We start from the raw sequence: 57,671 nt of genomic DNA on the forward strand, positions 1-57,671 counted from the left end.
TAGACCTTCAGATCCTCAAGTTCCTGATATCCCATTAGTACCTGGTATTCCTGTTGATCCCACTGATCCTCCCGTTGGTGAGTTGTGTGATGATTTTAATGTTTACCCTGATTGGACGCGTGGTGATCATGCGACGAAGGGTGACATTATGGTGCACAACAATATTGCTTATGAGGCCGTGTATTGGACCCAATCCTTGCCCGGCAGCGATGGTTCATGGGATCACCATACCAATTGTGATGGTACCCCACCTGGCGCAGCGCCGCTTTTGTCACTGCCGAATCCGTTGGATCCGGTGAGATTGGAAGTGGCTGGATGGCCCAATACTTTGGTTGTTGCCAGTCCTGGCACCTCGGCTCCTAGCACGACAGTCGTTGACACTGTAAGCAGTGGGGAGTTGCACGATATTGAGAAGTTGACCGCTAGCTTTATTACTTTGCTGCAAGCCAGTGAAAAAGTATCGGCTACATCCATCATCATTAAAGGCGATGTACTTGATAAAGCGATCAAAGACAAAGGACAAAGTCTAGGCACGATTGCCGTTAAAGAGGCGCTCACTAAAGCAGTAGTAGAAACGGGAATTCGAGTCGATCTGGATAAAATAAACGCCTTGTCAGATGACGCCAAAGGATGGGCTAATGCGTATAACTTGGTGATCTCGACAGTGGCCTCGCAAGCTACGTTTGGTTGGTCTCTAAGTATCGGTGACTTTGCCTTTAACAAACATTCTGGTCGTCAATCTGTTTGGGATAAAGCATCTAGCTCAATGGCTGATACGTTAAGCGGGTTTGGTTTATATGATGCGAAATCCAATTACAAAGCGGATTTTCTGGTTTATACCAAGTCAGACAAAACCCAAGCATTGAATAGCGAGCAATGGCACAACGCTTTGGAACATATCAAGCAAGTGAGTGACTATGTTCAGGCTCCCGCCATGCTAGCGGATATTCCGACAGAACAAGCTACTATGTACTTTATGGGAAGCACGGCGAGTGAACGTCAGCTTCGTAAGGCCGCTTATAACAACGTGTTTGCTGTCTTGTTTAAGACCGATAGCGCCGAGTTAACCAGCAAAATTGAAGAGTATCAAAATGCCAAGGTACCGCTTTATTATGTTGGCGATGAAAATCACGATGGCCCACTCACCGTTATCGATGAGCTGAACCGCCAATTGTTAGCGGCTGAAAATGTGATGGATAATGAGGCATTTTTGTATGAAACGCCCCAATCACAATGGGTGCCATCCACCGTTTATAAATGGGCAGATTTCCTTGATGGTTTGAATGCCATGCACAACGTGGGTGTTGCTGGCAATAAGTTCTGGCTAATTGATGAAAATGCAGATGATGAGACTAACATTAAATATGCAAAAGTCGCCATTGCTGCATTCTTGGCGCAGAGCATGCAAGAAACTATTCGTTACAATGCCTGTGATGAAAACAACTGGTCTGAAGTAAGATGGGGTGCTCCAGCTGACTATCCGATGTCTGCAAGTTGTGGTCAACTGGGTCAACGCTATGCTGACTATGGTGTCAATCCCATATCTGGCTTGGATCACGCATACTCTTGTCCACGTGATAATAAGATGGAAGTGAGTGCGCTGACCCATGCCAAGTGGTACGGCGCCCCCGCCCCGGTCTTTGCTGCGCCAGACGCGGTACTGGAAGAACGTGGATTGCTGAAGAATGGATCCGCTGGTCGCTGGACGAATGAAGGCCACTGTAACCAAGTTCCAGAGACAATCGACACCTCCAAACAAGTTTGGGAACGTGACGAATGTAAAGTTTACGTAGGCCAAAAGGCGGGTAAATTTATTTGGGACGGCAGCAGTCAAGAGAGCGTACAAGGTTGCGGCTGGTGGGGACGCGGTGTCATTCAAACGACTGGAAGACAGAATTTCGGAACCCTCAACCATTATCTGGGCAGATCTCACGTCGATCCGCAAACCATTGGTAAAACCATTGATGGAGTAAGGGTCGAAGCACCGCCTGCTAATCCTCTGTACGCAGGCTTGGATTTTTGCTCTAACCCGGGACTGATTTGTAGCTCAGAAGAGAACAAAGAAATTAAATGGATTGCAGGCCTCTTCTATTGGGTAACATCTGTGCAGGCTTACCCTGATGAAGGTGGGCAGTACCCAGGTTGGAACTACTTCAACGAACTCAAGAAGTATGTCAATAATGGGATGAAAGGCACTCAGTTTATTGATGATGTTTCTGGCATCGTTAATAGAGGATGTCCAAACCTGACCTGCGATACGGGAGAGGTTCATAACGTTAAAGAACGTCGTGATAATTTCTATAAAGTATTAAGACTGTTAGGTTTGAACCCGCAATAACACTGATAGTGATAAATAAAAAATCGCCAGCCATGTGATCATGGCTGGCGATTTTTTTCGTGATTACTGATGATGAGCCGTCACCCGACATTCCTTACCTGATTTAGGAATATAGCTGTCTCTTGATCAGATCTTGATCCCCGAAGCCATCATCGCTTTGGCGGCAATAAAACCGTCCAGTTTACTTTGCCGTGTTTGCCAGCCTCCCCAGAGTGAGCGCCAGCCTGCAATCCCTGTTCGCTTACTATCCATCCGTCATTCCGCACCTAATTTTTGCATTTTAAATGGTGATGAAGTTCACACAGCCAGGATTGAATTGAGAAAACCAGTGACTTCACTCATGTTGCCACGTAACAATGTTCTGTTGGGTAGCAGTTCACATCATTTCACGGGGGGCGAAAGAATGAATCTGAGCATTTTAGTTTTTATTCCAACCTCAACTGCCAACACCTCAATGTTGCAACTTGCTGTGAACGTGTAGGCATCATCGCCGAAAAAAAATCCCCAATCAGGTGCGGAATGTCGGATCCATTGAAATGATTGGGGAAATGATTGGGACACCCACCTTTTTCCAGCCAAAAAACCGTACCCCCACCTTTCGAAGCAAGCCTCAAAAAACAAAAAAGAGGAGTGTCCCAGATTATTCTCCCCGTTATTTCCTCAGTTTTGTGGTCCTATCAGTTTATAGGCTGGCGATGCAGCGATTTGCTCGGAAGGTGGGGGATTAATTTCCTATAAATATCAAAATGAAAGACCTGCCCCCGTTTTCCTGCAGCGATTTGCTCGGGAGGTGGGGGCTTAATTTTCTGTAAATATCAAAATGAAAGACCTGACCCGTTTTCCTGACAAAAGAGAGTAATAGATCAGAACGGCCGATCGCCGTCAAGCACTGAAAAAACCAAAATTAGGTGCGGAATGACGGTTCGAAGCAAGCCTCCAAAAACAAAAAGGTGGGTGTCCCAGATTTTTCAAATTAAAGACGTGAGCCTGTTTTTTATTCAACCCCCTCAATAATCATGTAATCCTTTGCGCTGGGCTACGAGTAATTCAGAATTAAGAGTCTTAACTCTATTAATGTTTGTTTTTAATGAGGGGTCAATAAAATCAATTATAGAGTCTAAGTTGTTTATTATTTTTACTAATTTTTCATTGCTCGTTTTATGAACGTCTTCAATATCAGACTTTTTATTCAAAGTCGACATTCCCATCCATTCTTTTTCGAAATAATCAACTATATTCGAAATGCATGTAAAGTGTGAGTCACTTTCTTTATATCCATTAAGGATTAATTCATTATTTAGTTTTTTTATTTCAACTTTCATGGCTATCAGTTGACATGAAACTTTATTATCTAATGGAAGGTTGTTAATGGCTGCGATCAAAAATTGCTCAGTCTTGTTATCACCTGCCAACCCTTTATCCAGTAATATTTGTGCTAACGTAAAAAGCTCAGTGATTATATCAACGACAATCTTGCCATTCATATCATGGTAAAATGTTTTGCTATGAGCTATTTTTACAAAAAAATCAAAATGTATTTTAGCTATCGTGAGTGTATGTTTTAGCTCCCTTATAGGTCTGACTCGTTCTTGATGTAAATTAAATTCTTCTAGTTTAGTATTCATGATATTTAAACCATGGTTCGCCTCTTTTATACCAGCAGAAAGTATCTTCTTTAGATTGCTTAGGGATTTTAACACTATCAAATACCACCATGTGTGTTTAAAAAATTACATATCGTTATAGCATAGGTGTTCGCTGTGATACTTAGTTACAGGGAAGTATCTTAATTTTATAAGTGGTTGTTTTTCAGCTTGTTTTGTGTAAAGCTTGGGTTGTGCAGCAATAATCAAATCTTGCGCTACTCATTAACGTAAATGACTCAAATTTTCAATTTCATGACTTTGGTGCAGTTAGCCACATTGTTATACCTGAAAGTACAAGAACTGGGCCTGCTATATAAGTGACGTAAACACCAACATAAGATACGGTTGCCCAAATAAGACAATAGATAGCTAGTGTGACAAAAAATGTTATTGAGGATTTGTTATGTAACCATTGTTTCATTTTTTATGTGTCCTTTATTTTTTTGCGTAAAATGTAAGTAATCTTTTAGGCTGGCGATGCAGCGATTTGCTCGGAAGGTGGGGGTCTTAATTTCCTGTAAATATCAAAATGATAGACCTGCCCCGTTTTTCCTGCGACCATTTTTAAAGTAATTAGCTATTAAATCAAAGACCAACAGCTCCTAGAGTGGGGCCTCACAACTAGGGCACTTAATATTGATTGGTTGCATTGGCATCGTGGAGTGATAAGTCCAATGTTCGCCGTTTTTTATTAGCCTGTGATTACAGTTGTAGCAATGATTGTAGACTATGAAAAGATCGCACTCGGTACATTGATACCACAGCTTACTCTTGTTGCTTTGAGTGTGCTCAACCTTACGTAATGCCGTAGAGCCACACCCTATGCAGAAATTGTAATTTCTCACATCGTCGTCAGCGCCTCTATTATCAACTTCGTACTGCAAAAACATACCCATCATTCTCTGCATCTCATCGCCATGCTGGTGAGAAATTAGAGGGTTCAAACAAATCGCACCAAATTGATGGGGTTGTTCACGCGGATCCCATTCAAAAAGCTTCAATTCTCCAAGATAAGACACCTTCCCCCATTCTTGAGGTGATACTGGCCCTTTAGCCTCTGTCACGGCTTGAGTTGTTGGGTGCAAAATAAATACTGCATTCTTACTACCCTCTGAATAGTCCTTTCGTAACGCAAGACTTTTAACAACCTCGGTTAGCCCCCCCTGCTGGCGCATAAATCCATCTGAATAAAACTTTGCATCAAGCACCACCTTTTTTTTAGTTTGACTGCCGTCTTTTGCTTCAAAGGTCATATCCAAAACAAAGTCAGGAAGTTTGCCATTCTCTAAGAGTGGCTCATAAAATAAATTAACATTTCGCTTTGCATGCAAGTTAGTAAACTGGATTGAGGTATTGCTTGATTTATTTTCTAATATTTTAAGAAGCTTGCGCTTCCATCCTGCTTCAGGTGTGAATCTGAATTGATATTGCAGAGCCTTGATTAACTGTAACAAACACCATCGCTCGTATAACAAGGGGATATTGACCAACCCAATTCTATCTATTGTTTCCAACGACATAAGTATGTCTTCGTTTGTTAAGCCGACCTGCTCTTTGAGTTTCTTAAAGCCTGTATGAACACCTTGATAATTTGGATTCTGAACAAATGTCATTGAGTTGGGAAATGTACTTTTGGGTTTTATCCCTAATGCAATTAGCTGTTTGGTGAGCTCCTTGATCTGCTTTTCTTTAGGTTCAAGATGTTTACGAACATAAAATACATTCTGTTGTTGCTCATTGAAGAACTTCTTACGATTTGCTATGGAAGCTCGCTCCTTATTCTGCTCTTCTAAATCTTGGTTGGTCAGTAGCATTTTCCAATCACTCTTACCCAATGCTACAGCCATTTTCTCCATATTAAGAAACTTTTCACGTTTACGCTTAAGCCATTGCGGTTCACCAATAATCTCTATTGAGGAAATGTATTCGATAGAAAGTACGGTACCTTTACCACCAGCAACAAGGCGGTTTCTCATGTAAGCAGTCAGCTTGTAGTCGGTGTAAGCCTGAAAAAGAGTCTCATATCTACCATCAAGTTCAATGGACGAAAATTTAAAGCCAGGAAGAGGCTGCCATTCTTGAGTCTCTTCTGATTTGCACGAACAAAAATATGAACCATATTTACTTTGATTTTCAATTCGCAGATACCAAATATACGCTAAAGAGAGGTCACCGTGGGATGGCGCACCAGAATTAATCTCAAGTAGCTCTTGCCCCAGCTCTAAATTGATATAATAAAGATTTTGCTCCAACTTGGCTTTCTTGTAGTCTCTAACAACTAAATCACGATTAACCGTCTTATAATCTTTCAAACTGGCTAGACGCTCATCGAGTTTTCTGAGGTTATTTGCCAATCGTTCGGTTTTACTCTCTGCCACCCTACAAAGCTGTGACACAATCCGATGCGTAGCAAGTAATGCATAAAGTAGATAACTATTCTCAGCTACATTAAAATTGGACGTTGTGCCTCGGCTTGTTAGATGTTTGGGGCTACCTTTAGTAGCAATTTCCATAAAGGTGCGAGGTACTGGTTTTACAGCCATACGAGGTTTGAGAACTTGGATCCCACGCAATTCAGACTTCGGTTTCTTTAGAACATTTCGACCATAACTTAATATCGAATCGACTAAACTAAGTGTAGATTCACCCACACTACCCATCATACCCTGCTTAGCCTCGCCCTGAATATAGCTGCTCTCGTCTAAAACTAACTCCCACATATCGGACTTGAAGTCGATCAGATACTTCTCGAGTTGTTCTTTCGAAGAATCCGTTAGTGTAATGTGTAAATCTAGGCGTTGCTTTCCTATCAGAAAAGAAATAAACCCAGCGGTGCGATGAGTATTTGTCACCCAAGCTTTGATCATGGCGTTCCACTCTCCAGGCTCGATCCACCACTGCTTGCCCGTTTCAGGATGAACCACTTTTTTCAACGGAATAGTCGTGCCGTCAGCAGCAAGAATGACTGGAGGGCTTGTTCTTCTACGATCAGTATACGTAATCGCCAACTGAGAGAAACGGAGTTCATCTACTTTTGGATAGATCGTAGTACATGCTACATATCCACCAGCCGACTCTTCTTCAAGTGGCAACGTATATTGGGACTCTATTAGCTCAAGCAGTGTCGATTTATCATGCCAGCGAGTCTCAATGTACCTTACTTCAAAACCAGCAGCGATCATCATTATGCCCAGTAATTCACAACATCATCGTTAGCTTTGGCAGAGCTTGCTATCTCCTTGATAGCTTCAAGTGCAGAAAACTCATCTAACACCGCCAACCCCAATAACTGTTCCTCTATTTGTGTTAAGAACACACGCTCGATATGAGTAAGCTTGTCTGTATTGCCGATGGGCTTTGAGCCATCAAAGGTGAACTTAGGTAATACTTTGTGTAGCAAAAAGTTGTTTAGGATAAGCAAATCATCCTGATTAATGTCTCTAAACAGTGCTCGGTAGTTTAGGCCTTGCCTGATGGTACGCATGCCAAATTCTACACCTAGCGGATGAAAATGCTCCTTATTTAACGTAGTAAACAATCGGCAGAACTCATCTGCAGGCGAAAAAACAGGATAAGGTTCACGTATCCCCAACTCATCAACTGTTAAACGAACTGGCTTTGTAACATCACCTAAACCATAACTTTTGATTTCTTGTTCAATCGCATTCCAATCGGTCAGCAAAGGACTTTTAAACTTCATGATATGGGCGCGGTCTAGAATCTTTGGTGACAGGTAATGTGTCGTTTCGTCAATGTTAATCGCCCCGATAATTCTTACATTGTTTGGAATAGTAATTGTAGATGGGATGCCAATAACACCCGCTAGCATTCTTCTTACATCACCGTGATACTTAATCAGCGAATCCTTGTCACTAAAGCCAAATGCACGTTTCATCTCAGTGTTTATGTCTTCATCCTGCATCAGTGAAACAAAATCAACGATACCATTCTTGTTGTATTTATCTTTGGCGCCACTGATGATTGAAACTACACCACGCAGCTCTGACAACACATGTGCCGCTTCATCATCTGAATACAACTGAATTTCAGGCTGCTGCTTACGCTCTTCTAACTTAGATAGAAAATCGGCAAAGTAGTACTCTACGCGAGCAAGGTTCATCTCATCTAGGCAGATGAAATAAGGTATTTCAGGATTTTGGTTTGCCTCTAGTAATGCCTCTAAGAAAGGAGTGGCAAGATATTTTTTCTCTAGAGGGTTGTAATAACCTAAAAGATCTTCAGAACTAGTCCAGTTCGGTTTAACAGGTATAATTTTAGCTACCCCGCCTACGGCTTGAGCAAAAGACGTCACTAGGCTCGTCTTACCTGAACCTGAGTCACCGGCAAGGATGACCAAGTCATTTGTTCGAATGAGGGTTAAGTAGTTATCGATAATATGGCGAGAGTAATATTGCCCTTGATCTCTTAAGTATGCCTGTAAGTAAGATGTAAGTTGCGAATAGTCAGATTCAAAGTCATCGACAAAGCTCAAACCACCAACAGCATTATCATCAGCTTGCTTCTGCCCCGACAATTCAGCATAAACATCCTCATCGATAAACTCGAACTCTTTTAGAAAGCCCGCTTTTTTCTCAATGTATTTTTTTAGTTTCTCTATTTTTTTGCTCATTTCATCTTCGATTTTATGTTGTTTTTCCATGATTGCGTTAAGTGCTGACTGTTCTAGCTCTATATTGTATTTAACTATTTTTTGCTCAGCTTCAAGCTCTGAAAGTTTGCTCTGCAACGCTTCTCTTTTGGTTTTCAATGTGGTTAGTTTACTGTCTATATCTTCAGTCTGGACAGTTAAACTCTTCTGTAGCTCTTTATATTCAGTTTCTATCTGTTCAATTTTATAGCGAGCATTTTTTTCTGCGTCTCGCGTCTCACTTTCTAACATTGTTAGAAAATGTCGATAAATATGGTCTGATATGAGGGTTGATAGATCAGATTGCATGACCTCGTCAGTGCTAAACTTAGGTAATTCAATAAGTAACTCGACACTGGAAGGATTGATAGAAAGTAAAAATGGATTATCTTTAAGTTTGCGTTGTTGAGTAGATGCTAATTTTAGTTCGCATCTGATAAATGCTGAGTTTTTACCATTAAGGATAGTTTGTGCATCTTTGGGAGGTAAAAATACACCTGATTGAAGTTCCCTACTGTTTGGAAGGGGATACTCAATAGGTTCATTAGTTTGGAGCAATTTTGCTTGTTTGATACCAGACCAATTACCCTGTGTGTTGATCTCTAGCCGTCCCCAAACTTGAATTTTTTCATTTTTAATATCCCAAGCATCAAATAAGCGTAGATACAAATCTTTGTCATCAAGTCCCTTTGCATAACTTTTATCATAAGTAAGCTTCTTCTCTTCCATTTTATTTATATGTACCTAAATCAGATAATTAGTACGCCCACCTTTCGGAGCAAACCACTATCAAGCTAATGACCGCCACAATGCGGGTGAGTTCAATCGAGCTGAAGCCAGAAATAGTCGGCGAGTAACGATGATGGGGTTCAAATATTTCATTTTGACTTTGGCAAAAAATCCTTACCACCCACTTTACTGACCGCAACACACCCCTCTATCTGGTTCGAGCTAAACTGTGGCGGTTGTTATTTAACCAGCGGCAGATAAGCGCCATCATCCTGCTAAACGATCGGTAATGGATACCCGCTTGTCACTCGCCGATTTTCTTCAGACAAGGCTACCGCCCCTGAGTGACAGCTCCCAGTCTGCTGCTGTTAACCTGCGAGCTAGCCACTATCGCTACCATGGTGTTCTCCCCAAAGAGGGATGGTCATTTGGCTATGTTAAAGGGGGCGTTGGCGCGTTGAAAAGTGTGTTTTGGCCGAAATTTGTTCTGGATCAACAAATTAGTCATCGGTTTTGCTTTGGGTGATCAACTCATTTGGCAGGGAATGCAAAGCCGCCCTCACCCCGGCCCTCTCCCGGAGGGAGAGGGGGCAAACAGCCGGGAGCTGCAAGTGGGTGCAAGCGATATAACAAGAAAGGGAGCCGGTCAGGCTCCCTTTTACGTGGCTATATGAACTGGCATATCAGGGCCACAAACAACTGACCCTATACCCGACCTTAGCGGTTGGTTGCAGCCTTCATCCCTTCCACAAACTCTTTCAGACGAGTGAGCATATGCTCCGGGTTGTTTTGGTGGGTCTCGATGATCTTCACCACGGCGGAGCCGGAGATGGCACCGGCGGCGCCAGCCTTGATGGCTTCACGCACCTGAGCCGGTTCGCTGATGCCAAAGCCAAGCAGGGTGGGGGGGGCGTTGAACTCGCGCAGGGTATTGATCAGCCCCTCCACCGGCATGCCGGCCTTGGTCTCGGCCCCGGTGACGCCAGCGCGGCTCACCAGATAGGTGTAACCATTGCCCAGCTCGGCTACTGCCTTGAGCGTCTCGGCATCGCCATTGGGCGGGGCGATAAAGATGCTGTCGATGCCGAACTTGTCGGCGGCCGCCTTGTAGGGGGCGCACATCTGCACCGGCACGTCGGCCACCAGCACCGAATCCACCCCCGCCTGCTGGCACTTCTCATAGAAGCCGTCGATCTGGCGCACATAGACCAGGTTGGCGTAGACCAGCAGGCCAATGGGCAGCTGCGGGTACTTGGCGCGGATGCGGCCAAGCAGCTCGAAGCAGTTGTCCGGGGTGGTGTGGCTGGCAAACGCCCGCAGGGCTGCGCCCTGAATGGTGGGGCCGTCTGCCACCGGATCGGAGAAGGGAATGCCGAGCTCGAGGGCATCGGCGCCCCCTGCGACCAGTGCATCGACGATGGCCAGCGAGAGTTCAGGAGTGGGGTCACCCAGCATCACGAACGGCACAAAGGCGCCCTGATTGGCTTCATCCAGACGGGAGAAGAGTTGTGCGTAACGGTTCATTTGCAGGTTCCTTCTTTCTCAAAGCTTTCTGTTTCCAAGATATCGGCAACGGTGAAGATATCTTTGTCGCCACGGCCGGAGAGGTTGACGATGAGCACCTGCTCTTTTTCCGGTTCATTGCGGGCCATCTTGAGGGCGTGGGCCAGCGCGTGGGAGGACTCCAGCGCCGGGATAATCCCCTCGGATTTGGCCAGCTCCTGGAAGGCGTCCAGCGCCTCCTTGTCGGTGATAGAGACATACTCGGCGCGGCCGATGGCGGCCAGGTGGGCGTGTTGCGGGCCGACGGAGGGGAAATCGAGCCCCGCCGAGACGGAGTAGGACTCCTGAATTTGGCCCTGATTGTCTTGCATCAGGTAGGAGTGCATGCCAAAGAAGACCCCCTTGCTGCCGTGACCGAGCGGCGCGCCGTGCTCGCCACTCTCGATGCCATGACCACCCGGCTCGACGCCGATCAGACGCACCGACGGCTCATCGATAAAGTCTGCAAACATGCCGATGGCATTGGAGCCGCCGCCGACACAGGCGATCACCGCATCAGGCAGCCGTTCTTCTTTCTCGAAGCACTGGGCCTTGGCCTCTTCGCCGATCATCTTCTGGAACTCCCGCACGATGGTGGGGAAGGGGTGCGGGCCGGCGGCGGTGCCGAGCAGGTAGTGGGCCGACTCGTAGTTGGCGGCCCAGTCGCGCAGCGCCTCGTTACAGGCATCTTTCAGGGTGCTGGAGCCGGAGTGCACCGGGATCACGGTGGCCCCCATCAGCTTCATGCGAAAGACGTTGGGCTTCTGGCGCTCGCAATCCTTGGCACCCATATAGACCCGGCACTTGAGGCCGAGCAGGGCGCAGGCCAGTGCAGTGGCGACGCCATGCTGACCGGCGCCGGTCTCGGCGATGATCTCGGTTTTGCCCATCCGCTTGGCCAGCAGCGCCTGACCCAGCACCTGGTTGGTCTTGTGGGCGCCGCCGTGCAGCAGATCTTCACGTTTCAGATAGAGGCGGGTCTTGGTGCCCTTGGTCAAATTGCGGGTCAGGGTGAGCGGGGTCGGGCGACCGGCATACTCGGTCAGCAGCTCCTCAAATTCGGCGACAAAGGCCGGATCCTCCTTGGCATCGACGAAGGCTTTTTCCAGCTGGAGCAGAGCAGGGACCAGAATTTGCGGTACATACATACCGCCAAATTCACCAAAAAACGGGTTGAGCAGGGTCATGATTTTTTCCTTATACCTGGAGTCGAAAACGGAGCATAAATTACGAAACAGTGATTCAGTGGCGGCCTCACAGGGCGCGCTTACAGGTTGCGCAGGGCGGCAAACGCGGCCGCCAGCTTATGCGCATCCTTCTGGCCCGGGGCACTCTCTACCCCGGAGTTGAAGTCAAGGCCGAGGCAACCAACCTGCGCCGCCTGCAGGGCGTTGTCGGGATTGAGCCCCCCTGCCAGCATCAGTTTGCTTTTGTCGAGATGGGCCAGCAGGGCCCAGTCGAACGCCTGACCTGTGCCGCCGCTCTGGCTGCCTACTTTGGTATCGAGCAGCAGGCGATCCGCCGGATAGTCGAGGGCGGGCAGCGGCTCGCCGCTCTCTTTGCCAACAGAGACGCCGACCGCTTTCCAGATCTGGCAGCCCGCCGGCAGCAGGGGGCGCAGGGTGTCGATATAGGCGGCGTCTTCGTCCCCGTGCAGTTGCACCGCGGCGAGGCCAAGCGCATCCACCGTCTTGGCGATGGTGGCAGGCTGGGCGTTGCGAAATACCCCCACATAGGCGAGCGGTGCACCCGCCATCACGGCACGGGCGGCAGGGATGTCCACATAGCGCGGGCTTTTGGAAACAAAGATCAGGCCGCCAAACACCGCGCCCGCCTGATGGGCGGCGGCAGCGTCGTCGGCGCGGGTCAAGCCGCACACCTTGTTCTGACCCAGTACCAGCTTGCGCACTGCCGCTTCCAGATCTTGCTCGGCCATCAGGGATGAGCCCACCAGAAAGCCCTTGGCGTGGTGGCGCAGATCCGCCACCTGAGCGCGGTGGTTGATGCCGGATTCGCTGATCACCACCCGATCTGCAGGGATGTCGGCCGCCAGTTGTTTGGTGCGGTTGAGATCGACGCTCAAATCCCGCAGATCCCGGTTGTTGATGCCAATCACCGGCGCCCCCAGCGCGATGGCGCGGGTCAGCTCCTCTTCATTGCTTACCTCGGTGAGTACGCCGAGGCCGAGCGCCTTGGCCACCGCGAACAGGGCGCGATAGCCCTCGTCGGTGAGCACCGAGAGCATCAGCAGGATGGCATCCGCCTGATAGTGGCGGGCCAGATAGACCTGATAGGGGTCAATCATGAAATCCTTGCAGAGCACCGGCTGGCTGACGCGGCCGCGCACCCGGGGCAAAAAGGCGAAATCCCCCTGAAAGAACTGCTCGTCGGTCAGTACCGAGATGGCGGTGGCGTATTTGCCATAGATGTCGGCGATGGCCTCCGGGCTGAAATCATTGCGGATCAAGCCCTTGGAGGGGGAGGCCTTCTTGCACTCCAGAATAAAGCGGGTTGAGCCTGCCTTTAGGGCGCCAACGAAATCCCGATCGCTGGGGGTCAGCGCGCTCTGGAAGCTCTCCAGCGGCTGGGCCAGCTTGCGGGCGGCAACCCACTCCTGTTTGGCCGCCACGATCTTGCCGAGAATGGTCTGGTTGATGGAGGCCATGTTCAGAAAAGCATGGGGGGCAATAAGGTCTGACATCTCGTTATCCTTGCGAAGCTGCGAACTGCCGCTCGGGAGTTCTGCATGAGTGCCCTGTGGGCGTTCTGAATGACTGCTGTGCAACGTGGTGGCTGGCATCATGCCTCCTGATGGCCCGCTTCCTGATGGCTCAACGTAGCCAGCCTAGCGGCGAGCTCAGCCGTCTTGCCGCTCGCCAGCACCGCCAGCACCTCGGCCGCCGCGTTCTTGAGATCGGTCGCCTTGCCCGCCATCAGCAGCAGCGGCGCCACGTTGGCGGCGATGGCGGCGTTGTGGGCCGGGGTGCCACGCCCCTCCAGAATGGCGGCGGTGATGGCGCGGTTCTCTTCAGGCGCCCCACCCTGAATGGCGCTGACCGGATAGGTCTCGAGGCCAAAGTCAGCCGGGGTGATCATAAATTCGCGGATCTCGCCGTCACGGATCTGGGCCACCTGGGTCGGGCCGTGAATGGCAATTTCGTCCAGCCCGGCACCGTGCACCACCATACCGGTTTTCAGCCCCAGTGCCAGCAGGGTTTCTGCGATGGGGCGCACCAGCTCGGGGGCATAGACCCCCATCAGTTGATAGGTGGGGCGAGCGGGGTTGATAAGCGGCCCCAGCACGTTGAACAGGGTGCGGGTCTTGAGGGCTTGGCGCACCGGCATGGCGTGGCGCACCCCAGCGTGGTACTGGGGCGCGAACAGGAAGCAGATGCCGAGCTCATCGAGACAGCGGCGCGCCTGCGCCGGGCTCATATCGAGCTTGATGCCCATTTTGTCCAGCAGATCGCTCGAACCCGACTTGCTCGAGACCGAGCGGTTGCCGTGCTTGGCCACGTTCAGGCCGCAGGCGGCGGCGACCAGCGCCGAGGTGGTGGAGACGTTGATGGTGTTGAGGCCATCGCCACCGGTGCCGACGATGTCGCAAAATTCGTAGTCCGGACGCGGGAAGGCGCGTGCTTCCGCCAGCAGGGCCTCGGCGGCACCAGCGATCTCCTCCGGGGTCTCCCCCTTGATCTTGAGGGCGGTCAAGAGACTTGCGAGCACGATGGGATCCGCTTCACCACGTACCACCTGGCTAAAGGCGTCACGGGCGGCGTCGCGAGTAAGAGAGTGACCCTGATAGAGGGTGTTGAGATGTTGATGCATGTTGGTCTCCTTACCTTAACGCACACTGCTGGCTGGGCGGGTGATATGGGCGAGGGCCTGGGTCAGCAGACGGGCCCCTTCCGAAGTCATGATGGATTCCGGGTGGAACTGGAAACCCAGCACCCGCTCATCCTGCTGCTCGATGGCCATGGGCATGCCCTGATAGTGGGCAATCACCGTCAGCTCTTGTGGCACATAGGTGGCGACCAGCGAGTGGTAGCGGGCTACCGGCAGCGGGCTAGGCAGACCGGCGAAGGCGCCGTGGCCGTTGTGCTCAATCAGCGAGCGCTTGCCGTGGACGATCTCGCCCGCCGCGCCGACGGTGCCGCCGTAGGCTTCGCACAGAGCCTGATGGCCGAGGCAGATACCGAGGATGGGCACCTGACCACGGGCCAGTTTGATGAGATCAATCAGGCAGCCCGCCTCGTGGGGAGCGCCCGGGCCTGGGGAGAGCACCAGCACGGCATCCCCTTCTGTGGCTGCGATCTCGCTCATGATGCGGCTCGCCGGCAGGCTGTTGCGGTAGATCCGCACCGGATAGCCGAGGGAGCGGAATTGATCTACCAGGTTGTAGGTAAAGGAGTCGAAGTTGTCGAGCAGGAAGATATTAGTCATGGGGGCTCCTCAGGCGTCCTGGCCGCTAAGGGCCTGCAGTGTGGTGCCATGGCTGGCTGCGATGGCGGCCAGCACGGCCGCCGCCTTGGCGCGGGTTTCGTCCGCCTCGGCCTGGGGTTTGGAGTCATAGACCACCCCGGCACCGGCCTGTACGTGGGCCACGCCATCTTTGACAAAGGCGGAGCGGATGACGATGCAGGTATCCATCTCGCCGGCGCCGTTGATGTAGCCGACGGCGCCGCCGTAGCTGCCGCGGCGCTTGCCCTCTACCATGCGGATCAGCTCGCTGGCGCGGATCTTGGGGGCGCCTGTGAGGGTGCCCATGTTCATGCAGGCCTGATAGGCGTGCAGGGCGTCAAGGTCTGAGCGCAAGGTGCCGACCACCTTGGAGACCAGATGCATCACGTGGCTGTAGCGATCCACCTTCAGCAGCTCCTTGACGTAGCGGGTTCCCGGCTCCGAGATACGGGCGATGTCGTTGCGGCCCAGATCCACCAGCATCAGGTGTTCGGCCACCTCTTTCTCGTCCTGACGCAGCTCCAGCTCGATGCGGCCATCGAGATCCCGGTTGATGCTGCCATCCGGGTTGAAGCCGCGGCGGCGGGTACCTGCGATGGGGTACATCTCCACATCGCGGCTGGTGGCGCAGAATTTCACCGCGCTCTCCGGTGAGGCGCCAAACAGGGTGAAGCCCACATCCTGCACGTAGAACATGTAGGGGCTGGGGTTGGTCTGTTTGAGGCGGCGATAGGCAGCAAGCGGGCTGGGGCAGGGCAGGGAGAAGCAGCGTGACGGCACCACCTGGAAGATGTCACCGCGGCGGATAAAACCCTTGAGCTTCTCCACCTCGGCGCAGAACTGCTTGTCGCTCTTGTCCACGCTGATGCCGCCGGCGAGGGCAGGGGTTGCGGGCTCCTGCGCGGGGGCCTGCTGGCAGGCTTGCTTGAACTGGTCGAGGCGCTCGCTCAGGCGGTGGTATCTCTCTTCCACCCGGCTCTCGTCGCTGTCGCCGCCAAAGACACAGGCCAGCAGTTGAGTGGTGCGCTCGATGTGGTCGATGGTGATCAGGGTCTCGGCCACATAGAAGCAGTAGTCGGGGCAGTCGTTGCTCCCCTCAGGCACCTCGGGCAGATCTTCAAAGGAGGCGATCAGGTCGTAGGCGAAGCTGCCCGCCATAAAGAGCGCCTCTTTGCCGAGCTGGCAATCGAGCTCCCGCTGCAGGGTGCGCAGCACGTCCAGCACGCTGCTTCCCTTGAGGCGGCTGTCTTCATCCTGCTCCCGATCAGAAGCCGGGAAGTCGAGTTGCAGCTCGTCGGCTACCATGCTCTGGATAACGGCGGCGGGCAGGCGCTCACTCAGCAGGCTCTGCAACTGGGCGCCGTTGTCGTTCAGGCTGCGCACCCGCACGGTGCGACCACGGCACTCGATGCGCAGGCAGGCATCCACCAGCAGCAGGCTCTGTTTGCCCGCCTTGGAGTCTATCTCCACCGATTCCAGCAGCAGGTTGTTGGGGCGACCCTGACAGAGGCGGGTATAGAGCGCCAGCGGATCGGCCACATAGGGGGCGTTGAGTTTGAGGGTATCGAATTCACCCAGAGGAAGGCGAGGCGTGGCTGTCATAGTGGGTTCCCTTGCGTGTGATGCGTTTTACCGATGCTCATGACGTTGAATTCCTTAGAAATTTAATAGGGCCTGGGTGGCTGGTTCAGGGGCGCCATCGCCAGGTCAGGTTGCTTGTCTGAATTCCCGGTTTCATCACAGGTCCATTTGCCGGATAATAAAAAAGCCCGCTGGGGTCAGCGGGCTTTTTCTTTGGGTTCTTAATTTGCTGTCAGATTACAGGTACAGCAACGACCACACGCCCGCATGTCAGGGAGTGTGCCACCACCAGATGGTCAGGATGGAAGTCGTTTGCATGATAAAGTCCTGTAAAAAATGTATGCAATGAAGTGCCTACAGAAAACGATAAAGCCGCGGCCAAGTCAAGTCGCTTTTTAGCCTTCTTTCACCGATTTGCCATGAATAGTGACCTGACCACGAGAGCGGAATAACCTGATGAGATTCGATCTACACTGCCATACCACAGCCTCTGACGGGGTGCTGAGCCCCGCCGATCTGGTGCGCCGCGCCGCCGAAAAACAGGTCGAAGTGTTAGCGGTTACTGACCACGATACCCTTGCCGGGCTTGATGAGGTGCGCCGCACCATCGAGACAGAGCAACTGCCGCTGCGACTGGTGAGCGGGGTCGAGATCTCCACCGGCTGGGAGCATCACGAGATCCATATCGTGGCACTGGGGGTGGATGAAAAAAATGTGGCGCTCACCGATTTTTTGGTTGGCCAACAGGCTCGCCGCGAAGCGCGCGCGCTGGAAATAGGGCGCCGCCTGGACAAGTGTCTCATCCCCGGCACCTATGAAGAGGCCAAACAGCTTGCCGGTGACGCCGCCGTGACCCGCGCCCACTTTGCTAGGGTGCTGGTGGCGCGCGGGGTGGCCGACAACATGCAGAAGGTATTCAAAAAGTACCTGAGTCGCGGCAATAAAGGCTATGCCCCGGCCGAGTGGCCCGAGATGAGCGAGGCGATCCGTGCCATTCACGCGGCGGGCGGGCTGGCGGTACTGGCCCATCCCAGCCGTTACGATCTCACCGCCAAGTGGATCAAGCGGCTGCTGGTGGCTTTCAAGGCGGCCGGTGGCGATGCCATGGAGGTGTCACTGCCCCAGCAGAGCCCGCAGGAGCGGGCCAATCTGGGTCAGTGGGCCAAGGATCACGACCTCTATATCTCGGTGGGATCGGATTTTCACTTCCCCTCCAACTGGACCGAGTTGGGCCGCCACCTCTGGCTGCCCAAAGAGGGGATGCCCATCTGGCTGGCCTATCCCGGTCACTTTGGGCTTACCACCGAACAACAGGCCGAGCTGCTGGCGAGTCGGTAACGGCGTCAACGAAGAGGGAACACACAGGGCAAGAGGGGATGGCCATAGTGTGGCTGGCCTATCCCGGTCACTTTGGGCTTACCAGCGAGCAACATGCCGAGCTGCTGGCGAGTCGGTAACGACGCCAACGAGGTGGCCGCAAGCAGGTGAAGTGGCCATAAACAGGTTAAGGTAGTGTTATGGGTCTTTGACCCGTGACCATACGAGCGGGCAGGTATCGCTGCCCCCATTGCGAGAACAAGCCATGAGTCAGCATTTTTACGTACATCCGGAAAACCCCCAGGCCCGTCTGATCGGTCAGGCGGTACAGATCATCCAGAATGGCGGCGTCATCGTCTATCCGACCGACTCCGGCTATGCGCTGGGTTGCCAGATGGGTGACAAGGGCGCGCTGGAGCGCATTTGCCGCATCCGTCGCCTCGACGCCAGCCACGACTTCACTCTGGTGTGCCGCGATCTCTCCGAGATCTCCACTTATGCCAAGGTCGATAACAGCGCGTTTCGCCAGATCAAGAACAATACCCCGGGCGCCTACACCTTCATCTTCAAGGCGACCAAAGAGGTGCCACGCCGTCTGATGAACGAGAAGAAGAAGAGCATCGGCATCCGGGTGCCGGACAACAAGATCGCCCAGGCGCTGCTGGAAGCCCTCGGCGAGCCGCTGCTCTCCACCACCCTGATCCTGCCGGATTCCGAGATGGCGGAGTTCGACCCGGAAGAGATCTTCGACAAGCTGGGCAAGCAGATCGATCTGGTGGTCAACGGTGGCTATCTGGGCGAACAGCCCACCACGGTAGTGGATTTCTCTGACGACGAGCCGGTATTGCGTCGTCGCGGCGCCGGGGATCCGACCCCGTTTGAGTGATGTTGCTGAACCGGTGACAGTCCCCTCTGCCGAGACGGGGGCTGGCTCCACGTTGCCCATCGCGCGGGTTCTGGGGCAGCCCTATCACGAGCTGCCCCAGGACTTGTTCATCCCGCCCGATGCGCTGGAGGTGTTTCTCGATACCTTCGAGGGGCCGCTGGATCTGCTGCTCTACCTTATCCGGCGCCAGCAGCTCGATATCCTCAACCTGCCGATCCTGCAGGTCACCGCCCAGTACATGGAGTACGTGGAGTTGATGCAGGGGCTCAATCTTGAGTTGGCGGCCGAATATCTGCTGATGGCGGCCTGGCTGGCGGAGATCAAATCCCGCCTGCTGCTGCCCAAGGCGCCGGAGCTGGAGGACGAAGAGGAGGGGGAAGACCCGCGGGTGACCCTGATCCGCCGCCTGCAGGAGTACGAGCGCTACAAGGTGGGAGGCGAGCGCCTCAACGCGCTGCCACGGGTGGAGCGGGAGATTTTTATCGCCACCGCCTTGCCCCCCGATTTTGGCGCCCTCAAGCCACTGGCGCCCGATGTTTCGTTGGTTGAGCTCGCCCTTTACATGCAAAGTGTGGTAAAACGCGCGACTCATTTCGAACATCACCAGATACGCCGCGAACAGATCCCGACCCGGGTGCGCATGGCGGAGATCATCGCCATGCTCTCGCTGGGGCAGACCCTGCGCCTTGAGCAGGTGCTGCGCGCGGAAGAGGGGCGCATGGGGGTATTGGTGACGTTTCTGGCTCTGCTGGAGCTGTGCAAGGAGCAACTGATCTGGATCCTGCAGGCAGAACCGCTGGGACCAATTCATTTCGCATTGGCTGCAGAAGAGGATGAGAAACGTGAACAGACCCATTGAGCATGCATCCTGTCTGTTTCGTTTCATCCAGAACCCCTGGGTCACATTGCATTTCGCATTGGCTGCAGAAGAGGATGAGAAACGTGAACAGACCCATTGAGCATGCATCCTGTCTGTTTCGTTTCAGCCAGAACCCCTGGGTCACATTGCATTTCGCATTGGCCGAGCAGAGCGAGGAGGGCAACCGTGGCGCTGCCCACTGAACGACTCAAGACCTTGATCGAAGCGGCCCTGTTCGTGGCCGGTCGTCCGCTCAATGTCAGCGAGCTGAAAAGCAGCGTGCTGGCCGATTATCCGGTGACCAGTCGCTACGTTCAGCTGCTGTTGGCCGAGATCAGGCAAGATTACAGCACGCGAGGCGTCGAGCTCAAAGAGGTCGCCTCCGGCTGGCGCTTTCAGGCGCGTCAGGAGTATGCCGAGGAGCTCTCAAGGCTCTGGAGTGAACGGGCGCCGCGTTATTCGCGCGCCGTGATGGAGACGCTGACCCTGATCGCCTATCGCCAACCCATCACCCGGGCCGAGATCGAAGCGATCCGCGGGGTGGCGGTGTCGAGCCAGATAGTGAATACCCTGAAAGAGCGTGGCTGGGTGCGCAGCATCGGTCACAAAGAAGTGGCAGGCCGCCCCGAGCTGCTCGCCACCACCAGAGAGTTTCTGGATTATTTTAATCTGCAGAGTCTGGAGCAGCTCCCCGAGCTGGATCCCGAGCTGCAACCCTTGTCGCTCTCCGGAGTAGACGAGGGCAGCGATGCCCGGTAAATGGCGCCCAATCGTGTCAATTTCACCGGCATGGACATTTTTCAACCGTGGCGAACGCTCCAACCGGCGTTTGTGACAGTTAACCCCGTTGCCCCTTTTACGAGTGGGCAGCGATCAACAATCAGGTAACCCCGATGAGTGAAAAACTGCAAAAAGTGTTGGCCCGCGCGGGTCACGGCTCCCGTCGTGAGATGGAGGCCCTGATCACCGCAGGTCGGGTCAGTGTGGATGGCAAGGTCGCCACACTGGGGGATCGCGTCGAAGTGAACGCCGTGATCCGGGTGGATGGTCACCAGATCAAGACCCGTGCCGCGGAAGAGGTCATCTGCCGCGTACTGGCTTATCACAAGCCGGAAGGGGAGATGTGTACCCGTCACGATCCGGAAGGTCGTCCCACCGTGTTTGATCGTCTGCCCAAGATGGAAGGTGCCCGCTGGATCGCGGTCGGCCGCCTCGACGTCAACACCTCCGGTCTGCTGCTGTTCACTACCGACGGTGAGCTGGCCAACCGCCTGATGCACCCGAGCCACGAAGTGGAGCGGGAATACGCGGTACGTGTGTTTGGCGAGATCACCGAAGCCATGTTGCAGCGTCTGCGCAAGGGCGTGCAGCTGGAAGATGGCACCGCCAAGTTCAACAAGATCAAACCGGCTGGCGGTGAGGGTCTGAACCAGTGGTTCAACGTCACCCTGACCGAAGGTCGCAACCGTGAAGTGCGCCGCCTGTGGGAATCCCAGGAGGTGCAGGTAAGCCGCCTGATGCGGATCCGCTACGGCGACGTCAAGCTGGACCGCGGCATCCCGCGCGGCGGCTGGCAGGAGCTGAAACTGCCGGAAGTGAACTACCTGCGCAGCCTGGTCAACCTGCCCAATGAGACCGAATCCAAGGTCGATCTGCAGCAGGATGGCAAAACCAGCCGTCACAAGCAGGCCGCCCAGATCCGTCGAGCCGTGCAGCGTCACAAAGAGATGCAGGGCAAAGAACCCCGTGCTCGCGCCACCACCGCCCGTCGCAAGCCGCAAGCCTCTACCCGAAACTCCGGTACCGGCAGCAAGTAAGCCGACAACCCGTTGCGAACTGCGTGCTGTCAAAGAGCACACAGTCGGCCAATAGAAAGGCCCGCACCAGATGGTGCGGGCTTTTTTTGTATCAAATGACCCCCATTGCTTGCCAAGGGGGAGGCTGGCAAGAGGTTGAAGGGCGTTTCTGTCGTTTGAACGCCCGCAGTCTCGTCGTCGTGGTTGCTCTGCGCCGGTGAGCTTGTTAGCCTGTGCGGCTCTGATAGAGGAGTGAACGATGAGCAAGGAACTTGATGAGCTGCTGGCGTTGCTGGCGCTGGAAAAAATCGAGGAGGGCCTGTTTCGGGGCCAAAGCCAGGATCTTGGTCTGCGGGCCGTGTTTGGCGGACAGGTAATGGGGCAGGCCTTGTCAGCCGCCAAGCAGACGGTCGAGACCGGCCGTCAGGTTCACAGTTTTCACTCCTACTTCCTGCGTCCGGGGGATGTGACCCGTCCCATCGTCTATGACGTGGAGAATATCCGCGACGGCCAGACCGTCTCCACCCGCCGGGTCAAGGCTATTCAGGGCGGCAAGCCCATCTTCTATCTCAACGCCTCGTTTCAGGTGCCGACCGACGGCTTCGAGCATCAGGCGCAGATGCCCACCGGCATCACCCCGCCAGAGGAGCTCAAGAGCGAGCTGGAGCTGGTGCGCCCCTACGAGAACCTGATCCCGGCCTCCCTGCGGGACAAGATCCTCTGCGAGCAGCCCATCGAGATGCGCCCGGTCACGTTGGTCGACCCTATTCGTCCGACGGTGCAGGATCCGGTGCGCCACGTCTGGTTCAAGGCCAATGGCCATATGCCGGACGATCTGCGGATCCACAAATACCTGCTGGCCTACGCCTCCGACTTCAACTTCCTGCTCACTTCCCTGCAGCCCCACGGGGTGTCGTATTGGGAGCCGGGAATGCAGGTGGCGACCATCGATCACTCCATGTGGTTCCACCGCGATTTTCGCTTCGACGACTGGCTGCTCTACGTGGTAGACAGCCCGAGCGCCAGCGGCGGTCGCGGTCTGGTGCGCGGCCAGTTCTTTACCCGTGACGGCATACTGGTGGCGAGCACCATGCAGGAGGGGGTGATCCGCCGTCGCGGCAGTTAAGTCGCGCAGCGGAGTGCAAAACGGGGTGGCTTGGGCCACCCCGTTTTCATTTCTGCTAGTCGTGTTGGCTATGCGGACTCAGCCGCCACGCTGGTACTTGAAGCGCTTCTTGCGCCGGTAGGGATAGACATCCTCGAACACCCCCACCTTGATGTTGCTCTGCAGCATCTTCCAGTAGTTGGCGTCGAACATCTCCTTGTGCAGCTGCAACATGATCTCCCGCACCAGTGGCTTTTGCAGCAGGAAGGTGGCGAACTCCTCGGGGAAGATGTCGTTGGGGGCCACCGAGTACCAGGGCTCGGCGCACAGCTCATCCTCGGGGTAGCGCGGCGGCGGGATCTGGCGGAAGTTGCACTCCGTCATGTAGCAGATCTCGTCGTAGTCGTAGAACACCACCCGGCCGTGACGGGTGACGCCAAAGTTCTTGAACAGCATGTCCCCCGGGAAGATGTTGGCCGCCGCCAGCTGCTTGATGGCGTTGCCGTACTCCTCCAGCGCGAGCCGGGTCTGCTGCTCGTCCGCCTTGTCCAGATAGAGGTTGAGGGGGATCATCTTGCGCTCGGTGTAGAGGTGCTTGATCACCAGCTTGTCGCCTGTGATGGTGAGGGCCGACGGTGCCACCGTTTGGAGCTCGGCAAGGAGCTCCGGCGAGATACGATCCAGCGGAAACTCGAAGTTGGTGAACTCCTGGGTATCGGCCATGCGGCCAACCCGATCGTGCTGTTTAACCAGCCGATACTTCGCCTTCACCTGCTCGTGGCTCACATCCTTGGGCGGCGTGAACTCGTCTTTTATCACCTTGAACACCACATCGTAGGAGGGGAGGGTGAACACGCTCATCACCATCCCCTTGATGCCGGGGGCGATGATGAACTGATCCCGACTCTGGGCCAGATGGTGGCGGTAGTGGCGATAGAGCTCGGTCTTGCCATGCTTCTGGCAACCGATGGCGTTGTAGATCTCGTAATCGGGCTTGTGGGGCATGATCTGGCGCAGGAAGGCGACAAACAGCGCCGGTTCGCGGGCATAGACCATGAAATAGGCGCGGGCGAAGCCAAAGACGATGGAGGCGAGATCCGGCTCGAAGATGACGGTATCCACATAGATGCTATGGCCGGTGCTGAGCAGGGGCAGGATAAAGGGGAACACCTGATCCCGGGCCCGGATCAGCCCCACCAGATAGGCCCCCTTGTTGCGGTAGAACACCTCCTTCAACAGCTCAATGGCAAAGGGCTCGTCATGGAGGATTTGCGGGCCGTTCTCGGCAAGATGGCGGTGGATGTCAACAATATCCCGCTGCTTGTCCTCATAGGGGAGGGTGAAGCTGTAATCCCCCAAAAGCTGGCTCAGGGTTTGCGGCAGGTGAGCAAGATCGGTGCGATAGACCCGCAGCAGGGCGCTCAAGTCAGGTTTTTCGCCACGGCTGACGAAGGGGTGGATATAGAGGTTCTCGTCGCGGATATTGCGATGGCGGAAGATCCGGCGATAGACGGAGTTGAAGAAGGACTCCGCCACCTCGAAGTTGTCACAACGAGGCAGCAGATCGCTGAAGGCACTCTTGACCCGCTTGAGCAGCGCCTGGGTGGCGTGGTGCTCTCCCATCATCTGGCGGATGGAGCTGGCGGTGGCCCCCACATGGTGGTCATAGAGCCGAATCCGCTCCCGCCCTGCCAGCTGCACCCCCAGCCAGTCACTGTTCTCGAAGCGGCTCTTGCTGCCCTGGGTGATTTCGAGAAACCGGCTGTAAAACGACTCGAAGCGTTGCAGAATCGTCTCGGCGACGGCCTGTTCCAATGGCTGCTGCATCTCTGTCTTCCTTGTGATCTGTCGGGCCGATAGCGCGAAGGATTGGGTGTAATTTGTTCACACGTCAGGCCACTATCGCAACATTCAAACGTCTGTTCAAGTGGCAATTTTCGGGGATAAACGGTAGATTGCGCCCCTGTTTTGGTGATGGTTTAGCGACTGTTTGCTGTCTGTTTGAGTGGCCGTCCGGCCTGTGAGGAAACCCGATGAAACTCTATTTTGTCCTGGTGGCACCTGCCCGCCCCGCGAATGTGGGGGCCGCTGCCCGCGCCATGAAAACCATGGGATTCGATGCCATGCGACTGGTGGCGAGCCGGGTACATGAAGAGGAGGAGGCGAGCTGGGTAGCTCACGGCGCCCAGGAGATCCTGACTCAGGCCGAGGCGTTCGATAGCCTTCCCGAGGCGCTGGCGGACATGGATCTGGTGATCGCCACCACTGCCCGTGAGCGCGGCCGTTACCAGCACTACCTCACGCCGGGGGAGATCCGCGAGCAGATCCGTGCCAAGCCTTCACTCAACAAGGTCGCCATCGTCTTTGGCTGCGAGGAGTCGGGGCTCTCCAACGAGCAGCTGGCCGAAGTCGATCTCATCAGCTATCTGCCCCTCAAGGTGAGCTACCCGTCGCTCAATCTGGGGCAGGCGATCATGCTCTACGCCTACGAGATGAGTCAGCTGATGGATGAGCTGAACGCCGACGGTGCCGCTGCGGTAGCAGAAAATTTTGATAATGCCGGGCAGGTTCGAGTGCTCAAAAGCAAAACAGCAGAATTGCTAGGTGAACTCGGAGTTTCGCAGGATGAAAAACTGCATCAATGGGTGATGGACCGGGTGCCCATGCTGCCGCAGCGGGATTTGAACATGCTCCACCTGCTCTGCAAAGACCTTGCGCGCCGCTTTGGGCGTGAGTAGCAAAGAGGTTTAAGTTGACAGCCCGCCGCCCGCCGCGGTATTGCTAAAAGCCAGCTTCGTCAACGAGTGTTTGTCATGCAGTTATTCATCAACATCATCACCACCACCATTATTACCGGTACCACCACAGGTGGCACTGGGGCCGGTTGATGCGCTGACGAACAAGCTCAGAAATCAAAAAAGGCCCGTACCCACCCAGTACGGGCCTTTTTGTTGGATTGGTTTTTAGATTGAATTTCATAGATTTACAGGGAGAGAAAGCGATGAGAGTGTTGAAATTTGGCGGGTCTTCACTGGCCGATGCAGAGCGTTTTTTACGGGTGGCGGATATCGCGGTCAACACCCACGGCCAATCTCAGGTAGCCCTGGTGCTGTCTGCGCCTGCCAAGGTGACCAATCATCTGGTAGCGCTGGTGGAACAGACCAGTCGTGGCATGGATGCCAGTTCCACCCTGTTTGAAGTGAACGGCATCTTCTCCCGCCTGCTGGCCGGGTTGAAGGCGGCCTATCCGGCGCTGGATGACAAGGCGCTGCTGGCCCGTCTCACCGCCGAGCTGGATCAGGTGGAGCGTCTGATGCAGGGCATCCGTCTGCTGGGCCTCTGTCCGGACAACGTGCAGGCGCGCATCCTGAGCCGTGGCGAGAACCTCTCCATCGCCTTTATGCACGAACTGCTGCGGGTACGCGGTCTGGAAGTGGATCTGATCGTACCGGAAGAGCTGCTGGCCACCGAGGGCGGCTACCTCGAAGCGCACGTCGATATCGAAGCCTCCCGTCTGCGCTTTGCCGCTAAAGGGCTCCGTAAAGATTGCCTCTATCTGATGCCGGGCTTTACCGGTGGCAGCGACAAGGGGGAAACCGTGCTGCTGGGCCGCAACGGCTCCGACTACTCCGCCGCCGTGCTGGCTGCCTGTGTCGATGCCGAGTGCTGCGAGATCTGGACTGACGTCGAGGGCTGCTACAGCTGCGACCCCCGTCTGGTGCCGGATGCCTACCTGTTGAAAACCCTCTCCTACAAGGAGGCGATGGAGCTCTCGTATTTTGGCGCCAAGGTGCTGCACCCGAAAACCATCGCGCCGGTGGCCCAGTTCCATATTCCCTGCCTCATCAAGAACAGCTTCAACCCGCAAGGGCCGGGCACCCTGATCGGCCCCGAGAGCGGCGACGATGACCTCAAAGTGAAGGCCATCTCGGATCTCTCCGGCATGTGTATGTTCAACGTCTCCGGCCCCGGCATGAAGGGGATGGTTGGCATGGCCGGTCGCATCTTCTCCGCCGTCTCCCGCGCCGGGGTCAGCATCGTGCTGATCACCCAGTCATCTTCCGAGTACAGCGTCAGCTTCTGTATCCACAGCTACGACAGTGAGAAGACCCGCAAGGTGCTGGAGCGCGAGTTCGAGCTCGAATTCAAAAACCAGCTGCTGGAGCCGCTGGATATCATCAGCGATCTGGCGATCATCTCCCTCATCGGCGACGGCATGCGCACCAGCAAGGGGATGGCGGCCCGCTTCTTCACCTCGCTGGCGCAAGCCTCCATCAATATCGTCGCCATCGCGCAAGGGTCGAGCGAGCGCTCCATCTCGGCGGTGGTGCGGGATCGCAAGGTGGCGGAAGCCATCAAGGCGTGTCACCAGAACTTCTTTGGCAGCCAGCAGTTTATCGATCTGTTTGTGGTCGGGGTCGGCGGCGTCGGCGCGGCGTTGGTGGATCAGATCGCCCGCCAGCAACCGGTGCTGGCCGAGCAGGGCACAGGCCTGCGGGTAGTGGGCATCGCCAACAGCCGCCAGATGGCGGTCAACAAGGATGGCCTGAACCTCGCCAACTGGCGTGAACAGCTGGTGGAGGCGCAGGGCAGCTTCTCGCTGGAAGGGGTGAAAAAGCTGGTGGAAGATAGCCATATCATCAACCCGGTGATCGTCGACTGCACCTCCTCCGAGGCGGTGGCTGTCCAGTATGCCGACTTCCTCGCCGCCGGTTTCCATGTGGTCACCCCGAACAAGAAGGCCAACACCGGTTCGCTCGATTACTACAAGGCGCTGCGCCGCACCGCCCGCCAGACTCGTCGCAAGTTCCTGTACGAGACCAACGTGGGCGCCGGTCTGCCGGTTATCGAGAACCTGCAGAACCTTATCAAGGCCGGTGACAAGCTGCGAGCCTTCGATGGCATCCTGTCGGGGTCGCTCTCCTTTATCTTTGGCAAGCTGGATGAAGGGATGGCCTTCTCCGAGGCGACCCAAATCGCCCGCAGCAACGGCTTTACCGAGCCGGATCCCCGCGACGATCTCAACGGCATGGATGTGGCGCGCAAGCTGCTCATTCTGGCTCGCGAAGCCGGCATGGCGCTGGAGCTCTCTGATGTGGAAGTCGAGCAGGCGCTGCCGCCGGGCTTTGACGTCAGTGGCGATGTAGAAGCCTTTATGGCCCGTCTGCCCGAAGCTGACGGCTGGTTCCGCGACCAGTTCGCCGCGGCCCAGCGTGAAGGCAAGGTGTTGCGCTATGTGGGTTCCATCGAGGGTGGCAAGTGCAAGGTCGCCATCAAGGCGGTCGGTGGCGACGAGCCGCTGTTCAAGGTCAAGGACGGGGAGAACGCGCTCGCCTTCTTCTCCACCTACTACCAGCCGATCCCGCTGGTGCTGCGCGGCTATGGCGCCGGTACCGAAGTGACAGCGGCGGGCGTCTTTGCCGACGTGCTGCGCACCCAGAACTGGAAGCAGGAGCTATAAGCATGAGTTCAGACATGTACCCCTCTTATATGACGGACGGCGGTAGCGTAGTCGCCTATGCGCCTGCCTCCAGCGCCAACCTGAGCGTGGGATTCGATGTACTGGGGGCGGCGCTCGCCCCCGTGGATGGCTCTCTGCTCGGCGATCGGGTGCAGGTAAAAGCGGCTGACGTGCCGTTCGCCCTCTCCGCCGTGGGCCGCTACGCCCATAAGCTGCCGGATGATCCGAAAAAGAATATCCTGTTCGATTGCTGGGTTGCCTATGGCGAGGCGCTGGAGAAGCGCGGTCTGACACTCAAGCCGCTGGCGATGGTGCTGGAGAAGAACCTGCCGGTGGGCTCGGGGCTGGGTTCCAGCGCCTGCAGCGTGGTGGCGGCCCTTGAAGGGCTCAACGCCTTTCACGGCGAGCCGCTTAATGAGCACGACATGCTGCTGCTGATGGGGGAGATGGAAGGCAAGATTTCAGGCTCCGTCCACTACGACAACGTGGCCCCCTGTTATCTCGGCGGCATGCAGCTGGTGCTGGAAGAGCACGGCGTTATCAGCCAGGGTATTCCGGTGTTCGATCAGTGGTACTGGGTGGTCTGTTACCCGGGTACTGTGGTCTCCACCGCCGCCGCCCGCGCCATTCTGCCGGCCCAATATCGCCGTCAGGATTGCCTCACCTATGGCCGCCGCCTGGCTGCCTTTGTCCACGCCAGCTACACCGGGCAGGAGGGGCTGGCGGCGAGCGTCTTGAAAGACGTGATTGCCGAGCCCTACCGCGCGGCGCTGATCGAAGGCTTTGCCGAGGTGCGGACGCAGGCGGCCCAGAACGGCGCGCTGGCCACCGGCATCTCCGGCTCCGGTCCCACCGTGTTTGTGGTGATGAAGGATCTGGCGCAGGCCGAGCGGATGAAAGAGTGGATGGAAGCACATTTTGTGCAGAACGAAGATGGATTTGCCCGGGTCTGCAAATTGGACATGGCCGGGGCACGGGTAACAGGAAGCGAGCTATGAATCTTTACAATATCAAGGACAACAGCGAACAGGTGAGCTTCGCGCAGGCGGTGCGTCAGGGGCTAGGCCGCGATCAGGGGCTCTTCTTCCCCGAGGTGATTGCGCCGCTGGCCGATGTGGATGCCCTGCTGGATCTGCCGCTGGCCGAGCGCTCTGCCCGCATCATCAGCCACCTGCTGGGGGACGAAGTGCCCGCAGCCAAAGTGAGCGAGTTGATCAATGCCGCCTTCACCTTCCCGGCGCCGCTGGTGAAGCTCAAGGATGGCACCTATGCCCTTGAACTGTTCCATGGCCCGACCCTGGCATTCAAGGATTTCGGCGGCCGCTTTATGGCCCAGTGCCTCGCGGCCTTTAGAACCAACGACAAGATTACTATCCTCACCGCCACCTCCGGCGACACCGGCGCCGCCGTGGCCCACGCCTTCTACGGGCTGGAGGGGATCGAGGTGGTGATCCTCTATCCCAAGGGCAAGATAAGCCCCTTGCAGGAGAAGCTCTTCTGCACCCTCGGCGGTAATATCCGCACCATCGCCATCGACGGCGACTTCGATGCCTGTCAGGCGCTGGTAAAACAGGCCTTTGATGACGAGGCGCTGAAAAAGGCCATTGGCCTCAACTCCGCCAACTCCATCAATATCAGCCGTCTGCTGGCGCAGGTTTGCTACTACTTCGAAGCGGTGGCCCAACTGCCCAAAGCCGATCGCGCCAAGGCGGTCATCAGCGTGCCGTCCGGCAACTTTGGCAACCTCACCGCGGGGTTGATTGCCAAGGCGCTGGGGCTGCCGGTGAAGCGCTTTATCGCCGCCACCAACGCCAACGATACCGTGCCGCGTTACCTCAAAACCGGTCAGTGGGAGCCGCACCAGACAGTGGCAACCCTGTCGAACGCCATGGATGTCAGCCGCCCCAACAACTGGCCGCGCGTAGAAGAGCTGTGCCGTCGCAAAGGCTGGGCGCTGGAGACCCTGGGGTCAGGTATGCGCAACGACGCCGACACTCGCGATGCCCTTAAACGCCTGCACCAGCTGGATTACCTCTGCGAACCCCACGGCGCCATTGCCTGGGATCTGCTAGGGGAACAGCTGGCCGAGGATGAGGTAGGGATATTCCTCTGCACCGCCCATCCTGCCAAGTTCAAGGAGTCGGTGGATGAGATCCTGGGCCTCGATGTACCGCTGCCAGCCCCGCTGGCCAAACACGCCGAGTTGCCGCTGCTCTCCGTTAATTTGCCTGCGGAGTTTGCCGGGTTAAGAGCTTTTCTGCTGGCTTAAACCTTGGCCGCGAGCTCACTGGTAGAAATAAAAATCCCCCGGCAACGGGGGATTTTGGTTATTGCATTGGGAAAGGTGGTTCAAGTTTGATCTGCTTCTGCTTGTCCACGCCTCCGAGTTTGTTGCCGGGATAGAGATTTAAAGTTGGAGGGGGAGGGACTTCAATCGAGAGCTAGCCGAGCAATGCTGTGGAGGGGCCTAGATGTCGTCTTTTAATGCCAATCGAATCTGCTCTCACCAGACAAAAAGTGACGTAAGTGTCAGTAATGACTTATTTTTTTGCGCTGGCTCAACACATCGCCCTGACAGGAGACAGGCTCCTTATGCGCTTCGGGGTGATTGGCCTTGACGATGGACGATCAGGGCCGCTGCGCACGGAATGGGCATGGGGGTGTGGGAGGCATCCCGAGGTGAGCAAGGCGGGTTGGAGATGATTCATTTGGCGCAAAATTAGACCCCTTTAGGTCCTTAAGTGGTGAAAGCGCTTTCAGAAATCCTTTTCAATTGTGATCCGCTTCAAAGCTTTTTGCTGCGTCAACCTCTAGCATGGGCCCCACGAATTAGGGGCTCGCGCTCCCGATTTTCCCGCTGTGGGAGGTAACCGGACAATCCGGCTATTTCCTTCGTTACTTTCGACGGTCATCACGGATGACCGTTTTTTTTTGAGCTATTTCACGATAAAGGGTCGAGCGGCCGACGCTTTCCCGTTAAAATTCCGCTTTTGCATCTGCCCGTGAGTCTTGATGTCTGCTTCCACCCTCTCCCCGGATAGTTATCTGCTGCTCAGTGCCTTGCAACTGCAGCGTGTTGCCAGTACCCGTCTGTTACAAGAGACGCTCGACGCGGATCATGAAGTCGCCGGCCAGCTGAACCAGCTGCACGATGCCGGTCTGGTCAGATTGCGTGGGGAGCAGCAGTGGAGCCTGACCGCCGAGGGGACGCTGGCGCTGATCCTGGGGGTGCGGGGTCGGCTTTGTGCAGCCCCTGACTGGAGTCGGGTCTCCTCGGTGACCGGTCAGGATCTGGCCCACGGATTGGTGCGCGAACTGTGTCGGGGCAAGACGGGCGAGATCCCGGCCTTCTTCTCTCCCGGCGATCTGCTTACCCTGCTCGATACCCCCGATGCCCATCAACTGCTGGCGGGCTCCAGCCCCGCCTGGCAGCAACTGCTGCTGGAGCACTTCTCGCTGCAACTGCTGCTCGATGCCCCCTATGAAGAGCGCTGGCCGTTGGCAAGCGCACTGGTGCGCTGCCCCCCCGAGGTGCAGGCGCAAGGGCGGGCGTTTGAAGCGGAGTGGCGCTGGCTCTGCGGGGATGGCGAGAACATGGACGCCAACCTCTTGTGGCCAGCCCTGCAGGCGGTGGCCTCGCAAGAGCAGAGCGGCCGGCTGGGTGAGCGACTGCTCACGGCCCTGGGCCAGTGGCAGGCAGAGGGTCATGAGGGGCGGTGGCCGCGCGCCTTCAGTGCCCTGCTCTGGCTTGGCTGGTTGCAGCAGGCTGACCCCGTCATCGCCAGCGAGCAGCGCAAGAAGTGGCAGCGCAGCCTCGGCGGCCAGTTTCCGCTGCTGGCCGACCTGCTCAGTCAGTGGGCCGGTGAGCGGCACGGTCAGGCGGTCGGGCTGTTCGATACCCTGCAACTGCCGGTGGAGGAGCTCCACTGGGGCTATCTCTGGCTCGATCTCTGCGCGCTGGCCCGTCACGGTGCCCAGAGTGCCCAGGTGGCCATGCTGCATAAATGGGATCTCACCCATCTGCTCGATGCCGAACCCCATCATCGGCTGATGGCCTTTTGTCAGGATCTGCTGCGTCTGCTGCTGGGGGAGGGGGCCATCGATGCGCCGCTCTGCCAACTGCGCAGCAGTGAGACCGATGATGACGAGTCAGAAGAGGAGGCAGGCGAGGAGAAGACGGCAGCCTCCGCCAGCTGGCTCAACTGGCTGCAGGGGCTGGGGCGCGCCAGCGGCGTGCGCAAGCCGCAGGAGCGGCTGGTGTGGCTGCTTCATGCCGATGGCCCTGAGCTGGAGTGCAAGATCCAGAAGCTCAGCACCAAGGGGGAGTGGACGGCGGGCCGCCGGGTCGATCCCACCCTGCTCTCCACCCAGTATGCCGCCCTGCTCGATGAGCACGACTGGGCGGTGGTCCGCACCTTGCCGCGGGTGTTGGGGCGCTTGCCGCGGGATATCTGGGCACCGCTCGCCGACCATCCGCGTCTGTTCAACGCCAGGGGGCAGAAGCTGCAGCTCGCCATCACGGCGCCACTGTTGCAAATAGTGGCAACCGCCGAGGGGGTGAGCTCCCGATTGAGCCCCGCCGCTGCCGCGCGTGGCGCTCATATCATGCCGCTGGCGCAGGATCTGTGGCAGCTGACTCTCACTCCGCCGCCACTGCTCGACCGCTTGCCGGCGCTCGAATCCATTCCGCTGCTGCCCGCCGAGGGAATGCGCGAGTTGCAGCGTACCCTGGATGGGATCGCAGACCTGCCCTGGCATAGCCAGGTTGAGGGATTGCACGGCAATGCCGAGCTGGCTCCCTGGCCGGGTATGCCTTCGGTACAACTGGATTGGCAGGATGGCCAGCTCTCGGTCAAGTTGGTCACCCGCTTTGACGACTTGCCTCCCCAGCCGCTGGGCAAGGGTGAGGGCATTATTCGTCAGGGGATCAAGGGGAATCACTACTGGCAACGTGATCTCGCAGCAGAAAAGGAGCAGGCCCGGCAACTGCGCAACCAGCTTCCTATCGACCTGCCTGGCAGCGAGTGGCGACTGGAGGGGGAGCAGGCGCTGGCGCTGGTTAATGCCCTGCCCGAGCTGGTGGAGGCCGGTGTGGTCATTCACTGGCATCAGGACAGCGCCCGCCTCAAGAGCCTCGATGAGGCGGCCCTGAGTCTGCGTATCGAGCGGCGACAGGATTGGTTTCAGGTCGAAGGGGCGCTGGCCCTTGATGAGCACCAGATCCTCGATCTGCGCCTTATTTTGCGCCAGATGACCCCGGGCCAGCGCACCGTCCAGCTCGACGAGAAGACCAGCCTGATGCTGAGCGACAAGCTGGTGGAGCGCCTCTCCATGCTGGGGGCCATGCTCGACGATGAGCAGCGGATCAACCACAAGCTGGCTTATCCGCTCACCCGACTGATCTCGGTCATCACCACCGAAGGGGATGCGGCCTGGCAATCCCTGCAACAGGAGTGGCAGCAGGAGGTCGAGTGCCCGCCCGAGCTGCTCACCGCGCTGCGGGATTACCAGAAAGAGGGGGTGCGCTGGATGGCGACCTTGGCCCATCACGGCTTTGGTGCCTGTCTGGCCGATGACATGGGGCTTGGCAAGACGCTGCAGGCGCTGATCGTGCTGCAGATGCGCCAGCATCTGGGGCCGGCGCTGGTAGTGGTGCCCAAGTCGGTGGTCACCAACTGGCAGGAGGAGGTGGCCCGCTTCGCCCCTGAGCTGGAGGTGGTGATCTTTGACAATCCCGCCGAGCGCGAGCGCATTATTCGTGATGCCAACGCGGGACAGATCATCCTCATCAACTACGGCATGCTCGGCAGTCTGGCCGAGGCGCTGAAGTCCCGCCGCTGGTCCAGCATGGTGATCGATGAGGCGCAGCAGATCAAAAACGCCGGCACCCAGCGGGCCAAGCTGTTGTTCCAGCTCGATGGCGATTTTCGCCTCGCGCTCTCCGGCACTCCCATCGAGAACCATCTGGGTGAGCTGTGGAGTCTCTTCACCTTTATCAATCCGGGGCTGCTCGGTAGCCTTGGCGAGTTCAAGCGCCGCTTTGGCAAGGCGGTCAAGGATCCCCAGCACATGGCCTTGCTGCGGGCGGTGATCAGCCCCTTCATCCTGCGCCGCCTCAAGCAGCAGGTGTTGACCGAGCTGCCGGACAAGACCGAGATCATTCATCACATCAGCCTCTCCCCCGAAGAGCGCCAACTCTATGAGGCGACCCGGCGCGAGGTGGTGCAGCAGGTGCAAAGTGCCGATGGCCGCGCCCTGATGCATGTGCTGAGCGGCCTGACCCGGCTGCGCCGGCTCTGCTGTTCGCCGGAGCTGGTGATGCCAGAGTGGTCGCAGACCAGCAGCAAGCTGGATGAAGCGATGGCGCTGCTGGAAGAGGCGATCGATGGTGGTCATCGGGTGCTGGTGTTCAGCCAGTTCGTCGATCTGCTGAGTCTGCTGCGGGCCCGCATCGAGCAGAAATCCTGGGATTACTGCTATCTGGATGGTGGCTGTTCGACCAAGGCGCGGCAGGAGTCCATCCTGCGTTTTCGCCACGAGGAGGTGCCGCTTTTTCTTATCAGCCTCAAGGCGGGGGGGACCGGCCTCAACCTCACCCAGGCCGATACCGTGCTGCACCTCGATCCCTGGTGGAATCCGGCGGTGGAAGATCAGGCAAGCGATCGGGCCCACCGGATGGGGCAGACCCAGCCGGTGACCGTCTATCGGTTGGTGTGCGAGCAGACCGTAGAGGAGAAGATCGTCGCCCTGCACGACGAGAAACGGGCGCTGGCCGATGGGCTGCTAAGTGGTCAGTCTGAGGTGCGTGGGCTGGATGTGGAGAGCCTGCGCGCCCTGTTGATGGGCTGATAGGCGGTATCAGCAGAACATGGCCATACCATAGGAGGAGGGGAGCGCATCTTGCCGATGTGCTCCCCTCTGTTGTTTCTGCTTGCTTGTTGTTGCCGGCGCGCCACTAGCCCTGATAGAGATAGAGGTGCAGCCGCTCGATAATGGGCTCGCCGCCAATCTTGCGATCTCGCCGCGCCTGTCGGCTCTTGGGGGGGTAGTTGCCCAGGTGGGTGACTGCGGGCGGGGTATCCGAGCAGAGCAGCAGGGGCAGGCTCGCCTTGATCTGCTGTTTGCGCGGGGAGCGATCCTGCCAGAGCAGGTTGATCATGGGGTGGGTCTTGACCGGTCGGCGGATCCGCAGCTCGGCATCCGCGGGCAGGCGACGAATGTCGTACACCTCCTGATCCACCATCTTGCTCCACTCTTCGTTGTTGGAGAGGGCCGGTATGTAGCGACGACTGCGTTCCAGCATCTCCAGCACCTGTTCGCGGGTGAGGCGATTGATGGTCTGCTTGTCCGCCCAGGTAAAGCCGAGGGAGTGCAGCTCTCCATGTAGCCATGTCAGCTTGCGGTAGACCTGCAAGGTGATGACGCCGGGCAGGGTGGTATGTACCAGCTCAAACTTCTCGTCCCGCCCCCCGGCCTGCTGTACCAGCGCCTTGAAAGTGAGCTTGTGCTGGTTGATCTGCTCAATCAGCGGCTGGATGAGGGTGGCCGCGGCGGCAGGAAAGCGCAGCCAGCCCGGCAACCGGCGGGTGGCCTTGGTGGAGCAGCCTGGGCGGGCGCTGTGATCCCGATAGGCCGACACGGTGGCGGCCAGCGCCTCGCCGCCGCTCAGGTAACCCACCTCAATCTGGTTGATGGGGTCGTGCTCTTCGCCCTGTACGACTGGAGGGAGGGGATAGACGTGGGCTTCCTGCAGTTCGAGCTGGCCGAGCAGGGTGGCCAACTGATCCAGAGCGGTTTCCAGGGAGGCCATCTGTTGGCGCAGGGCGGCGGTGGGGGTAAAGGTATCCATCGATGATCCTGTGGTATAACCCGCTGTTGGCAACATCAGGTATGACATCATATGCGGGTAGTAAAACTACTGTATAAATAAACATACCAGCATGGGGCTGGAGTGCCAAGAGGCACTTTGGGGAGGATGAATATGCGCCTCTGAATGGGGATGCAGTAAGGGTTTTATTTATGTTTCATGGTGTTAAATAAAGATCGCGGCGAGATCATTAAATTAACAATCACATGTAACTTCTCTGTTGCCAGCTGTCCATGCCTTGTCCGTCCATGCATATGTAAAGCAGTAAAATGCATATATAGATGGGTGCCATGCAGCACAATATGCTGTGCGACTCTGTTGGCCAACCATGAAGATAATTAATTATTTAAAATCAAATGGTTAAAATCAAAGTCTGTCGTTTTCATACATTAGGTTTACTAATGTAATGTATCAAAATTCGTCAATTGAGCCGGTCTGACTCCCTGACTAAGCTTTGCGCATCAAATAAAGCCCAGTGCGTACACAAATATTCAGAGGAGCCACATCATGGCCAACATCACTTATACCGAAGCCGGTTACCAGCATTCCAGCCAACTGAATCTGGCTGATCGCGTAAAAATGACCGTGCTGACCTGGCTGGAGCGCAACCGTAGCCGTCGCCAGCTCTCCGAGCTGCCCGAGTACCTGCTCAAAGACATCGGCCTGAACGAAGCGGACCGTTATCAAGAGACCACCAAGCCGTTCTGGCGCGGTTGATCTGCCGGGCATGGATGCCTTGTTTTTCTGCTGATCCCTTTGCTGTTCTGCCCCTGTGGCGCCCAGCCATCTGGCGGGCAATAGTCTGTTTTATCTCCCCCCATTTTCCTCTTGCTCTTCGTGGGCCTGCTTTCCGTTCCTGTTTATTTCGCATAGCTATAGCACCTGGTTACAGTCGTTCGAGTGTTATCACAATTGTGTCGTTAATGTTTGAATTTGTTTAAAAAATGATTTTAAGCCGCGATGCCTTGCGTATAATCCGGCCATGGTGTTTCAGAGCAAGAGGGTGAGACGGATGATTCCCCTGCACGATTTTTTGACCTTGACCCGCAGCAACGAGTGGCAGCTTGAGCCCTTTGAATTTGCCCTGCCCGATGGCGCTCGGGTCAGCGTATGGGATACGGGGGTACTCTGTCTGGAACCCGCCAAGGGCGCGGGCGATCAGCCCGGAGGGCGCAAGGATATCGTCCTCTCCTGCGGTATTCACGGTAACGAGACTGCCCCCATCGAGATCTGCAACCAGCTGCTGAGCCGTCTGCTCTGTGGCGAGCTGACTGCCCGCCATCGGCTGCTGTTTCTGTTCGGCAATCCGGCTGCGATGAATCTGGGGCTGCGGGAGGTGGAGGAGAACATGAATCGCCTCTTCTCCGGTGCCCACAGCAAGGGGGAGGGGCTGTGCAATCGGGAGCGGATCCGCGCCATGCGCCTCGAGCAGTATGTCAGCCGCTTCTTTGCCGACCCGGACCGTCCCCGTTATCACTACGACCTGCACACAGCCATTCGGGGCTCCCGCCACGAGAAATTTGCCGTCTACCCCTTCCCTCACGATCGACCCCACTGCCGCGAGCAGGTGCAGTTTCTCGGCGCCTGCGGGGTGCGCACCATTTTGCTCTCCGCCAGCCCGACCACGACCTTCAGCTACTTCAGCTCCCGCCAGCACGGCGCTCACGCTTTTACCGTGGAGCTGGGCAAGGTACGGCCATTTGGCGAGAACGACATGACCCGTTTTATCGAAATCCGGCAGGCACTGCAGGAGCTGGTCACCCAAGACGAGGTGGTGCTGGAGCCATGGCGGGCGGATGATTTCACCCTGTTTGCCATCGATCGGGTTATCACCAAAAAATCGGAGCAGTTTCGCTTCCTGTTTGCCAGCGATGTGGACAACTTTACCGAATTTCCGCAAGGGTTTGTGTTGGCCGAGGATGGCGAGTTGCGCTACTCGGTCGAACGGCCGAGTGAGGCTGTGGTCTTCCCCAACGCCAATGTTGCCATCGGTCAGCGCACCGTGTTGCTGGTGGTGCCAACCAGGCTCTGGGAGTAGTGCTTTAGCTCCTTGCTGTGAGTGCTGTAAGGTGGATCTTGGTCTCGTCGGGATGACGCTCTCGGACAGCGATCAGTATCACAGGAATAAAAAACGGGGCCAGTCAGCGACTGGCCCCGTTTTACATCGGGTTTAAGGGGGGGCGCTTAACTGTTGTTCTTCACAAACAGGGTCAGCTCCTGACCGGGCTTGAGATAATCCCCTTTGTCCAGCTGGTTCCAGCGCATCACATCGTTGATGGCGACCTGGAAGCGCGCGGCGATGGAAGAGATGGAGTCGCCACGGCGAACCTGATACACCATCGGCTTGTCGCTCTTCTTCCCCTGCTTGGGATAGACCACCAGCTTCATGCCCGGTTTGAGCGCCGATTTGGCGTTCAGTCCATTCCACTTGGCCAGCTCGGTATGTGAGACGCCGTGAGCCTGGCTGATGCTCCACAGGTTGTCACCTGCCCGCACCTTGTAGCTCACCTTGCCTTTCTGGCTGCTGCCACGGCTGGCCAGTTGCTGCGGTTTGCTGGCGGTGCTGCTGACCTGTCCATGGGTCGGGATCACCAGTTGCTGACCGCGACGCAGGTTGTTGCTACGCAGATTGTTGGCCAGTTTCAACTCGCTCACGCTGACACCGTGATGCTGGGCGATGCGTGACAGGGTGTCGCCACTGACAACCTGATAGGATCGGGTACGAATACGCTCGCTCTTGGGCAGATCGGCCAGTGCCAGCTCCAGGGTATCGGCATATTCTACCGGTACCAGCAGGCGGTAAGGACCACGGGGCGACATCACACCACGATTGAGGGCCGGATTGACCTCTTTGAGCTGTGCGGTGCGCAGACCCGCCAATTGGGCCGCCACATTCAGGTCGATCTGGCTTCCTGTGTCCACCACCCGCAGCCTGGGTTCATTGGCCAGCACCGGCAGCGTGACGTTGTACTTGTCTGCATTACTGATCATGTCAGACATGGCCAAGATCTTTGGCACATACATCCGGGTTTCGCGGGGCAGATCGAGCGACCAGTAGTCGGTCGGTTTACCCGCACGTTGGTTGCGCTGGATGGCGTTGCGCACTCTGCCTTCACCGGCATTGTAGGCCGCCAGGGTTTGCAGCCAGTCACCGTCGAAGAAGCGGTTCAGGTACTCCAGATAGTCGAGCGCCGCATTGGTGGAAGCCAGCACATCGCGCCGTCCGTCATACCAGTTGTCGTGGCGCAGACCGAAGTTCTTGCCAGTGGCGGGGACAAATTGCCAGAGCCCCACCGCATTGCTGCGGGATCGGGCATGAGGATTGAACATGCTCTCGATCATCGGGACAGTAACAAGCTCCATTGGCAGCCCACGCCGTTCTATCTCCTCTACTATCAGATAGAGGTAAGGTTCAGCCCGGCTGGCAATGGTCGCCAGATGCTTATTATTACGCAACAACGACTCACGTTGTTGGCGGATGCGGGCATTATCCGGGGTATCCAGCTGCATATCATCGCTGATGCGCACCCACAGATTGTCCGTATCTTCCATTTCGTCCAGCTGTTCATCGCCAAACAGGAAATTGGAAGCATGTTTGCTATGCGCTTTTTTCTTGACCTGGGGGGACTTGATCGGCTCGATTGCCGTTAGCGCCCGGTCATCCTGATGGCTCAGGTTTTGGCAGCCACTGAGCAACAGCGCTGCCAATAAGGCCGTTCGTACCTTCATCTCGTTCCGGTCATTTTTAGGAAAAACAGCCCGCATCATAAGGGGCAATGGCCCCCTGATCAAGGTTTGTTCAAAAAACGTCCTTCCACTGGCGCAGGATGGTGAAGGTATCTACCGGATTTTCCACGCATTTTAGCCCGTGATTTTCAGCAGAAAATTTCACTGAATCCTGCTCGCAGCGCAGAAAAATGTTGAAAGTGCGTTCATCCCCCAACCGGGTTGGCAGGCTGGGCAGTCCTTGTTGACGCAGTTTGCTGATCAGCCCGATCTGGCGGCGGATCGCCGGGTTGTCCGGCTCGACCGCATAGGCAAAGCGCAGGTTGGCGAGGGTGTACTCGTGGGCACAATAGATGAGGGTCTCATCGGGCAGGGCGGCGAGTCGTTGCAGCGAGTGGTACATCTGCTCCGGCGTCCCTTCAAACAGGCGGCCACAACCGGCCGAGAAGAGGGTATCGCCACAAAACAGCATGCCGTTGCCATGGTAGGCGATGTGGCCACGGGTGTGACCGGGCACATGGATCACCTCGAGGGCGAGGCCGTGCCAGTTGATCTGATCGCCATCTTCCAGCCACTGACCGTGGTGATCCGGCATCGGGTCAAGTTTGGGGCCATAAAGCCGGGCGTGGGGGAAGTGGGCAAGCAGGTCGGTGACGCCGCCCACATGGTCGTGATGGTGATGGGTGAGCAGGATGGCGTCGAGCTCGAGCCCCAATACCTCGAGCCGCTCCAGCACCGGCGCCGCATCGCCCGGGTCGACCACCAGACAGTGATTTTCGTGGCGGATCAACCAGATGTAGTTGTCATTAAAGGCTGGAACTGTGATCACTGGATACATGAGTCTGCTTCTCTTTAGGGAGGGTATCTTATATAACAGGATGGCGTTCGAAACCCCGAGTTGAGCCCTATTATGCAGGTGGCACGTACCGAACAACAAATCGAGATCCCGACCAGCTGGTCTGCCTTGCCGATGGGGGACTGGGTGGCGGCCGAGATCCAGGATCGGCTCGACAACTGGTGCCCCAATCTGTTTGGCTACCATCTGCTGAAAATTGGCGCCCTGAGCGCTGAACTCTCCTGCAAACGATCTTCCATTCACCACCAGATTGGCGTCGCCCCCGGCGGGCGGCTGCTCGACATGTATGGCGATCCCCTCGCTCTGCCGGTGCGCACCGGCAGTGTCGATGCCTGCCTGCTGGCCCACTGTCTCGATTTTTCTGCCGATCCCCATCAGGTGCTGCGTGAGGCCGAGAGGGTGCTGACCGACGATGGCTGGCTGATCATCAGTGGCTACAACCCCTTGAGTCTGGTCGGGATCGGCCACTGTGTACCCTTCTTGCGGCGCAGAATGCCCTGGTCGGCTCGGATGTTCACCCCAGGAAGAGTGACGGATTGGCTGCATCTGTTAGGATGCGAGGTGATGTTCGACGAGCGCTTTGGTTACTCGTTTATGGGGAAACAGAGCTGGCACAGTTGGTGGCGGGAGAGTATCGGGCGGGATTATTGCAGGGCATTTGCATCGGTATACGTGATTGCGGCTCGTAAGCGGCGCTTTCCATTGATCCCGGTGCGGCGGCGTTGGCAACTGTCCAAATCCCTCGCCACACCGGGCATGGCCCGTCAGGGCTGGTAGCCGGTATCCTCGGCCAGATCCTTGCCGCAGGCGGCATCGCGGGCCAGCTCGTCACACCGTTCGTTCTCCGGGTGGCCGGAGTGGCCCTTGACCCAGAGCCACTCGATCTGGTGGCGACCCACTTCCGCATCCAGCTCTTTCCAGAGATCGACATTCTTGACCGGCTGACGGTTGGCGGTCATCCACCCTTTCTTCTTCCAGCCGATGATCCACTGGGTGATCCCCTGGCGGACATACTGGCTGTCGGTGGTGAGGCGCACCTGGCACGGTTCGTTGAGGGTGCGCAGCCCCATGATGGCGGCCATCAGCTCCATCCGGTTATTGGTGGTCAACTTGAATCCGGCGGAAATCTCTTTGCGGTGTTTGCCGTAGACCATTACAGCTCCGTAACCACCCGGGCCCGGATTGCCGAGGCAGGAGCCGTCGGTATAGACATCAATCTGTTTTAACATGAGCAATCAATCTGTTTTAGCATGAGGCTTGGGGTAAACTAGCGAGTAAGTAAAGCCGAAGTTTGACATAGATTGGATCATGAACACACCCCAACTGAATCGCCAGATCATTCTGGATACTGAAACCACAGGTATGAATACGGCGGGCGGCCCCGTCTATCTGGGTCATCGCATCATTGAAATCGGCTGTGTGGAGGTGATCAACCGCAAGCTGACCGGTAACCACTATCACGTCTATATCAAGCCTGATCGTCTGGTCGACCCGGAAGCGATTCAGGTGCACGGTATCACCGACGAGTTCCTGCGTGACAAACCGTCGTTCAGCCAGATTGCCGACGAGTTCCTCGAGTTCATCCGCGGCGCCGAACTGATTGCCCACAACGCGCCGTTTGACGTGAGCTTCATGGATTACGAGTTCAGCAAGCTCGGACTCAACTTCAAGACGGCGGATATCTGCACCATCACCGACACCCTGGCGATGGCGCGGGATCTCTTCCCCGGCAAGCGCAATAACCTGGACGTGCTTTGCGATCGCTACGGTATCGATAACTCGCATCGTACGCTGCACGGGGCCTTGCTCGATGCGGAGATCCTGGCAGACGTCTATCTGTTGATGACCGGTGGTCAGACCAAACTCAATCTGGCCACCGAAAGCAGTGAAAACGAGAGCAATCAGGACACCAGCATTCGCCGACTGGAGAGCAACCGCCCTGCGCTCAAGGTGATCCGCACCAGTGCCGAGGTGCTGGCCAAGCATGAGGCTCGGCTCGACCTGGTACAGAAGAAGGGAGGGAGTTGTCTGTGGCGGCAATAAGCAAGTGGTGTGCCGGTCTACTGTTGTTGCTCTCGCTGGGGGCGACGGCGACCGAAGTGTTTGCACCCACCGATATCCCGCTACTGGATAACCGCTTTCGCATCGATTATGGGGTGAAGGAGATCACCTTCATTATCAAACGCAAAGCGGGCACGCCTTCGGTGATCCTGGTGCGTCCCGATGGCAGCAAGCTCTATGTCGGCCGGGTCAAACCCGTCGATGTGGGTTGGCTGGCCCTGCCAGAACATGATCTCATTACCCTGCGCAATCCGATGCCGGGCCCTTGGCAGGCGATTGGCGAGGTGGATCCCGACAACCGGGTGCGCATTCTCTCCGATATCCGGCTCGATATCGCCGCCCTGCCGATGCAGCTCTATCAGGGGGAGGTGGTCAAGCTCAAGGCGTGGTTGCTGATCAATGGTCAGCCGCCGAAAGATAAATACTATCTCTCTGATCTGGGGATGACGGTCAAGCTGCAATCCTTCAGCGATGCCGCTCAGCAACAGGTGGTGCTGGATCAGGTACTCGGCCACTATCGCGATGACGGCAAGGGTCTCGACGAAGTGCCGGGTGACGGTATCATGACCGCGGAAGTGACACTACAGGATATACCCGGTGGCAAGTACCGCGCCATGTTCAGCACCGGTAATCAGGTGTTTGTCCGTGCCCGCTATCAGGATGTACTGCTTTACCCTTATCCGTTCGGTTATAACCTGGCTCCCCCTTCAGCAGAGCTGGGCGCCAAGCTGTCACTGCTAATCGACAGTGATGAACTGGATCCCGCTTCCGTGGTGATCAAGGGGAGTGTGACCAGCAATGTGGGCGGCCTCTACGCGTTTAGCGAGACGACCAGTGGACCCAAGCTTGATATCGATCTCTCCGCCATCAAGGAGGTGGGGCAGCATGAGGTGAAAGCAACCCTCTATGGCACCAATCGCCTCGGCCGAGAGCTGAAAATCGAGTTGCCGGTGAAAACCTTCAATGTCTTCCCGCCACCGCCGCCTCCTGTAGAGGTGGTGTCGGCGGCCGCTGTGGCTTCCAGTGCAGAGTCTGTCGAGGGTGCGCCTGAAGAGGGGATGGGCTGGGTGTTTTGGGCTCTGGTTGGGGGCGGGGTTCTACTGGTGTTGCTGGGGGGCGCCGGTTTTGTGGTGTTACAAAAACGGCGCGCCTTTAAACGTGCGCTGGCGGCGGCTCAGGCTGAAAATCAGCAAAGTGGTCAACCGGCAGCCAAGCTGGACCTGAACTTGCCAGAGCAGTAACCCTGACTCGGGAAAAACGATAAACCAGATAGAAAGATAGAAGAAACCGCCCTTGATATACAGGGCGGTTTTTTTTGCGGGTCCCATCAGATGAAGGGACTGGCTGGTATCAGTGATTGCCGATATAGACATCCTTGTTCTGCTCGCGGATCTCGAGAAACTTGTCCAGACTGGCCATCATCAGTTCGACCAGCTGGGGATCGAAATGCTGGCCCTTCTCCTCTTCAATCAGCGCCAGTACCTTGTCCAGTGGCCACGCCTTCTTGTAGCAGCGATCCGAGCCCAGAGCATCGAACACATCGGCCAGCGCAACAATCCGTCCTTCCAGTGGAATATCGGCCCCCTTCAATCCGCGGGGATAACCGCTGCCATTCCACTTCTCATGGTGACTGCCTGCGATGGTGGCGCCAATCTGGAACAGCGCCAGATCGCTACCGGAGAGCATATCATGCCCGAGTTGGGCATGGGATTTCATGATCTCCCACTCTTCCGGGGTGAGTTTGCCCGGTTTGTGCAAAATGGCATCGGGAATACCGACCTTGCCTATGTCGTGCAGTGGTGAGGCGCGTTTAACCAGCTCGCTCTGCTCTTCGCTCATCCCCAGCAGATGGCAGAAAAGTTCTGTGTAGAGCGCTACCCGTTTGACGTGCAGCCCAGACTCCTTGGAACGGGTCTCGACCAGTTCGCCGATGCGATAGATGATCTCCCTTTGGTTATCGGCGATGACCTCGTTGAGCCGGATATTTTCCAGTGCCACTATGATGCTTTCGGTAAACAGGGTCAGCAGGCTGGTATCGATCTGACTGAGCTGGCGAGTGGTCTCGATATAAAACAGCAGGTGGTGGCGCTGGTTTTGGCAGTAGAGCACCATCTGGTTGGAGTGATAGATACTGCAACCCCTGGTTATGGCCTGACGCAGTATCTCGGGGGCCTCTGTCAACCGCACGGGGGGATGATCTGGAAGCATGGGCTCCAGCAGCTGATCTTTTACCTCGTAGGTATATTGCTTTACATCGTAAATCTGGGTCTCTCCCAGATGGAGCAGCGCGCTGAGCTGCTCCTGGGCGCCTTCGACAAACTGACGCAGGGCCCGTTTCTCAAAGATACCCTTGGAGGCCTCGATGACTTTTTCCAGTCCTTGCCGATTGCTCTCCAGGGTGCGGATATCCCGATAGGATCGCAGGCTGGCCCGAAGCAGAGTACGCAGCTTCTGGGAGGTCAGTTCGGTCTTGTCTTTGTAGTCGTTGATGTCGTAGTTGGTCACCACGTCATCTTCCGGTGCCTGCCCCGGTTGGCCGGTACGGAGCACGATGCGCACCATCTTGTTTTGCAGCTCTTCCCGGACATATTTGACGACATCGAGGCCGGCGTGATCGGCCTCCATCACCACGTCCAGCAGCAGTAGCGCAACATCCGGGGTGGTGGCCAGCATTTTTTTTGCTTCTGCAGCCGAATAGGCGTTTAAAAACTCGATAGGACGATTGTCAAACTCGAATTTGTTCAAGGTTATCTTGGTGATGCGATGCACTTCCGGTTCATCGTCAACAATCATTACCTTCCAGCCCGCTTGCTTCGTGTCGGGGAGGGAGAGATCGTCATCATCAATAATCAGGATTTGGTCATCCATCATACAATCCTGTTTGGCATCCAGTGCTTACATTAACTGCTTCACTAAGGATAGGAAACGTATTGAGCAATAAAATTTGATCTCGAAATACTATGATCGAACCAGGCAAATGAAACCTGGTCTCCATACGGGCCAATTATTCCATTTTTCTTGCCAATCATAGCGCTGGCTCGCATGGTCTTTACCCGACATTCCGCACCTGATTGGGGATTTTAAAAGGGAGAGTGAAGCTGCCAGCCGGGCTTACGTGGGTCAAGTTTCGCCAGTCACGCCCAGTCGCAGGGAAGATTAAAAACGCCACTGTCAGCCAAGCCGCCGGGCACTGGTATGTCTCATTTCAGATCGAGCAGGAGACGCCTGAGCCAATCCACCCGTCCGGCTCAATGGTCGGGCTGGATGCGGGTATCGCCAAGCTCGCAACCCTGTCAGACGACACGGTGTTTGAGCCCGTCAACAGCTTCAAACCCAATCAGGCCAAGCTGGCAAGGCTCCAGCGCCAGTTGAGTAAAAAGGTTAAGTTCAGCAGTAACTGGAAGAAGCAAAAAGGCAAGATCCAGCGCCTGCATTCGCATATCGCCAATACCCGCCGCGATTACCTGCACAAGGTCACAACGACAATCAGCAAAAACCACGCGATGATCGTCATTGAGGATGTGAAGGTTGCCAGCATGTCAACATCAGCAGCGGGCACGACCAGCCAGCCGGGGCGCAACGTCCGGGCATAATGGCGTCAGCACATTGGCGACGTCCGATGCCGTTTACTGCGACTGGATGGCGGTCACAGTGAGCTTGCCGCCTTGGTTTTCGGCATGAAAGTGGATGGCATCCCCCACCTGGAGCCCCTTGAGCTGGGTCGGATCAGCCACTTGAAAGATCATGGTCATGGGGGGCATCTTGAGGTTGTCTATTGCCTCGTGTTTGATGCCGACCTTGCCGCTCCCCTCATCGAGGCGGGTAATGACCCCCTTGGTCATCACCATTGCGGCCTGTTCGCTCATCTCACCCGTCTGGCTCATATCGTGCCCTTCATGGTGCATCATCTCTTCGGCTTGCAGGCTGGTCTGGGTGGCAAGGCCCATCAGCAGGGTCAGGGTCAGCGTCTTGTGGTTCATCTTGATTTCCTCGTTGTCTAGTCGAAATGGATCCCGGTGTCAGCCTATTCGGCTTGTTGGTCGATATCTTTGCCAAGAGTGCGGCTGCGCCACAGATAGTAGGCGGCGGGCAGCACCAAGAGGGTCAGCACCAGCGCACTCACCATGCCACCTATCATGGGGGCGGCGATGCGCTGCATCACCTCGGAGCCGGTGCCGTGGCTCCACATGATGGGTAAGAGGCCAGCGATAATGGTCACCACCGTCATCATCTTGGGACGCAGGCGCAGGGCGGCGCCGTGAATGACTGCCTGGTGCAGACCCGCCCGGTCCGGCTTGCCGCTGGCGATAAGGTCATCCCAGGCGTGGTTGAGGTAGACCAGCATCAAGACACCGGTCTCCACCGCTACCCCGGCCAGGGCGATAAAGCCCACCCCCACCGCCACCGAGAGGTTGAAGTCGAGCAGCCAGAGGGTCCAGATCCCGCCCACCACCGCCAGCGGCAAGGTGGTGAGAATGAGCAGCACCTCCTGGAAGCGGCGAAACGCCAGATAGAGCAGCAGCACGATAATGGCGACCGTGAGCGGCACCACGTAGGCGAGGCGCGCCTTGGCCCGCTCCATGTACTCGTATTGGCCAGACCAGGTGAGGGCATAGCCCGCTGGCAGCACCAGCTGCTTGCTGACCTCGGCCCTGGCCTCCTCGACGAAGGAGCCGATATCGCGGCCGCGAATGTCCACGTAAACCCAGCCATTGAGCCGTGCGTTCTCACTGCGCAGCATGGGGGCCTCATCGCTGATGTAGACCCGGGCCACGTCGGCCAGCGCAATGCGGGCGCCGTTTGGCGTGACCACTGGCAGCAGCTCGAGGCTGGCCACCGAATCGCGATAGCTCTGGGGGTAGCGCAGGTTGATGGGATAGCGCTCGCGCCCCTCGATGGTCTGGCCCACCTCCATGCCGCCTACCGCGGTGGCGAGCACCGCCTGCACATCGGCGATGTTGAGGCCATAGCGGGCCGCCTTGAGCCGGTCGATATCCACCTTGACGTAGCGGCCACCGGCCACCCGTTCGGCGTAGACCGATGACGCGCCCTCGACCTTGTCAACGATCTGCTCGATCTGCTGGCCAAGTTGCTGGATCACCTTGAGATCAGGCCCCGCTATCTTGATGCCGACCGGGGTTTTGATGCCGGTGGCCAGCATGTCGATGCGAGTCTTGATGGGGGGCACCCAGGCGTTGGTGAGGCCGGGGAAGCGTATCAGGGCGTCGAGCTCCTCTTTGAGCTTCTCCGGGGTCATGCCGGGGCGCCACTGCTCTCGGGGTTTGAGCTGGATGCTGGTCTCCATCATCACCAGATCGGCGGGATCGGTAGCTGACTCGGCGCGCCCGGCCTTGCCGAACACGTTCTGCACTTCGGGCACGGTGCGAATGAGCTTGTCGGTTTGCTGCAGGATCTCCCGCGCCTTGCCCACCGAGATATTGGCCGCCGTGGTGGGCATATACATGATGTCCCCTTCGTCGAGCGGCGGAATAAACTCGGAGCCGAGGTACTTGAGTGGCCAGAAACCCGCTACCGTGACCACGGCGGCGATGGCCAGCGTGGTTTTCGGACGGGCCAGCACGGCTTTCAGCAGCGGCACATAGCCCTGGCTTAGCCAGCGGTTGAGGGGGTTGGCCTGCTCGGCCAGCACCTTGCCACGGATAAAGTACCCCATCATTACTGGGACGAGCGTGATGGCGAGCGCGGCCGCCGCCGCCATAGCATAGGTCTTGGTGTAGGCGAGTGGATGGAACATCCGTCCCTCCTGCGCCTCCAGCGCAAACACCGGCAGGAAGCTGATGGTGATGATGAGCAGGGAGAAGAAGATGGCGGGCCCCACCTCGATGCTCGCCTCCGTGATGATGCGCCAGCGGTTCTTGTCGGTGAGCGCCTCCCGCTCCATGTGTTTGTGGACGTTCTCGATCATCACGATGGCACCATCCACCATGGCGCCGATGGCGATGGCGATCCCCCCCAGCGACATGATGTTGGCGTTGATCCCCTGCAGGTGCATCACGATAAAGGCCACCAGAATGGCAATGGGCAGGGTGATGACCACCACCAGTGACGAGCGCAGGTGGAACAGGAAAGCGAGGCAGACCAGCACCACCACGGCGAACTCCTCCAGCAGCTTGCCGGAGAGGTTGTCGATGGCGCGCTGGATAAGGTCGGATCGATCGTAGACGGTGACGATCTCCACCCCCTCTGGCAGGCTGCTTTTCAGCTCCGCCAGCCGCGCCTTGACCCCGTCGATGGTGTGCTGGGCATTCTCGCCGTAGCGCATGACGATGATGCCGCCCACTACTTCCCCTTCGCCGTTGAGCTCGGCGATGCCGCGCCGCATCTGGGGGCCGGTGACCACATCCGCCACGTCACCCAGCAGCAGCGGAGCGCCGCGCACATTGGTGCCGAGCGGGATCTGCTTCAGATCCTCGACGCTTTTCAGATAGCCGTTGGAGCGCACCATGTACTCCGCTTCCGCCATCTCGATGACGGAGGCACCTGTCTCCTGATTGCCCTGCTGGATGGCGGTCTCGATAAGGGAGAGCGGGATGCCGTAGGCGCGCAGCTTGTCCGGGTCGACCCGTACCTGATACTGGCGCACCATGCCGCCCACGGTGGCGACTTCGGAGACCCCTTCTACCGTCTGCAGCTCGTACTTGAGGAACCAGTTCTGCAGCGAGGTGAGTTGGCTGAGATCGTGCTTGCCGGTTTTGTCCACCAGCGCGTACTGATAGACCCAGCCCACCCCGGTGGCATCGGGGCCGAGCTGGGGGCGGGCGGAGGCGGGGAGGCTCGGGGCCACCTGACTCAAATACTCCAGCACCCGGGCGCGGGCCCAGTAGAGGTCGGTGCTGTCGTCAAACAACACATAGACGAAGGAGTCGCCGAAGAAGGAGTAGCCGCGCACCGTGGTCGCCCCAGGCACCGCCAGCATGGCGGTGGTGAGCGGGTAGGTCACCTGATCTTCCACCACTTGGGGCGCTTGTCCCGGGTAGGAGGTCTTGATGATCACCTGCACGTCGGAGAGATCCGGCAGGGCATCCACCGGGGTCTGCTTGACCGACCAGAGCCCCCAGGCGGTGAGCATGAGGGTCAGCAGCAGCACCAGAAAGCGGTTGCCCACGGCCCAGCGAATAATCGACGGGATCATGGCTTATTCTCCATCTTGGGGATCGGCATCTGATGCTGGCTGTGATCCATCCCTGTCATCTCATCTTCAGCCTCTTTCATGGTGTCGCCCGTGGTCGGTTTCTCTTCCACATGGATTTGGATGATGCGGTACTCGTCACCAATCTGTTCGACCTGCAGATGCAGAGTGTGAGCCGGTGTCAGCTTGCTGATATCGACTCCCTCGGCCACGGTGAACTCCATCTCCATGGCGGGCCACTGCCACTCGGGGATGGGCTGGTGGGAGACCATCAGAGTGCGGTTGGCCAAATCGATGCTTTCAACCTCGCCCTGAGTCCACACCTGGGCGGGGCGTACCGCCGTCATGCGCTGGAAGTCTGAATCGATAGCCGATTCCGAGTCGAGCAGGAACTGGGCTGAGCGGACTATGTTGTCACCGGCCTCGACGCCCTCTTTGATCGCCACCTTGTCGCCAAACTGGGGGCCCAGAATGACCGCCACCGACTTGAAGTTGCCATCCCCCAGCGCCAGCACCAGCCTGTCCTGGCTGCCGGTGCGGATCACCGCTTCGCTCGGCACCACCAACTGGGGTTCTCCCTTGCCCGCTTGAATCGTCACCTTGGCGAACATGTTGGGTTTCAAAAATTCGTCCGGGTTGTCAAAGCGCAGTCGCACCTTGAGGGTGCGGGTGGCAGCTTCCAGAGTGGGGTAGAGGTAGTCCACCCGGCCCTGCCAGCGGCGGCCCGGGGCATAGTCGAGGGTCATGGTGACCGGATCGCCGACCTTCAGTTGGGAGGCCTGGCGCTCGAACACCTCGGCGCTGACCCACACCTGCTTGAGGGTACTGATGTTGAACAGCGCCGCCGCGGGCTCAACATACTGCCCCTCGCGCACCTTGAGCTCGGAGACATAACCGCTGCTGGGGGCATAGATGGCAATGGTTTCGCGTACCTGACGGCTGCGCTTGAGGGCGGCAATCTGATCTGCCGGTACCTGCAGGGACTTGAGCTTGCCTTCGGCGGCACGCAGCAGCAGCGGGTTGCTGGTATTGAGGGCCAGCAGGTACTCGTGCTGGGCATTGACCAGATCCGGGGCGTAGATCTCGTAGAGCAGGGAACCTTTGGCAACCTGCTGCCCCTCGCTCTTGATGGCGAGGGTACGGATCCAGCCCGCCATGCGGGCGTTGACCGCCTCCAGCCGATCCTCATCATAGCCGACGTAACCTACCGTCTCGATCTGCGGGTGGATAGGCAGTTTTTCGACCTTGGCCAGCCGCACCCCCAGGTTCTGCTGGATCTCGGGGCTGATGGTGACGGTGCCCGGCGAGCCGCTTTTCTGCTCCTCATAGACGGGGATGAAGTCCATCCCCATGTTGTCTTTGGCGGGGCCATCGCGTTTGTCGCGGGGATCCATGGGATTGACCCAGTAGAGCGGCGTCTTTTCCTTAGCCGCGGTGTCAGTGATGGTCTGTTTGGCGACCCAGTAGCCGCCACCGGCGCCGAGGGCCAGCAGCAGGGCCGACATCAACAGGGTCTTGTTCATGACTGGCCTCCGGCGCGGATCTGCATACAGAAAGTGCAGATGGAGAGGGCGCCTGCGAAGGCGGCAACGCTGGTGGGTGAAAAGTTGGCTGATGACATGATATCTCTTCTCTGGTGCAGGCCGCCGCTAGGGGGTTGCGCAAGGCATGACCCGGGGGGGGCGAGACGGCAAACGGGGCGCGGCTGACGAGTCAGCGGACGCACGGCTCCCTGTTGCTGGCGGCGCCAGTAGTCACAGGGTCAAGCGATAAAGGCGTGCAGATATGGGCAAGGTGAGCCTTACCCCATGCACGGGAGAAGAGTGTTCTAGTGGCGCAACACCGACAGCATCAGATGTCGGCGTGGCCAGGAGGGGGGGTGAGCACCACGGCTACGCAGGAAGGGATCCCGCAACCAGAGATCGAGCCGATGGCGGGTTGCGCCCAGATAGGGGAACAGCAACAGCGGCAAGATAACAAGGGAGATCAGCATGCCAAGGAGGGGCAGGGCAGTGGCGGCGCCCGAGACGCCGGCTTGCATCTTGCAGTCACCGTTCATGGCGACCTCATCCCCCTGCCCCTGATGGCACGAGAGGGTCTGGGCGGGCGCTTGATGATCCATCAACGCCATGGTGTCGAGGCTCTCGCTGTCGGCCATGGCCATGTTGTGAGCAAGGGAGTTCGTTTGACTGGATATGCTGCCTAGAGAGACACCATGCCCGCCGATGCAGAGGGTCAGATTGCAGAGAAGCAACAGCGCCAGCAATAGCCGGGCTAAGACAACAGAGTGCAATCTGGCTGCGAGCTGGGTGAGTGACAATCCGGACATCCTTCGGGATCAGATAGCGAGACTGTAAACCTTACCTTGAGGAGAAGGTCAATGGATTGGGTGATATGGAAAAAAATGACCCCCGCACGGGCGGGGGTCAGTTGATTAACGGGCAACGGGGCGCAGCTTAGTGCTTGGCGCGTTTCTCCGAGCCCTTCATGATGAGGCGGAAGAAGAGCGGGATAAAGAAGATGGCGATAAAGGTCGCCGCCAGCATGCCGCCGATCACCGGCCAGCCGAGGGCATGACGGCTCGCCGCACCTGCACCGCTGGAGGTGACCAGCGGCACACAGCCGAGGATAAACGCCAGCGAGGTCATAATGATGGGACGGAAACGCAGGCGCGCTGCCTCCAGTGCCGACTCGAGGAGGCTCATTCCCTCTTCGTGCTTCATCACCGCGAACTCCACGATCAGGATGGCGTTTTTGGCGGCAAGGCCCACCAGGGTCACCAGCCCGATCTGGAAGTAGACGTTGTTGGTCAGTCCCACCGCCCAGGTGGCGAGCAGGGCGCCGAACAGGGCGAACGGCACGGCGGTGATCACCGCAAACGGCAGGCTCCAGCGCTCATACTGAGCGGCCAGGATGAGGAATATCATCACGATACCGAAGCCAAACGCCATGGCGGCGCTACCTGCGGCAGCCTTCTCCTGATAGGCGGCACCGGTCCACTCCAGCTTGGCATCGTTGCCAAGGGTCTTGGCGGCGATCTCCTCCAGTGCGGCGATGGCCTGACCAGAACTCACCCCCGGTGCCGGCTGGGCCATGATCTTGGCGGCCGGGAAGATGTTGAAACGCTCGACCAGTTCCGGGCCGGTGGCGTCGCGTACCGTCACCAGACTGGTGAGCGGGATCATCTCGCCGTTGTTGGAGCGGACATAGACGTTGCGGATGTCATCCTTCTTGGCGCGGTAGTCCGCCTCTGACTGCAATTGCACCCGGTAGGTACGGCCGAACTGGTTGAAGTCGTTGACATAAACCTGACCGAAGGTGGCCTGCATGGTGTCAAACACAGCATTGATGGGCAGGCCCAGCGCCTTAGCCTTCTCGCGGTCGAGATCCAGGAATACCTGGGGTACGTTGGCACGGAAGGTGGTGCTCACGCTGGCAAACTCCGGACGCTCCTTGGCCGCGTCAAGCAGACGTTGCACTTCGGCGGCGAAAGCGTGCACGTCGCCGGTACCCCGGTTTTGCAGGTAACCCTCAAGGCCACCAGTGGTGGACATGCCCGAGATGGGGGGCGGGTTGAAGGTGGCGGCGAAGCCATCTGCCAGCCCCATCAGGCTTATTCCCTGGAAGGTCTTGGCCAGCGAGAAGGAGTCTTGCCCTTCCCCTTGACGCTCTTTCCAGTCTTTCAGGGTCATGAAGGTGACACCACGGTTGCTGATGACAGAGCCGGCCAGGATGTCATAGCCCGAGAAGGTCACCACGTCCTTCACGTTGGGGTTGGCCATGGCGAGCTTGTCGAAGTCGTTGGCAACCGCCTGGGTACGGGTCAGGGCGGCGGCATCCGGCAGCATGATCGAGCCGATGAGGTAGCCCTGATCTTCGTCGGGAACCAGTGCACCCGGCACCTTGTTAAACAGCACATAGCTGCAAGCAAGGATGACGGCGATGATGCCAAAGGCCACGCCAACACGACGGTTGAGGAAGGCCACACCGCGTACATAGCGGCGAGTCAACTGATCGAAGGCGTTGTTGAACCAGACGAAGAAGCGAGCCGGTTTGTGGTGACCCTCTTTGAGCAGGATGGCGCACAGGGCCGGCGACAGGGTGAGTGCCACCAGACCTGATATGGCCACGGAGACGGCGATGGTGATGGCGAACTGCTTGTACATTACCCCAGTCATGCCGCCCATGAAGGCGACCGGCAGGAACACGGCGCAGAGTACCAGCACGATGGCTACGACTGGGCCTGATACCTCCTCCATGGCGAGGATGGAGGCCTCTTTGGCCGAGCACTTCTTCTCGTGCATGATCCGTTCGACGTTCTCCAGCACCACGATGGCGTCATCCACCACGATACCGATGGCGAGCACCATGCCAAACAGGGTCAGCAGGTTGATGGAGAAGCCCAGCATCAGCATGCCGGCGAAGGTACCAATCAGGGAGACAGGTACCGCGATACAGGGGATCAGGGTGGCACGGAAGTTCTGCAGGAACAGATAGACCACCACAAACACCAGCACAGTCGCCTCGAGCAGGGTGTATACCACCTCCTGGATGGAGATTTTCACGAACTCTGTGGTGTCGTAGGGAATGTCGTACTTCACATCCTGCGGGAAACGGCTCTGCAGGCGATCCATGGTCTCACGTACCTGATCGGCGACCGCAACGGCGTTGGCGCCCGGTTGCAGGTAGGTGGCGATACCGATGGCCGGTTTGCCGTTGACACGGGCCAGTAAGTCATAGTCCTTGCCGCCCAGTTCAACCCGGGCCACGTCCTTGACGCGGATCTTGGAGCCATCCGGCATGGAGCGGATGATGATGTTCTGGAACTCCTTAACGTCATCCAGACGCCCCTTGGTCTGCACTGTGTAGGTGAAGTCGGTGGGGGTACTGGTGGGCTGGGTGCCGATCTTACCCGCCGCGAACTGGGTGTTCTGCTCGCGGATAGCGCCGATCACATCGCTCGGGGTGAGCTGCAACTGGGCCAGACGGTCAGGGCGCAGCCAGATCCGCATGGCGTAGTCGGTGCCCCCGAACAGGGAAGTATCACCTACGCCGGGAATACGCTTGAGCTCATCGATGATGTTGAGCAGGGCGTAGTTCGACAGATAGGTGGTATCAAAAGCACCGTTCGGCGACTGCAAGGTGATCACCTGCAGGATGGCGGTGGACTTCTTGCGCACCGTCACACCCTGCTTCTTCACCTCTTCCGGCAGTTGGGCCATGGCGGCCGAGACCCGGTTGTTGACGTCGATGGTCGCCTGATCCGGATCCACCCCGATGTCGAAGTAGACGTTCAGGTTCATCTGGCCGTTGGACGCGGAGCCAGATTGCATGTAGATCATGTTCTCGACCCCGTTGACCTGCTGTTCAATGGGGGCGGCCACGGTCTGGGAGATCACCTCGGGGGTGGCTCCCGGGTAGTACGCAGTCACCGAGACCACCGCCGGGGTGATCTGGGGGTACTGCTCGATGGGGAGTGAGCGCATTGCCGCCAACCCGCCCAGCACGATAATGATCGAGATCACGCTGGCGAAGATGGGGCGCTCTATGAAGAACTTGGAAAACATACGAGCTCCTTACTTGGCCTCAGACGGGCTGACCATCTGGGTGCTGATCGCCTTCATCTCATCGGCAGAGACAGGTTTCACCACGGCACCCGGACGGGCCTTCATCAAACCTTCGACGATATAGCGTTCACCGGCCTGCAGGCCACTTTCGATCAGCACGCCGGTATCGACGGCCGTGCCAAGGGTGACCGGACGGGGTACCACCTTATTCTCGGCATCGACCACCATCACCATGCGGTCAGCCTGAGACTGGATGATGGCGCGTGGCGGTACCACGATGGCGTTCTTGCGCAGACCCAGATCGATGGTCATGCGCACAAACTGGCCGGGCAGCAGCACGCCGTCCTTGTTGTCAAAGATGGCACGGGCACGGATGGTACCGGTCTGGGGATCGACCCGGCTGTCGGAGAAGTTGAGCTTGCCCGCTTCGGGATAGACTGAGCCATCGGCGAGGCGGATATGGGTGCGCCAGTTGGTGGCGTCCACCGCTTCAATTATCCCTTTTTTCACCGCGTTATCGAAGTTGAGGCGATCCTGCTCTGAATAGGAGAAGTTGACGTAGAGGGGATCAAACTGGGTGATGGTGGTCAGCAGGCCGCTGTCACCGCTGGTGGAGATGAGGCTGCCCTCGGACTGGGAGCTCTTGCTCGCCATGCCGCTGATGGGGGCGGTAACCTGGGTGTAGCTGAGGTTGAGGGCGGCCTCCTTCACTTTGGCCTGGACGGCCTGATGGCTGGCGATGGCTGTCTCATAGTTGGCGATGGTGTCGTCATAATCCTTGCGGCTCACCACTTGGCGCTTGAACAGGGGGATGATGCGATCCCGGTCGGCGCGGGCCTTGTCGAGACGGGCCTGCTCCTGTGCCAGGCTGCCTTTGGCCTGCTCCAGCGCGACCTTGTAGGGCTCGGGGTCTATCAGGAACAGCTCCTGACCTGCGGTCACTGGCTGGCCTTCCACATAGGTACGCTTGAGCAGGATGCCGCTCACCCGGGAGCGTACTTCAATCTCGCGAAAACCGGCGGTTTCACCCACCATCTCTGTAGTGAGCGGCACATCGACCGGGGTGACTTCGTTAACCACCACTGGGACCGCAGGCATGGTGTTGGCTGCCGGGTCGGCTTCGCCACCACAGGCCGTCAGTCCGCCGATCAGTGCCAGCGTCAACACGCTTTGTTTGAATCTTGCTAGTGGGCTGGTTGGCGCCTTCATCTTTACACTCCTGTTGGAGGAATCGCCGTCGTGGCGATCCGCACTCTGTGCACAATTCATGATTAACGTCATTACAGACGGAAAATCGGAAAAAGGGATAATAGGATCCCTATCTTGAACCTAACCTTCTCAAAGTGACAGTTTTCATCTTTTTGATGGACAACGAATTATGGCAAGGGAGCTCCACTTTGCTCAAGCCCTTTGGGGGAGTGGAATGAAAATGTTGGCGGGCTAATGACGCCGCCCGTGCACAATGTAAAAAGCCAGTGAAGAGGGCTCTTTCCACTGGCTTTTTCATTAACATTTGACGCCTGTTCAGGCGAAGCAGGCCCAGATGGGGGCATGGTCGGAGGGTTTCTCGATACCGCGCAGCTCGTAGTCGATGCCGGTCTCGGTCACGCTGTCCTTGAGGATATCGGAGGCCATGATGAGGTCGATGCGCAGGCCGCGGTTTTCATCAAACCCCTTGGAGCGGTAGTCAAACCAGGAGAAGCGTTCGCACTCGTCGGGGTGGGCGGCGCGGAAGGTGTCGGTCAGGCCGAATCCTTCCAGACGGGCCATCCACTCGCGCTCGATGGGCAGGAAGGAGCACTTGCCATCCCGCAGCCAGCGCTTGCGGTTCGCTTCGCCGATACCGATGTCGAGATCGGTGGGGGAGATATTCATATCCCCGATCAGCACAAGCTGATCGCTCGGGGTGTGATGCGTCTCGAGGTAGTGCTGTAAGTCTTCATAGAACTTCTGCTTGGCCGGGAACTTGGTCTCGTGATCCTGACTCTCCCCCTGCGGGAAGTAGCCATTCATCACCTTGATGAGGGAGCCATCTTCCCGTTCGAAGGTGGCCATGATCATCCGGCGCTGGGCCT

The 57,671-nt window shown here is 57.2% G+C and carries 40 protein-coding genes and 1 other annotated feature (1 of these 41 running past the window's edge); of the genes, 18 read left to right on the plus strand and 22 right to left on the minus strand.

From position 1 onward, the window contains the following. On the plus strand, nucleotides 1-2,338 hold a 2,338-nt coding region (locus tag BN1125_RS04990; protein WP_042011146.1), incomplete at its 5' end, for a cellulose-binding domain-containing protein. Between the two features lie 1,007 nt (nucleotides 2,339-3,345). Here BN1125_RS04990 and BN1125_RS04995 read toward each other — a convergent pair. From BN1125_RS04995 to BN1125_RS05035, 9 genes are all read right to left on the minus strand, one after another. Continuing rightward, nucleotides 3,346-3,963, minus strand: a complete 618-nt coding sequence (locus BN1125_RS04995; RefSeq protein ID WP_042011032.1) for a hypothetical protein — start codon at nucleotides 3,961-3,963, stop codon at nucleotides 3,346-3,348. A 623-nt stretch (nucleotides 3,964-4,586) separates the two neighbouring features. Beyond that, entirely contained in the window at nucleotides 4,587-7,169 is a 2,583-nt protein-coding gene (locus tag BN1125_RS05000; RefSeq protein WP_052446073.1) for a nuclease domain-containing protein, read from the minus strand. Beyond that, nucleotides 7,169-9,361, minus strand: coding sequence for an McrB family protein (locus BN1125_RS05005; RefSeq protein ID WP_042011033.1), 2,193 nt, complete (start codon nucleotides 9,359-9,361; stop codon nucleotides 7,169-7,171). The genes BN1125_RS05000 and BN1125_RS05005 overlap by 1 nt, the downstream gene beginning before the upstream one ends. A gap of 717 nt (nucleotides 9,362-10,078) precedes the next feature. Next, nucleotides 10,079-10,885 (minus strand): tryptophan synthase subunit alpha, encoded by an 807-nt coding sequence (gene trpA, locus BN1125_RS05010; RefSeq protein ID WP_042011034.1) that lies wholly within the window; start codon nucleotides 10,883-10,885, stop codon nucleotides 10,079-10,081. Next, entirely contained in the window at nucleotides 10,882-12,090 is a 1,209-nt protein-coding gene (gene trpB / locus BN1125_RS05015; protein ID WP_042011035.1) for a tryptophan synthase subunit beta, read from the minus strand. The genes trpA and trpB overlap by 4 nt, the downstream gene beginning before the upstream one ends. 80 nt (nucleotides 12,091-12,170) lie before the next feature. Continuing rightward, a complete protein-coding gene (gene trpCF / locus BN1125_RS05020) occupies nucleotides 12,171-13,703 on the minus strand; it encodes a bifunctional indole-3-glycerol-phosphate synthase TrpC/phosphoribosylanthranilate isomerase TrpF (protein WP_042011036.1) in 1,533 nt (510 codons plus the stop codon). Then, nucleotides 13,703-14,731 (minus strand): anthranilate phosphoribosyltransferase, encoded by a 1,029-nt coding sequence (gene trpD, locus BN1125_RS05025; protein ID WP_042011037.1) that lies wholly within the window; start codon nucleotides 14,729-14,731, stop codon nucleotides 13,703-13,705. Before trpD ends, trpCF begins: the two co-directional genes overlap by 1 nt. Before the next feature lie 15 nt (nucleotides 14,732-14,746). Beyond that, complete coding sequence (locus BN1125_RS05030) at nucleotides 14,747-15,346, minus strand: aminodeoxychorismate/anthranilate synthase component II (RefSeq protein WP_042011038.1); 600 nt, start codon at nucleotides 15,344-15,346, stop codon at nucleotides 14,747-14,749. A 9-nt stretch (nucleotides 15,347-15,355) separates the two neighbouring features. Next, the gene (locus BN1125_RS05035) at nucleotides 15,356-16,966 is read right to left on the minus strand and encodes an anthranilate synthase component 1 (protein ID WP_042011039.1); all 1,611 of its coding nucleotides are present in this window, start codon (nucleotides 16,964-16,966) and stop codon (nucleotides 15,356-15,358) included. Nucleotides 16,967-17,401: 435 nt separating this feature from the next. Between BN1125_RS05035 and rnm the strand changes: the two genes are divergently transcribed. From rnm to tesB, 6 genes are all read left to right on the plus strand, one after another. After that, the gene (rnm, locus tag BN1125_RS05040) at nucleotides 17,402-18,283 is read left to right on the plus strand and encodes an RNase RNM (RefSeq protein ID WP_042011040.1); all 882 of its coding nucleotides are present in this window, start codon (nucleotides 17,402-17,404) and stop codon (nucleotides 18,281-18,283) included. Between the two features lie 244 nt (nucleotides 18,284-18,527). Further along, complete coding sequence (locus BN1125_RS05045; protein WP_042011041.1) at nucleotides 18,528-19,148, plus strand: L-threonylcarbamoyladenylate synthase; 621 nt, start codon at nucleotides 18,528-18,530, stop codon at nucleotides 19,146-19,148. Then, a complete protein-coding gene (locus BN1125_RS05050; RefSeq protein WP_042011042.1) occupies nucleotides 19,141-20,007 on the plus strand; it encodes a segregation and condensation protein A in 867 nt (288 codons plus the stop codon). The genes BN1125_RS05045 and BN1125_RS05050 overlap by 8 nt, the downstream gene beginning before the upstream one ends. 186 nt (nucleotides 20,008-20,193) lie before the next feature. After that, nucleotides 20,194-20,766: an SMC-Scp complex subunit ScpB gene (gene scpB / locus BN1125_RS05055; protein WP_042011043.1), complete on the plus strand. Its 573-nt coding sequence runs from the start codon at nucleotides 20,194-20,196 to the stop codon at nucleotides 20,764-20,766. A gap of 134 nt (nucleotides 20,767-20,900) precedes the next feature. Beyond that, nucleotides 20,901-21,824, plus strand: a complete 924-nt coding sequence (gene rluB, locus BN1125_RS05060) for a 23S rRNA pseudouridine(2605) synthase RluB (protein ID WP_042011044.1) — start codon at nucleotides 20,901-20,903, stop codon at nucleotides 21,822-21,824. Between the two features lie 238 nt (nucleotides 21,825-22,062). After that, the gene (gene tesB, locus BN1125_RS05065; RefSeq protein WP_042011045.1) at nucleotides 22,063-22,929 is read left to right on the plus strand and encodes an acyl-CoA thioesterase II; all 867 of its coding nucleotides are present in this window, start codon (nucleotides 22,063-22,065) and stop codon (nucleotides 22,927-22,929) included. Between the two features lie 78 nt (nucleotides 22,930-23,007). Here the strand turns inward: tesB and aceK are convergent, their stop codons facing one another. Beyond that, nucleotides 23,008-24,735, minus strand: coding sequence for a bifunctional isocitrate dehydrogenase kinase/phosphatase (aceK, locus tag BN1125_RS05070; protein ID WP_042011046.1), 1,728 nt, complete (start codon nucleotides 24,733-24,735; stop codon nucleotides 23,008-23,010). A gap of 206 nt (nucleotides 24,736-24,941) precedes the next feature. Between aceK and BN1125_RS05075 the strand changes: the two genes are divergently transcribed. From BN1125_RS05075 to BN1125_RS05095, 5 genes are all read left to right on the plus strand, one after another. Then, nucleotides 24,942-25,646: a tRNA/rRNA methyltransferase gene (locus BN1125_RS05075; protein ID WP_042011047.1), complete on the plus strand. Its 705-nt coding sequence runs from the start codon at nucleotides 24,942-24,944 to the stop codon at nucleotides 25,644-25,646. A gap of 85 nt (nucleotides 25,647-25,731) precedes the next feature. After that, nucleotides 25,732-25,861: a sequence feature (Thr leader region), on the plus strand. A 48-nt stretch (nucleotides 25,862-25,909) separates the two neighbouring features. Beyond that, nucleotides 25,910-28,369, plus strand: a complete 2,460-nt coding sequence (thrA, locus tag BN1125_RS05080) for a bifunctional aspartate kinase/homoserine dehydrogenase I (protein WP_042011048.1) — start codon at nucleotides 25,910-25,912, stop codon at nucleotides 28,367-28,369. A gap of 2 nt (nucleotides 28,370-28,371) precedes the next feature. Beyond that, complete coding sequence (gene thrB, locus BN1125_RS05085; protein WP_042011049.1) at nucleotides 28,372-29,367, plus strand: homoserine kinase; 996 nt, start codon at nucleotides 28,372-28,374, stop codon at nucleotides 29,365-29,367. Beyond that, nucleotides 29,364-30,638, plus strand: a complete 1,275-nt coding sequence (gene thrC / locus BN1125_RS05090; protein WP_042011050.1) for a threonine synthase — start codon at nucleotides 29,364-29,366, stop codon at nucleotides 30,636-30,638. The genes thrB and thrC overlap by 4 nt, the downstream gene beginning before the upstream one ends. A 743-nt stretch (nucleotides 30,639-31,381) precedes the next feature. Next, on the plus strand, nucleotides 31,382-35,218 hold the full coding sequence (locus BN1125_RS05095; protein WP_042011051.1) for a DEAD/DEAH box helicase: 3,837 nt from the start codon (nucleotides 31,382-31,384) through the stop codon (nucleotides 35,216-35,218). Between the two features lie 106 nt (nucleotides 35,219-35,324). On the opposite strand, the gene BN1125_RS05100 is transcribed toward BN1125_RS05095, so the two are convergent. Continuing rightward, nucleotides 35,325-36,218: a DNA replication terminus site-binding protein gene (locus BN1125_RS05100; protein ID WP_042011052.1), complete on the minus strand. Its 894-nt coding sequence runs from the start codon at nucleotides 36,216-36,218 to the stop codon at nucleotides 35,325-35,327. Nucleotides 36,219-36,743: 525 nt separating this feature from the next. Here BN1125_RS05100 and BN1125_RS05105 point away from each other — a divergent pair. Together BN1125_RS05105 and astE are read left to right on the plus strand one after the other, a co-directional pair. Beyond that, nucleotides 36,744-36,953: a DUF1127 domain-containing protein gene (locus tag BN1125_RS05105; RefSeq protein ID WP_042011053.1), complete on the plus strand. Its 210-nt coding sequence runs from the start codon at nucleotides 36,744-36,746 to the stop codon at nucleotides 36,951-36,953. A gap of 295 nt (nucleotides 36,954-37,248) precedes the next feature. Next, nucleotides 37,249-38,274 (plus strand): succinylglutamate desuccinylase, encoded by a 1,026-nt coding sequence (astE, locus tag BN1125_RS05110; RefSeq protein ID WP_042011054.1) that lies wholly within the window; start codon nucleotides 37,249-37,251, stop codon nucleotides 38,272-38,274. A 146-nt stretch (nucleotides 38,275-38,420) separates the two neighbouring features. Here astE and BN1125_RS05115 read toward each other — a convergent pair whose 3' ends face one another. Beyond that, the gene (locus BN1125_RS05115; RefSeq protein ID WP_042011055.1) at nucleotides 38,421-39,965 is read right to left on the minus strand and encodes a lytic transglycosylase; all 1,545 of its coding nucleotides are present in this window, start codon (nucleotides 39,963-39,965) and stop codon (nucleotides 38,421-38,423) included. A 70-nt stretch (nucleotides 39,966-40,035) separates the two neighbouring features. Next, on the minus strand, nucleotides 40,036-40,800 hold the full coding sequence (gene gloB / locus BN1125_RS05120; protein ID WP_042011056.1) for a hydroxyacylglutathione hydrolase: 765 nt from the start codon (nucleotides 40,798-40,800) through the stop codon (nucleotides 40,036-40,038). A gap of 72 nt (nucleotides 40,801-40,872) precedes the next feature. Between gloB and BN1125_RS05125 the strand changes: the two genes are divergently transcribed. Next, nucleotides 40,873-41,595 carry a methyltransferase domain-containing protein gene (locus BN1125_RS05125; RefSeq protein ID WP_042011057.1) on the plus strand — a complete coding sequence of 241 codons (723 nt, stop codon included), beginning with the start codon at nucleotides 40,873-40,875 and terminating at the stop codon, nucleotides 41,593-41,595. Here BN1125_RS05125 and rnhA read toward each other — a convergent pair. After that, the gene (gene rnhA, locus BN1125_RS05130; RefSeq protein WP_042011059.1) at nucleotides 41,583-42,047 is read right to left on the minus strand and encodes a ribonuclease HI; all 465 of its coding nucleotides are present in this window, start codon (nucleotides 42,045-42,047) and stop codon (nucleotides 41,583-41,585) included. The two genes, BN1125_RS05125 and rnhA, sit on opposite strands and share 13 nt — an antisense overlap. A gap of 79 nt (nucleotides 42,048-42,126) precedes the next feature. On the opposite strand from rnhA, the gene dnaQ reads away from it, so the two are divergent. Beyond that, nucleotides 42,127-42,861 (plus strand): DNA polymerase III subunit epsilon, encoded by a 735-nt coding sequence (gene dnaQ / locus BN1125_RS05135; protein WP_042011060.1) that lies wholly within the window; start codon nucleotides 42,127-42,129, stop codon nucleotides 42,859-42,861. Next, nucleotides 42,858-44,120, plus strand: a complete 1,263-nt coding sequence (locus tag BN1125_RS05140; protein WP_042011148.1) for a TIGR03503 family protein — start codon at nucleotides 42,858-42,860, stop codon at nucleotides 44,118-44,120. Before dnaQ ends, BN1125_RS05140 begins: the two co-directional genes overlap by 4 nt. Before the next feature lie 109 nt (nucleotides 44,121-44,229). Here BN1125_RS05140 and BN1125_RS05145 read toward each other — a convergent pair whose 3' ends face one another. Beyond that, the gene (locus BN1125_RS05145) at nucleotides 44,230-45,747 is read right to left on the minus strand and encodes an HD domain-containing phosphohydrolase (RefSeq protein WP_042011061.1); all 1,518 of its coding nucleotides are present in this window, start codon (nucleotides 45,745-45,747) and stop codon (nucleotides 44,230-44,232) included. Between the two features lie 224 nt (nucleotides 45,748-45,971). On the opposite strand from BN1125_RS05145, the gene BN1125_RS05150 reads away from it, so the two are divergent. Then, the gene (locus BN1125_RS05150) at nucleotides 45,972-46,472 is read left to right on the plus strand and encodes an RNA-guided endonuclease InsQ/TnpB family protein (RefSeq protein ID WP_208854214.1); all 501 of its coding nucleotides are present in this window, start codon (nucleotides 45,972-45,974) and stop codon (nucleotides 46,470-46,472) included. A 33-nt stretch (nucleotides 46,473-46,505) separates the two neighbouring features. Here the strand turns inward: BN1125_RS05150 and BN1125_RS05155 are convergent, their stop codons facing one another. The 7 genes from BN1125_RS05155 to xthA all read right to left on the minus strand — a co-directional run. Then, complete coding sequence (locus BN1125_RS05155; RefSeq protein WP_042011062.1) at nucleotides 46,506-46,859, minus strand: copper-binding protein; 354 nt, start codon at nucleotides 46,857-46,859, stop codon at nucleotides 46,506-46,508. Between the two features lie 44 nt (nucleotides 46,860-46,903). Beyond that, nucleotides 46,904-50,032: an efflux RND transporter permease subunit gene (locus BN1125_RS05160; RefSeq protein WP_042011063.1), complete on the minus strand. Its 3,129-nt coding sequence runs from the start codon at nucleotides 50,030-50,032 to the stop codon at nucleotides 46,904-46,906. After that, nucleotides 50,029-51,552 carry an efflux RND transporter periplasmic adaptor subunit gene (locus BN1125_RS05165; RefSeq protein ID WP_042011064.1) on the minus strand — a complete coding sequence of 508 codons (1,524 nt, stop codon included), beginning with the start codon at nucleotides 51,550-51,552 and terminating at the stop codon, nucleotides 50,029-50,031. The genes BN1125_RS05160 and BN1125_RS05165 overlap by 4 nt, the downstream gene beginning before the upstream one ends. A 305-nt stretch (nucleotides 51,553-51,857) precedes the next feature. After that, on the minus strand, nucleotides 51,858-52,358 hold the full coding sequence (locus BN1125_RS05170; protein WP_042011065.1) for a hypothetical protein: 501 nt from the start codon (nucleotides 52,356-52,358) through the stop codon (nucleotides 51,858-51,860). A gap of 127 nt (nucleotides 52,359-52,485) precedes the next feature. Further along, nucleotides 52,486-55,596: an efflux RND transporter permease subunit gene (locus BN1125_RS05175; protein WP_042011066.1), complete on the minus strand. Its 3,111-nt coding sequence runs from the start codon at nucleotides 55,594-55,596 to the stop codon at nucleotides 52,486-52,488. 9 nt (nucleotides 55,597-55,605) lie between these two features. After that, nucleotides 55,606-56,805, minus strand: coding sequence for an efflux RND transporter periplasmic adaptor subunit (locus tag BN1125_RS05180; protein ID WP_042011067.1), 1,200 nt, complete (start codon nucleotides 56,803-56,805; stop codon nucleotides 55,606-55,608). Between the two features lie 315 nt (nucleotides 56,806-57,120). Then, nucleotides 57,121-57,671: the 3' portion of an exodeoxyribonuclease III gene (gene xthA, locus BN1125_RS05185; protein ID WP_042011068.1), read on the minus strand. 256 nt of this gene lie beyond the right edge of the window; 551 of the gene's 807 nt are visible here — the last part of the coding sequence; its start codon lies off the right edge, out of view — the gene reads right to left on this strand; it ends in the stop codon at nucleotides 57,121-57,123.

Source organism: Aeromonas fluvialis (genome assembly GCF_000819885.1).
GTDB classification, from domain to species: Bacteria; Pseudomonadota; Gammaproteobacteria; order Enterobacterales; family Aeromonadaceae; genus Aeromonas; species Aeromonas fluvialis.

What these genes read in the sequence shown, in the direction of transcription:
- BN1125_RS05155 (WP_042011062.1), bottom strand. Translation starts at nt 46,859, where the DNA reads ATGAACCACAAGACGCTGACCCTGACCCTGCTGATGGGCCTTGCCACC.
- BN1125_RS05035 (WP_042011039.1), bottom strand. Translation starts at nt 16,966, where the DNA reads ATGACAGCCACGCCTCGCCTTCCTCTGGGTGAATTCGATACCCTCAAA.
- BN1125_RS05125 (WP_042011057.1), top strand. Translation starts at nt 40,873, where the DNA reads ATGCAGGTGGCACGTACCGAACAACAAATCGAGATCCCGACCAGCTGG.
- rnm (WP_042011040.1), top strand. Translation starts at nt 17,402, where the DNA reads ATGAGATTCGATCTACACTGCCATACCACAGCCTCTGACGGGGTGCTG.
- gloB (WP_042011056.1), bottom strand. Translation starts at nt 40,800, where the DNA reads ATGTATCCAGTGATCACAGTTCCAGCCTTTAATGACAACTACATCTGG.
- BN1125_RS05075 (WP_042011047.1), top strand. Translation starts at nt 24,942, where the DNA reads ATGAAACTCTATTTTGTCCTGGTGGCACCTGCCCGCCCCGCGAATGTG.
- trpCF (WP_042011036.1), bottom strand. Translation starts at nt 13,703, where the DNA reads ATGCCAGCCACCACGTTGCACAGCAGTCATTCAGAACGCCCACAGGGC.
- BN1125_RS05105 (WP_042011053.1), top strand. Translation starts at nt 36,744, where the DNA reads ATGGCCAACATCACTTATACCGAAGCCGGTTACCAGCATTCCAGCCAA.
- BN1125_RS05180 (WP_042011067.1), bottom strand. Translation starts at nt 56,805, where the DNA reads ATGAAGGCGCCAACCAGCCCACTAGCAAGATTCAAACAAAGCGTGTTG.
- BN1125_RS05100 (WP_042011052.1), bottom strand. Translation starts at nt 36,218, where the DNA reads ATGGATACCTTTACCCCCACCGCCGCCCTGCGCCAACAGATGGCCTCC.
- BN1125_RS05165 (WP_042011064.1), bottom strand. Translation starts at nt 51,552, where the DNA reads ATGAACAAGACCCTGTTGATGTCGGCCCTGCTGCTGGCCCTCGGCGCC.
- BN1125_RS05030 (WP_042011038.1), bottom strand. Translation starts at nt 15,346, where the DNA reads ATGACTAATATCTTCCTGCTCGACAACTTCGACTCCTTTACCTACAAC.
- BN1125_RS05005 (WP_042011033.1), bottom strand. Translation starts at nt 9,361, where the DNA reads ATGGAAGAGAAGAAGCTTACTTATGATAAAAGTTATGCAAAGGGACTT.
- BN1125_RS05045 (WP_042011041.1), top strand. Translation starts at nt 18,528, where the DNA reads ATGAGTCAGCATTTTTACGTACATCCGGAAAACCCCCAGGCCCGTCTG.
- dnaQ (WP_042011060.1), top strand. Translation starts at nt 42,127, where the DNA reads ATGAACACACCCCAACTGAATCGCCAGATCATTCTGGATACTGAAACC.
- BN1125_RS05115 (WP_042011055.1), bottom strand. Translation starts at nt 39,965, where the DNA reads ATGAAGGTACGAACGGCCTTATTGGCAGCGCTGTTGCTCAGTGGCTGC.
- trpD (WP_042011037.1), bottom strand. Translation starts at nt 14,731, where the DNA reads ATGCATCAACATCTCAACACCCTCTATCAGGGTCACTCTCTTACTCGC.
- trpB (WP_042011035.1), bottom strand. Translation starts at nt 12,090, where the DNA reads ATGACCCTGCTCAACCCGTTTTTTGGTGAATTTGGCGGTATGTATGTA.
- BN1125_RS05095 (WP_042011051.1), top strand. Translation starts at nt 31,382, where the DNA reads ATGTCTGCTTCCACCCTCTCCCCGGATAGTTATCTGCTGCTCAGTGCC.
- thrC (WP_042011050.1), top strand. Translation starts at nt 29,364, where the DNA reads ATGAATCTTTACAATATCAAGGACAACAGCGAACAGGTGAGCTTCGCG.
- tesB (WP_042011045.1), top strand. Translation starts at nt 22,063, where the DNA reads ATGAGCAAGGAACTTGATGAGCTGCTGGCGTTGCTGGCGCTGGAAAAA.
- BN1125_RS05175 (WP_042011066.1), bottom strand. Translation starts at nt 55,596, where the DNA reads ATGTTTTCCAAGTTCTTCATAGAGCGCCCCATCTTCGCCAGCGTGATC.
- BN1125_RS05170 (WP_042011065.1), bottom strand. Translation starts at nt 52,358, where the DNA reads ATGTCCGGATTGTCACTCACCCAGCTCGCAGCCAGATTGCACTCTGTT.
- rluB (WP_042011044.1), top strand. Translation starts at nt 20,901, where the DNA reads ATGAGTGAAAAACTGCAAAAAGTGTTGGCCCGCGCGGGTCACGGCTCC.
- rnhA (WP_042011059.1), bottom strand. Translation starts at nt 42,047, where the DNA reads ATGTTAAAACAGATTGATGTCTATACCGACGGCTCCTGCCTCGGCAAT.
- BN1125_RS04995 (WP_042011032.1), bottom strand. Translation starts at nt 3,963, where the DNA reads ATGAATACTAAACTAGAAGAATTTAATTTACATCAAGAACGAGTCAGA.
- astE (WP_042011054.1), top strand. Translation starts at nt 37,249, where the DNA reads ATGATTCCCCTGCACGATTTTTTGACCTTGACCCGCAGCAACGAGTGG.
- aceK (WP_042011046.1), bottom strand. Translation starts at nt 24,735, where the DNA reads ATGCAGCAGCCATTGGAACAGGCCGTCGCCGAGACGATTCTGCAACGC.
- thrA (WP_042011048.1), top strand. Translation starts at nt 25,910, where the DNA reads ATGAGAGTGTTGAAATTTGGCGGGTCTTCACTGGCCGATGCAGAGCGT.
- BN1125_RS05160 (WP_042011063.1), bottom strand. Translation starts at nt 50,032, where the DNA reads ATGATCCCGTCGATTATTCGCTGGGCCGTGGGCAACCGCTTTCTGGTG.
- thrB (WP_042011049.1), top strand. Translation starts at nt 28,372, where the DNA reads ATGAGTTCAGACATGTACCCCTCTTATATGACGGACGGCGGTAGCGTA.
- BN1125_RS05000 (WP_052446073.1), bottom strand. Translation starts at nt 7,169, where the DNA reads ATGATGATCGCTGCTGGTTTTGAAGTAAGGTACATTGAGACTCGCTGG.
- trpA (WP_042011034.1), bottom strand. Translation starts at nt 10,885, where the DNA reads ATGAACCGTTACGCACAACTCTTCTCCCGTCTGGATGAAGCCAATCAG.
- BN1125_RS05145 (WP_042011061.1), bottom strand. Translation starts at nt 45,747, where the DNA reads ATGGATGACCAAATCCTGATTATTGATGATGACGATCTCTCCCTCCCC.